Annotated in this window: 32 protein-coding genes and 4 pseudogenes; 5 read left to right on the top strand and 31 right to left on the bottom strand. The window is 34.7% G+C overall.

Annotated features, from left to right (window positions below):
• Positions 1–205: 205 nt before the first annotated feature.
• Positions 206–2,014 carry an oligoendopeptidase F gene (gene pepF, locus ACTNDN_RS17620; protein ID WP_441131638.1) on the top strand — a complete coding sequence of 603 codons (1,809 nt, stop codon included), beginning with the start codon at positions 206–208 and terminating at the stop codon, positions 2,012–2,014.
• Positions 2,015–2,190: 176 nt separating this feature from the next.
• On the opposite strand, the gene bglA is transcribed toward pepF, so the two are convergent.
• Positions 2,191–3,630, bottom strand: coding sequence for a 6-phospho-beta-glucosidase BglA (bglA, locus tag ACTNDN_RS17615; RefSeq protein WP_251627669.1), 1,440 nt, complete (start codon positions 3,628–3,630; stop codon positions 2,191–2,193).
• Positions 3,631–3,842: 212 nt separating this feature from the next.
• On the opposite strand from bglA, the gene ACTNDN_RS17610 reads away from it, so the two are divergent.
• The gene (locus tag ACTNDN_RS17610) at positions 3,843–4,553 is read left to right on the top strand and encodes a GntR family transcriptional regulator (RefSeq protein ID WP_441131637.1); all 711 of its coding nucleotides are present in this window, start codon (positions 3,843–3,845) and stop codon (positions 4,551–4,553) included.
• Between the two features lie 599 nt (positions 4,554–5,152).
• On the opposite strand, the gene ACTNDN_RS17605 is transcribed toward ACTNDN_RS17610, so the two are convergent.
• A complete protein-coding gene (locus tag ACTNDN_RS17605; protein ID WP_031537253.1) occupies positions 5,153–6,838 on the bottom strand; it encodes a methyl-accepting chemotaxis protein in 1,686 nt (561 codons plus the stop codon).
• A gap of 630 nt (positions 6,839–7,468) precedes the next feature.
• On the opposite strand from ACTNDN_RS17605, the pseudogene ACTNDN_RS17600 reads away from it, so the two are divergent.
• Positions 7,469–7,792: pseudogene (locus ACTNDN_RS17600) on the top strand (class II fructose-bisphosphate aldolase); the annotation flags it as partial.
• Here the strand turns inward: ACTNDN_RS17600 and ACTNDN_RS17595 are convergent.
• The 15 genes and pseudogenes from ACTNDN_RS17595 to ACTNDN_RS17525 all read right to left on the bottom strand — a co-directional run.
• Positions 7,751–7,864: pseudogene (locus tag ACTNDN_RS17595) on the bottom strand (PTS fructose transporter subunit IIB); the annotation flags it as partial. The pseudogenes ACTNDN_RS17600 and ACTNDN_RS17595 sit on opposite strands and share 42 nt — an antisense overlap.
• A 49-nt stretch (positions 7,865–7,913) precedes the next feature.
• Entirely contained in the window at positions 7,914–8,381 is a 468-nt protein-coding gene (locus ACTNDN_RS17590) for a PTS sugar transporter subunit IIA (protein WP_031537255.1), read from the bottom strand.
• Between the two features lie 31 nt (positions 8,382–8,412).
• Positions 8,413–8,778, bottom strand: coding sequence for a hypothetical protein (locus ACTNDN_RS17585; protein WP_031537256.1), 366 nt, complete (start codon positions 8,776–8,778; stop codon positions 8,413–8,415).
• A 9-nt stretch (positions 8,779–8,787) separates the two neighbouring features.
• Positions 8,788–8,907: pseudogene (locus ACTNDN_RS17580) on the bottom strand (hypothetical protein); the annotation flags it as partial.
• A gap of 26 nt (positions 8,908–8,933) precedes the next feature.
• Positions 8,934–9,923, bottom strand: a complete 990-nt coding sequence (locus tag ACTNDN_RS17575; protein WP_031537257.1) for an HTH domain-containing protein — start codon at positions 9,921–9,923, stop codon at positions 8,934–8,936.
• Between the two features lie 245 nt (positions 9,924–10,168).
• Positions 10,169–12,211 (bottom strand): ABC transporter ATP-binding protein, encoded by a 2,043-nt coding sequence (locus ACTNDN_RS17570; protein ID WP_035416393.1) that lies wholly within the window; start codon positions 12,209–12,211, stop codon positions 10,169–10,171.
• Between the two features lie 54 nt (positions 12,212–12,265).
• A pseudogene (locus ACTNDN_RS17565) lies at positions 12,266–13,201 on the bottom strand (ABC transporter permease).
• A gap of 6 nt (positions 13,202–13,207) precedes the next feature.
• The gene (locus tag ACTNDN_RS17560; protein ID WP_031537260.1) at positions 13,208–14,143 is read right to left on the bottom strand and encodes an ABC transporter permease; all 936 of its coding nucleotides are present in this window, start codon (positions 14,141–14,143) and stop codon (positions 13,208–13,210) included.
• Positions 14,144–14,262: 119 nt separating this feature from the next.
• Complete coding sequence (locus ACTNDN_RS17555) at positions 14,263–15,888, bottom strand: peptide ABC transporter substrate-binding protein (protein WP_031537261.1); 1,626 nt, start codon at positions 15,886–15,888, stop codon at positions 14,263–14,265.
• A gap of 322 nt (positions 15,889–16,210) precedes the next feature.
• Positions 16,211–16,837, bottom strand: a complete 627-nt coding sequence (locus ACTNDN_RS17550; RefSeq protein ID WP_031537262.1) for a hypothetical protein — start codon at positions 16,835–16,837, stop codon at positions 16,211–16,213.
• A 7-nt stretch (positions 16,838–16,844) separates the two neighbouring features.
• Complete coding sequence (locus ACTNDN_RS17545; RefSeq protein ID WP_268817860.1) at positions 16,845–16,973, bottom strand: hypothetical protein; 129 nt, start codon at positions 16,971–16,973, stop codon at positions 16,845–16,847.
• 152 nt (positions 16,974–17,125) lie between these two features.
• The gene (locus ACTNDN_RS17540; RefSeq protein ID WP_031537264.1) at positions 17,126–18,391 is read right to left on the bottom strand and encodes a helix-turn-helix domain-containing protein; all 1,266 of its coding nucleotides are present in this window, start codon (positions 18,389–18,391) and stop codon (positions 17,126–17,128) included.
• A 249-nt stretch (positions 18,392–18,640) separates the two neighbouring features.
• Complete coding sequence (locus ACTNDN_RS17535; RefSeq protein ID WP_235251611.1) at positions 18,641–19,840, bottom strand: MFS transporter; 1,200 nt, start codon at positions 19,838–19,840, stop codon at positions 18,641–18,643.
• A 141-nt stretch (positions 19,841–19,981) separates the two neighbouring features.
• Positions 19,982–20,998 carry a YeiH family protein gene (locus ACTNDN_RS17530; RefSeq protein ID WP_031537265.1) on the bottom strand — a complete coding sequence of 339 codons (1,017 nt, stop codon included), beginning with the start codon at positions 20,996–20,998 and terminating at the stop codon, positions 19,982–19,984.
• Between the two features lie 133 nt (positions 20,999–21,131).
• Positions 21,132–22,037, bottom strand: coding sequence for an AraC family transcriptional regulator (locus ACTNDN_RS17525; RefSeq protein WP_031537266.1), 906 nt, complete (start codon positions 22,035–22,037; stop codon positions 21,132–21,134).
• A gap of 153 nt (positions 22,038–22,190) precedes the next feature.
• Here ACTNDN_RS17525 and ACTNDN_RS17520 point away from each other — a divergent pair, with 153 nt between their 5' ends.
• The gene (locus ACTNDN_RS17520; protein ID WP_031537267.1) at positions 22,191–22,931 is read left to right on the top strand and encodes an SDR family oxidoreductase; all 741 of its coding nucleotides are present in this window, start codon (positions 22,191–22,193) and stop codon (positions 22,929–22,931) included.
• Positions 22,932–23,194: 263 nt separating this feature from the next.
• On the opposite strand, the gene ACTNDN_RS17515 is transcribed toward ACTNDN_RS17520, so the two are convergent.
• The gene (locus ACTNDN_RS17515) at positions 23,195–24,652 is read right to left on the bottom strand and encodes a DHA2 family efflux MFS transporter permease subunit (protein WP_035416394.1); all 1,458 of its coding nucleotides are present in this window, start codon (positions 24,650–24,652) and stop codon (positions 23,195–23,197) included.
• 29 nt (positions 24,653–24,681) lie between these two features.
• Complete coding sequence (locus tag ACTNDN_RS17510; protein ID WP_031537270.1) at positions 24,682–25,257, bottom strand: TetR/AcrR family transcriptional regulator; 576 nt, start codon at positions 25,255–25,257, stop codon at positions 24,682–24,684.
• A gap of 300 nt (positions 25,258–25,557) precedes the next feature.
• Between ACTNDN_RS17510 and ACTNDN_RS17505 the strand changes: the two genes are divergently transcribed.
• Positions 25,558–26,232 (top strand): NAD(P)H-dependent oxidoreductase, encoded by a 675-nt coding sequence (locus tag ACTNDN_RS17505; protein WP_441131636.1) that lies wholly within the window; start codon positions 25,558–25,560, stop codon positions 26,230–26,232.
• A gap of 102 nt (positions 26,233–26,334) precedes the next feature.
• Here the strand turns inward: ACTNDN_RS17505 and ACTNDN_RS17500 are convergent, their stop codons facing one another.
• From ACTNDN_RS17500 to ACTNDN_RS17445, 12 genes are all read right to left on the bottom strand, one after another.
• On the bottom strand, positions 26,335–27,930 hold the full coding sequence (locus ACTNDN_RS17500; RefSeq protein ID WP_441131635.1) for a response regulator transcription factor: 1,596 nt from the start codon (positions 27,928–27,930) through the stop codon (positions 26,335–26,337).
• 109 nt (positions 27,931–28,039) lie between these two features.
• Complete coding sequence (locus ACTNDN_RS17495; protein ID WP_081836622.1) at positions 28,040–29,815, bottom strand: sensor histidine kinase; 1,776 nt, start codon at positions 29,813–29,815, stop codon at positions 28,040–28,042.
• 241 nt (positions 29,816–30,056) lie between these two features.
• Positions 30,057–30,662 (bottom strand): YesL family protein, encoded by a 606-nt coding sequence (locus tag ACTNDN_RS17490; RefSeq protein ID WP_441131634.1) that lies wholly within the window; start codon positions 30,660–30,662, stop codon positions 30,057–30,059.
• Entirely contained in the window at positions 30,659–32,239 is a 1,581-nt protein-coding gene (locus ACTNDN_RS17485; protein ID WP_441131633.1) for a glycoside hydrolase family 43 protein, read from the bottom strand. Before ACTNDN_RS17485 ends, ACTNDN_RS17490 begins: the two co-directional genes overlap by 4 nt.
• Positions 32,240–32,268: 29 nt before the next feature.
• Positions 32,269–33,405 carry a glycosyl hydrolase family 8 gene (locus ACTNDN_RS17480; protein WP_441131632.1) on the bottom strand — a complete coding sequence of 379 codons (1,137 nt, stop codon included), beginning with the start codon at positions 33,403–33,405 and terminating at the stop codon, positions 32,269–32,271.
• 68 nt (positions 33,406–33,473) lie between these two features.
• Positions 33,474–34,355 (bottom strand): carbohydrate ABC transporter permease, encoded by an 882-nt coding sequence (locus ACTNDN_RS17475; RefSeq protein WP_349204980.1) that lies wholly within the window; start codon positions 34,353–34,355, stop codon positions 33,474–33,476.
• 16 nt (positions 34,356–34,371) lie between these two features.
• Positions 34,372–35,328, bottom strand: a complete 957-nt coding sequence (locus ACTNDN_RS17470) for an ABC transporter permease (RefSeq protein ID WP_349204981.1) — start codon at positions 35,326–35,328, stop codon at positions 34,372–34,374.
• Between the two features lie 119 nt (positions 35,329–35,447).
• On the bottom strand, positions 35,448–37,112 hold the full coding sequence (locus ACTNDN_RS17465) for a sugar ABC transporter substrate-binding protein (RefSeq protein ID WP_441131631.1): 1,665 nt from the start codon (positions 37,110–37,112) through the stop codon (positions 35,448–35,450).
• Between the two features lie 344 nt (positions 37,113–37,456).
• Positions 37,457–38,800 carry an NCS1 family transporter gene (locus ACTNDN_RS17460; protein WP_441131630.1) on the bottom strand — a complete coding sequence of 448 codons (1,344 nt, stop codon included), beginning with the start codon at positions 38,798–38,800 and terminating at the stop codon, positions 37,457–37,459.
• 65 nt (positions 38,801–38,865) lie between these two features.
• Entirely contained in the window at positions 38,866–40,113 is a 1,248-nt protein-coding gene (locus tag ACTNDN_RS17455; RefSeq protein ID WP_441131629.1) for a hydantoinase/carbamoylase family amidase, read from the bottom strand.
• Positions 40,114–40,146: 33 nt separating this feature from the next.
• The gene (locus tag ACTNDN_RS17450; protein WP_441131628.1) at positions 40,147–41,913 is read right to left on the bottom strand and encodes a hydantoinase B/oxoprolinase family protein; all 1,767 of its coding nucleotides are present in this window, start codon (positions 41,911–41,913) and stop codon (positions 40,147–40,149) included.
• Between the two features lie 21 nt (positions 41,914–41,934).
• The gene (locus ACTNDN_RS17445) at positions 41,935–44,007 is read right to left on the bottom strand and encodes a hydantoinase/oxoprolinase family protein (protein ID WP_441131627.1); all 2,073 of its coding nucleotides are present in this window, start codon (positions 44,005–44,007) and stop codon (positions 41,935–41,937) included.
• Positions 44,008–44,133: the final 126 nt, after the last annotated feature.

Raw genomic sequence — 44,133 nt, 5'->3', positions numbered from 1 at the left:
CTAAATTCGACATTTTGGGGAGGTACTCCTTTTTTTGTGTCTCTGAGACCTTGAGGCTCTAAGCGTTAAATTTATGAAATTGATTCATTTAATAACAATGTAATAATTAAATAAACAAAATATTCCCACTTTTAATAGGTTTATTGTATAATCAAACTAATCGTTTCGAATAACGAAATAGTTTGTTAGAGAAGGAGAATGAAAAATGAATACAGAGATGGAAAAGACGCTTTACCGTTCAGAAGTTCCTTTAGAACATACTTGGGACCTACGTGATTTATTTGAAACAGAAGAAGGATGGAAAGAAGAAATAGCATCGATTGAAGAGAGTATTCCTACTGTTACTCAATTTAAAGGCAAGTTTCATCAGAATGCTACAATGTTATTGGAATGCTTAAAAGCGCGAGATGCACTAAATGAAAGATTAACGAGAGCTATTACCTATGCAAATCTTAATCAATCTACAGATGGATCAAATCCTGTATATCAAGAGAACGATGCGATTGTTTCTTCACTCTATGCAAAAGTGAGTTCAAGCCTTTCGTTTATTGATTCTGAAATTCTTACACTATCAAATGATGAAATAAATACATATATGCAATCTGAAGAAGAATTGCAGGTTTTCTCCAAAACACTAAATGACCTAATGGAAGCAAAGCCTCATATGTTATCACCAGAAGCAGAAGAAGTATTAGCGGCCTTTGGCGAAATCCATGGTTCCCCTTATATGATATATCAAAGAAGCAAAACATCCGATATGGAATTCTCTTCTTTTGTTACAAATAATGGGACTGAATATCCGTTAACATTCAATTCCTTTGAAAAGTATGAAGAATCTGCTGATAAAGAGATTAGAAGAAAAGCATACGACTCTTTTACCGCAGGGCTAAATCGCTATAAAAATACGTATGCAGCTACCTATGGAACAGAAGTGAAAAATCAAGTAATCGAATCTCGTCTACGTAACTATGAATCTGTAACCGATATGCTTTTACAAGAACAGCAAGTGACAAAAGAAATGTACCATAACCAGCTGGACACCATTCTCACAGAATTAGCACCACATATGCAGAGATATGCGAGATTAAAAGAACGCATTTTAGGTTTAGATAAAATTCATTATTGTGACCTAAAGGCACCGCTTGATACAACCTATAATCCTGAAATCACCTATGAAGAAGCATCTAAGCTTATTTTAGAGGCACTTGATGTGATGGGTCCAGAGTATATGGAGATTATGGAAAAAGGTTTAAAGGATCGTTGGGTAGATTTAGCCGATAACCATGGGAAACGTTCTGGCGCCTTCTGCTCCAGCCCGTATGGTGCACATCCATATATATTAATGACATGGCATAATTCCATGCGAAATACTTTTACACTTGCCCATGAACTTGGACATGCAGGACATTTCGTTCTTGCTGGAAGAAATCAAATTATCTCCAATACTCGACCATCCCGTTACTTTGTCGAGGCACCATCTACAATGAATGAAATGCTTTTGAGTAAGCATATTATAAAAAAATCTACTAATGTCCAAATCAGAAGATGGGTAATCCTTCAATCGCTAGGCACATATTATCATAATTTCGTTACCCATATACTTGAGGGTGCATTACAAAGAAGAATCTATGAGTTAGCAGAGCAAGGAATGCCAATCACAGCAAAAGTTTTATGTGAGCAAAACCTCGCAGTCTTAAAGTCATTCTGGGGAGATAGCGTGGAAATAGATGAAGGTGCTGGGCTAACGTGGATGCGCCAACCACATTATTATATGGGGCTTTATCCATATACTTACTCTGCGGGCCTAACAGCATCAACTGCTGTCTCTCAAATGATTGAAGAGGAAGGAAAAACAGCAGTGGATCGCTGGTTAACAGTACTAAAAGCTGGCGGCACATTAAAACCATTTGAACTAATGAAATTAGCGAATGTCGACATGTCCACACCAGAACCAATCCAAAAAGCAGTGGCCTATGTTGGAAGCTTAATAGATGAATTAGAGCCTAGTTATTAATCGTCTTTAGGCTTTAGCCGAGAACCCTCGTGACTTCAGTCGTGGGTTGTTGACATTATGGAATGATATTTTTACCCTAAAACGAGCCTTTTTTACTTCTCACTTCATGAAGGAGCAATAGACAAACATAGAAAAAAGGAAGAGAAAATCAAAAAAATCCTCTTCCTTTTCCCATATTATAGCTTTTCCCCATTCGATTGAATAACATCTTTATACCAATAAAAGGAGTCCTTTTTTGAACGATTCATCGATCCGTTTCCTTCATTATCACGATCAACATAAATCATTCCATAACGCTTTTTCATTTCTCCTGTTGTAAAGGATACAATATCAATAATTCCCCATGGTGTGTAGCCAATCAAATCGACCCCATCATACGAAACAGCCTTTTCTAAAGCTTCAATATGAGCCTTTAAGTACTCAATTCTTTCTTGGTCATGGATAGCTCCATCTTCTTCAACCGTATCGATTGCTCCAAACCCATTTTCTACTATAAACAATGGGATTTGATAACGATCATATAAACGATTTAATACATATCGAAGACCTGTCGGATCAATAGACCAGCCCCAGTCACTTGCTTTGATAAAGGGATTTTCTACCGCATTCGGCAATGCTCCATTTACAATGTCCCCTGCATTATTATTAGCCACATCACTCTTAACTGTTGTAGACATATAGTAACTAAAACCTAAATAATCCACTGTCCCATTTTTTAAAATATCTTCATCACCAGTATGCATTGTAATAGAATAGCCTTCTCTCTCAAATTCCTTTAAAGCATATTTAGGATAATATCCTCGAACTTGAACATCTGGGAAAAAATATCTTTGTCTCATTTCCTCTTCAGCTAGCATAACATCTGCTGGATTAGAAGAATATGGATAGATCGGAATATGCGAAACCATTGCACCAATTTGAAAATCCGGATTTATTTTTTTCCCAACAGACACAGCTAATGCACTTGCAACTAGCTCATGATGGGCGGTTTGATACATTACCTCTTTTGCATTTTCCCCTTCTTGTATGGTTACCCCAGAATTTGTCCATAAAAATAACGGGCCAGAGACATCCATTTGATTATTAATTTCATTAAATGTCATCCAGTATTTCACCTTATCTTTGTAGCGATGGAAGCATGCTTCTGCAAATCGCACGAAACAGTCTACTACTTTCCTATTTCTGAAACCTCCATATTCTCTCGCAAGATGTAACGGCATTTCAAAATGAGATAGCGTAATAACTGGCTGAATGCCATACTTTAATAATTCGTCAAATACTTGATCATAAAAGCGTAGCCCTTCTTCGTTTGGCTCTAGCTCATCCCCTTTTGGAAAAATTCTGCTCCATCCAATCGAGGTTCGTAAGCACTTTAAGCCCATTTCCGCGAATAAAGCAATATCTTCCTTGTATCGATGATAAAAATCAATCGCTTCATGGTTCGGATAAAATTGTGCTTCTTCAATGGTGTCTGTTATTTTTCTTGGCACACCATGAGCACCTGCTGTCATAACATCTACAACACTTGGACCTTTTCCTCCCTTGTTCCATCCCCCTTCAAATTGATGGGCAGCTAAAGCACCACCCCATAGGAAATCCTTTGGCATTTTACTCATCGCTTCTTCCTCCTTCTAATTTATCATGCATTATTCGTTTGTTTATTACTCTTCTGTATCACATTCAAAACACCATGCCTCAACACTATAATTGTACCGGTATAATATTATAAATACAATATTATATTTTTATACCCTGTTAATTTTAATGAGTTTTTATAACAGATATGCTATAATCCAGCTATAAAGTTTAAAGATATTGAGGTATGTACATGTTAAAATACCAGCAAATTGCAGAAAAAATAGAAAGATATATTGAAGAAAATGGACTTAAACAAGGCAGCAAGCTACCCGTCATTGAGGCTTTAATGAAACAGTATGGGGTTAGTAAAAGCACCATTATAAAAACCTTGGAGCTTTTAGAAAAAAAAGGGATTATTTTTCAGGTAAGGGGCAGCGGTATATTTGTAAGAAGGCAAAATCGAAAAGGCTATATTAGCTTACTTTCGAATCAAGGATTTAAAAAGGATTTAGAAGATTATGTACTAACTTCGACGATAATTGAATTAGAGGTAAGAAAACCAACAGAAGAAGTCTCCATTAATTTAAATATGGAACTTAACGAGGATGTTTATTATGTGAAAAGAATCCGCTATATAAACGGACAAACCCTTTGCTTAGAGGAGTCTTGGTATAATAAATCGATCATTACCTATCTAAATAAAGAAATCGTTTCTGAATCCATTTTCCATTACATAACAGAAGGATTGGGATTAAAAGTTGGTTTTTCTGATGTCTATTTACAAGTGGATAAGTTAAATGAGGAAGAAGCAGCTTTTTTAGGATTAGAAAAAGATGCCCCTAAATTATTAGTAGAAAGCATCTTTCATTTAACGAATGGCCAGCCATTTGACTTTTCAAAAGTCACTTATAATTATCAGCAGTCCCAGTTTTTTATTCAGGCAAATAGCCATTTCTTTTAATTAAATTCGGCTGTTTTCGTAAAGGTTCTTGCTATGACCCACAGCCTTAATACACTTCGATTGAGACCACTGAAAAACTAATGATTGGTCGTAACCGCCTTTTAAACTTAGATGTGTAATCTTAGATGTGTAATCTTAGATGTGTAATTTGTTTTCCGAGGTGCCCACATGACTCATTGGGGCGAGCGCCGAGCCGCTTCACAGCTCACGCTCCTGCAGGGTCTCGGACTTTCTCGCATCTCCCATAGGAGTCAAGCGGTCACCTCTCCAAACCATTAATATTCGCTTTCAAATAAATAAATTCTTATTTAATTTGGAAATACTATACTTTTTCAGTGCCCTACTTTGCTTTCCATGGGGCTACGCTTGATCCTCCTCAGCTTCGCCTGTGTGGCCACACCTTCCTCGCTAATCCCATGGGAGTCAACATGTATTCAGGCTGCTAAGTATTTCTAATTAATTAATTTATTTTTCTTATTGAAAAAACAACAATCTTTTAGAAAACAGCCTTAAATTTAAATTAATAAATGAGAAGTCACAAAAAGTGCTCTTCTTTTATTTCTAAAAAAAGTTACTTTTAAAATAAAAAGTGTTCTTCCTTAAATTTTAAATCGAGAGACTAATTGCTGAAGTTCTTCTGACATTTTAGATAATGCAATACTTGAGCTTGATATTTCTTGGAAGGAAGCGGTTTGCTCTTCTGTTGCTGCAGCAACACTCTCTGTTTTTTCTAACGTTTCACGAGAAGTATGAGCAATTTCCCCAACAGACTCTTGTACCTCTTGAACTTCTGCCGTAATTTCTTGCGTTGTTTCAGCCATCTTTTTAATATGATCTGCGATGGATTCTACACGATCTAGGATTTCCTTTATATGTTCATTTGTAGTATCAGATAATTTCGTTCCAGCATCTACATTTTCTTTTACTAATGACATATTTTTTTCCGTCGTATTGGAATGATTATGAATCGAGCTAATAAGTGAATGAATTTGACCAACTGAAGTACCTGTCATTTCTGAAAGTTTTCGGACTTCTTCTGCAACAATTGCAAAGCCTTTTCCATGTTCTCCTGCTCTTGCTGCTTCAATCGATGCATTTAATGCTAGCAAATTCGTTTGATTTGATATATCTTCAATGCTTGCTAGTACCTGATCGATTTCATTTGTACTTAAAACAAGGGACTTTAACCCATCGCCAGCCAAGTCAACAGATGCATGAATTGCCTCCATCTGTGTTTGCATTTCTACCAACGCTAATTCCCCATCTTTTGCTTTTTCTTTAATAAGTAGGGACTCAGTGGCAACTTCACTAGCGGTATTTGCTACATGCTTAATATTTTCCAAGGAATTATTAACCTCTATTAAACTGTTTTGAGTAAGTGAATCTTGCTTATTTCCATTCTCTGCAATGGTTTGTATAGCATACGCCACCTGCTCTGCAGCTACAGTTGATTGTTCCATACTAGAAGCTAATTCATCTGATGCAAGTGCCACGTTTTTAGAAGTTTGACCTACACTGCCTATCATCATCTGAAGCGATCCAACAAATGTGTTAAACGAATTTGCTAAATGACCGAATTCATTTTTCCCATTTACGTACACTCTTTGTGTTAAGTCACCTTCACCGGATGCGATATTTTGCAATTGACTATTTATTTTATTTAATGGACCCAAAATAGATTTGAGTAAAATAAAGCCTAAAACGATACTTAAACTAGTTGCAATAATAATAATAACGATCAATATCATTTTTGTTATTTCACTATTATTTTGATTTTGTTCTTCAAGTAGAATGACATCTTGATTGATATGTTCTACTAATTCATTCACAGCTGGATCTAGTACTTCTTTTCTCAATGTACGTAAATCCTCAAAATGGAGCTTTTCTGCTGAAGCTTTATCCTCCCTATAAACCGTGGACACTTGATCACTTGTCGTTAAATACGATTGAAGACTAGAGTTAAAAGCCTTGATCCCTTCTTCATATACACGATAATTCGATAGATTTTCCATTGTTTTCAAAGTTTCATTTATATCCGATTTTTTGCTATTGATTCCATCGATATATTCATTATTGCCTGTAAGAAGAAAGCCACGTTCATCATTAGAAATTCCAGCAATACGATATTGCAAATGCGTAACAAGACGCTGCATCTCTTTTGCATTCGTAAGCTCTTTACTTTTTGTTAGTAAAGCTTGCAGACTAGTACTGGTATATATGCCTATTCCTAAAATAGATATAATTAAAATGAAGAAAATTAGCGCTAATTGATATTTTATTTTCATTTTATCCCCCTGAGTTTTACTTGCCTTTTCACAAAGCTATTTTGATTATCATTTATTTCTTAGCTATGTACCTACTATATATCGGAGACATTTAGTTTTTATATAGTTTGTATACGATACCAATTTTCTTAAATAAGTATTTTTTATAAAAGATGTTCCAATACTTTTCTGAACATACAAAATAGACAACTTCTGAATAAAGTTGCCCTTTTAGAAAATCAATTAATCAATCTATTTTTTTAAAAATGCTTATATTATTTTAACACCTGAATTTTTCCATTATTCGTTTTCAATTTTACCAGATTCTCTCCATTGCCAATCACTGTGCTTCCTTTATATTTATCCAAAATGTTAATGCTACCGTTATCGACTTGGACAACAAAAGTGACATTTGTCGGCTCATTTTCTGTTTCAATTTCGATTCATCCATTATTCGTTTCTAATTGAATGGGTTGATTTAATGTAGTTGTTTTCATGGATATTCTTCCATTATTGGACTTTCCTTCAATGGTACCACTCACATGCTCCCATCAGACCATCGCTACTGGGAAAGATTTAGTTAAATATTATATTCAAGTGGCAGGATCTGAAGGGAAATCTTTATAAAATTAAGGAAAAGAGGAGTATATTATGTTATTAAATATGAAGCAATTATTAGAAGTTGCGCAAAAACATCAATTTGCTGTTGGAGCATTCAATGTAGCGGATAGTAATTTTCTTAGAGTAGTAGTAGAAGAGGCAGAAAGTAATAATTCTCCAACTATTATTGCTGTACATCCAACTGAATTGGATTTTGTAAAGGATGAGTTCTTTGCTTATGTGTTATCAAGAATAAAGAATAGTCATGTCCCATTTGTGCTACATTTAGATCACGGTGGGAATTTGGACGATATTATGCGGGCTATTCATGTAGGATTTAGTTCGAACCTTATGTCCCATTTCTTGACCAGCTTTTATCAATTTTTCTTTAGCTATATACGTATGGGCAATTCCAGAAGTGCACGCAGATATTCCAACAATATTCATCCTAATCCTCCTCCAATAAAAAAGTATTTATCAAGATTTTCCCTTATTATTAATTTTTAGTTAATACCTTTAAAAATTTACTCTTCGTTTGAAGTGTTTGAAACTTTGCAATTGTCTCTTCTTCAGCTAACAAGACAGCGACCTTTTGCAATAATTTTATATGAATAGTTGTTCTATCAGTGTCTTTGACTGCAAATAAGATAATAATATTAATAGGATTCCCATCTAGTGATTCCCATTCTATTAATGTTTTTGTTCTACCAATTGCAATGGATGTCTTTAATACATGCTCAGATTTGCCATGGGGGATGGCTCCCCCCTTTTCTAGACCTGTTACTCCTTCATTTTCGCGAAACATCACATCCTTTATAAATCCTTCTTTATTAGAAATACAACCGTTTTTAAATAATAACTCGGCTAACTCGTTAAGTACTTCTTCCTTCGTATTGCCTTGTAAATTTAAGTCTATAAGGTCTTCAGTTACAACCCTATTAAAATCCAATTCTTCTATTCTCATGTCCACTTTACACTCTCCTATCTTTCCATTTTCAACCGTTATTACTTTGTTGGTTGTAGTAGTCCTTAATGAATTGATCTATTTTAAATTTATCTTCTTGGTTTAAAATAGGACTCACAAGAATGGTTGGTTTATCAATAATACTATGTGTTTTCACAGTCGAAATCACTAGTTCTACATCTTCGTAGTCTGTCTGTTTTATTCGTTGTTGAGCTATAATTTTCTTTATATGGATATCAGGAAAAGTTCTTCTTATTTTTTCACTTAACAAATGAGAAGTACCAATTCCACTTGTACATTCTATTAATAAAGGAATCTGGTTAGCAAAATGATCATCATAAGATATCTGAAAATATAAAGTAATATAGCCGATTTCTTCATCCGTTATATACCTCACCCAATGCCCTTCTTCTATTAACTCATTTATGCTAACCTTTATTAAGCCAAATATATTGGTAAAGTTAGATTTAATCGACTTTAAAATTGGATTAATAATATATATCCGATGACTTAGTCTATATATCATTGCATGCATGTGCAAATTTAATCTTTCTAATAAAATAACTCATCATCTGTATCAAATTGGTACCAACTATTCTCTGTAACTCTCGCTATTAACCTATTTGCTAAAAGAATTACCTGTTCATTTTGGTAATGTTCTGTATCTTGATTCAATAAAAAGCGTGAATTAAGTTTATGCGCTTTCAAAATATAGTATAGAGAATAAATATCATATGCTTTTAATTGGATAGAAAAGCACTTTTCTATATCATCAACCAAATCTTTACATACATAATAGATACTAGCGTTATTATCTATCTCTTCAAATACTACTTCTTCGTTTAATATAAGCTTATTCCTTTGTTTTTCTATGATCGAGAGAAGGGAACAAAATAATGTTAAATAATAGGGCTGATCTAAACTTAAATCATGCTGTACTTGTATATCATGTAGTAATTTCTTAATTTTTAATAAATTATTATTTTTCACTTTTACTTTTTTTATAGAATCAGGAATATCATATTGACTAAAAGGATCTCCCATTTGAGTTAAGTATTTTTCAATAATCACCGCCATTAACCGATAAATCGATAGTTTATCTCCCTTTATAAATGTTCCTTCATTTGTTCTTATTAGTCTTAAGTTATATGGCATTAATTCTTTTTCAATATGTTTAAAGTCATTGAGGATAGAACTTTGGCTTACGATGTATTTCTCTGATATTTTCTGAATTGAGGTTTTACAGGGTGCAATCGACAGAAGGAATAATAATAGATTCAAACGACGTTCATCTGGATAATCAAATACTGTAGTTTCACTTTCTAGTATTTTCTTATTATTTTCTAAATAATAACCAAAATTTTCTTTTTTTATTATCCGAAACGGCATTGAATTTGCATCAATTATTTGTTGGATATCTCTATAAATTGTTTTTTTGGAAACTTCTAGTACTTCCGCTAACTCAGCAGCTGTTACATAACATTTCTCCTTTCTTAAGATATTAAGAATCATTTGATGACGCTCATTCATGACCTCACTCACGAATTACTTCACCTCTTTTCTAATCTCTATGCTACTATCTTATTCGATTGAAAATGGATACACAATTACAAAATTATGATGGATTTTGTGTCCCTATTAAGACGGGATTTTTTGTTTTAAGCTACTACATTGTATCTATCGGAATACTTAGGGAAACATTCTTCCTCTTTTTACGTATTGAAAAAAGTTTCCATTCTATCAAAAAAAAAGCAAGGAAACATAAAATCCCCCTGCTTCCTTGCTTTTTAAACCATCACTTTCATCGCCTCACTATAATGACAAGCAACCCATCTACCTTCCTTTACCTCTCTCCACTCCGGTACTTCCTGACACTTTTCTGTAGCAATCGGACATCGAGTCCGAAATCGGCACCCTGTTGGGGGAGCAATCGCACTTGGAAGATCACTATTTAATACAATACGCTCTCTCCGTCGTTCCACTTTAGGATTTGGGATTGGGATTGCAGATAATAATGCCTTTGTATATGGATGGAATGGTTCAGTATATAACTCCTCTGCAGGAGCAAGCTCTACAAGGCCCCCTAAATACATCACGCCTATTCGGTCACTGATATATTTCACCATTGATAAATCATGGGCAATAAACAAGTAAGTTAATCCTTTTTCCATTTGGAGCTTTTTCAATAAATTGACTACTTGTGCTTGAATAGATACATCCAAGGCAGAAATAGGTTCATCTAATATTAGAAATTCTGGATCTACTGCTAAGGCACGAGCAATTCCAATCCGTTGTCGTTGTCCACCTGAAAATTCATGGGGATATCTACTCGCATGCTCTTTTGGAAGACCAACCAATTCCAGTAACTCTTTCACCTTTTCCGTTCTTTCCTCTTTCGTCTGATATAATTGATGAATATCCATTCCTTCAGCAATTATATCTTCCACCGTTTTTCGAGAATCAAGAGATGCATATGGATCTTGGAATACCATTTGCATTTTCCGATGAATTGCCTTTTTTTCTTCATTCCTTACATTACCATTAATTTTCTTTTTTTGAAAAATAACCTCTCCATATGTTGCCTCATATAACTTTAATATGGTTCTGCCTGTTGTAGACTTTCCACAGCCTGATTCACCGACAAGCCCAAGTGTCTCCCCTTTCATAATATGGAAGCTAACATCATCTACTGCTTTTAGTGTTTGATTTTTATCTATTTGGAAATATTTTTTAAGATTATTCACTTCCATAATTGGTTCACTAGAAAGAAAACGCTTCTCCCTACTTTCTTCTATTTCCACAGATTTCTGAACTAACGAAATTCCCTTTTCATTTACACTAACAGGAGGAGCAATTTTAGGAGCTTTTTCATGCAGTAACCAACTTGCTGCATAATGTGTATCAGTAATTTGATACATTGGCGGTTCTAATTGATAATCAATAGCCATAGCGTATTCATTTCTTGCAGCAAATGGATCACCCTTTGGAGGGTTCATTAAGTTAGGTGGTGATCCTGGAATAGAGATTAATTCTCCTTTTGTATCTAAGTTTGGCATTGAACTTAACAACCCCCAATTATAAGGGTGCCTTGGGTCGTAAAATATTTCATCAACCGTTCCTTTTTCAACAATTTTCCCGGCATACATAATAGCAACAGAGTCTGCAATATTAGCAACAACTCCTAAATCATGTGTAATTAATATGATTGCAGTACCTGTTTTCTTCTGTATATCTTTTAATAGATCAAGAATTTGTGCTTGAATAGTAACATCTAGTGCAGTAGTCGGCTCATCTGCAATTAAAATTTTCGGATTACAAGCTAATGCCAATGCAATCATTATCCTTTGTCGCATACCGCCTGAAAATTGATGTGGATATTGATTATATCTAAGCTCAACATTGGGGATTCCAACTAGCTCAAATAGTTCTAATGCAATTTTCTTTGCTTCCTTTTGGGCTATTTTCCGATGCTTTCTGACGCTTTCTACTACTTGTAATCCAACTTTCATCGTTGGATTAAGGGCAGTCATTGGATCCTGAAAAATCATCGAAATTTCCGAACCACGTATGTTTTGCATTTTTCTTTCAGATAAGGAAACTAAATCTTGCCCATAGAATAAAATCTCTCCTTTACTGATATTCGAGATTCCTTCTGGTAACAATTTCATTATCGCTCTTGACGTCACAGATTTTCCTGATCCAGATTCTCCTACAATTGCTAATGTTTCCCCCTTCTTTAAAGTGAAATCAACTCCTCTAATTGCTTGAACTATCCCGGCATATGTTTTAAAGGAAATATGTAAATCCTTCACTTCTAAAATTGTCTCCATTTTCTATGCCTCCCCAAAAAGTCTATCTTCTTCATTATGTACTGCGCTCTGAAACTACTTTCTCAATTTGGGATCAAAAGCATCTCTTAATCCATCTGCTAAAAGATTAAAGCTCACCATTAATCCGGTGATGACAATAGCCGGATATATCAATAAATAAAATTGATTCCGCATGGAGTGGAAACCATCATTTATCAAAACTCCAAGGGAAGCTGCCGGTTCTTGTAATCCTAGTCCAATAAAACTTAAAAATGCTTCAGTAAAAATAGCACTCGGAATGGTAAACATCATATTAATAATAATTAAGCCAATCGTATTAGGAATCATGTGATTGACAATAATACGTTTATTGCCTGCTCCTAAAGAACGGGCAGCAAGAACGAACTCTTGATTTTATTTTAAAATCTGTGCTCTTACAATCCTAGCCATATTAACCCAACCTGTAATAACCATCGCAACCGTGATGGTAAAAATCCCCGGTTTCATCATCATGATTAATAGGATGACAATAACTAAGTGGGGAATTCCCATAAGAATTTCAATAACTCGCTGCATGAAGCTATCCACTTTCCCACCGATTAATGCAGAAATCGAACCAAAGGTTACTCCAATTGCTAAGTCAAGAACACTAGCTAAAAGGGCAATATATAAAGATATTCTGGTCCCTTCCCAAATTCTTGTCCATTGATCTCTTCCAAACTTATCTGTCCCAAGCCAATGTTCTCCATTAGGAGGTTGATAGGTTTTATCATAATCCGTTTGATAATAGGTATAGCCGTTCAGATAGGGGCCAAAAATCGCAAGCAAAAGAATTAGTAATAAAACAACTAAGCTAGCAATAGCCGCCTTGTTCTTTTTTATACGAATCCAAGCATCTTTCATAAAAGAAAAAGAGTGCTGCGATATTTGTTCTAGCTCCTCCTGTTTCCTTCCAACGACTTCGAAAAGTTCATCGGGCAGCTGATCTATTTTACGATTTGGTTCTGCCATTTATCTTCACCCCTTTAATCCGCTAATTCGAATTCTTGGATCTATCACACTATATAATAGATCGATAACAAGCATTGTTAGAATAAAAAAGGCACTGTAAAATAGTGTTACTCCCATAATGGTTGTATAATCATTAAACTTAATAGAGTCCACAAAGAGACTACCAATACCAGGAATACTAAAGATATTTTCAATAACCAATGAACCAGTTAAAATACTAACCGCAACCGGCCCGAGAATCGTGATAACTGGAATCATCGCATTTCGAACAGCATGTTTGATAATAACTCCCCATTGGCTGAGCCCTTTCGACTTAGCAGTTAAAATATAATCTTGCTGCAGAACATCTAGCATTTCTGTTCGCGTAAACCTGGAAACAAGTGCGATAATCATTAAAGATAAGGCGATCGATGGAAGAATAGAACTATCGTATCCTTCCCAAAACGCCACTGGAAACAACCCCCATTTCAAGGCAACTACATATTGCAATAGGGCAGCAAATACAAAGTTGGGAACAGAAACACCAATTACTGCAACGAACATCGTGACATAATCCCAAACCGTATTATGCTTTAAAGCTGCAATCATCCCTAGAATTAACCCAATAGATAATCCAAGTATGATAGCTTGCACACCAAGGAATGCAGAAGGGAGAATACGACTAGATAAAAGCTCGTTAACCGACTGTCCTTTGTAATAATAGGAAATTCCTAAATCCCCTTTTACTAGATTCACTAAGTATTTTCCATATTGTACATAAACAGGCTTATCTAATTCATATTTTGCAAGAAACTCCATTCTTGCTTCATCAGTGAGACTCGATAATTTTTCTTCATTAAAAGGAGAGCCCGGCAACAGCTTCATCAGAAAAAAAGTGATTGTTGCAATAATCCATAATGTAATGATTATATTTAAGATTTTTATGCCAATAAATTTCCCCATAAAAACACCTCTTCCCATGAAAAGATACTTAGTTTCTTCTAAAGAAGTTCCTCCTTAACTAGTTGGAGAACAATCTAATAGATTAGGAGGGAAAAATATCCCTCCTAACTCCTCCATGTTTATTTTTCAATTGTTACATACTTTAATTCTAGTGAACCACCAGGCGGTAATTCTAACCCTTTTACTTTAGGATTGATCATATATGCTCTGCCATCAAAGTAAAGTGGACCAACAATCCCTTTATCAATCAGTATTTTTTCTGCCTCGATAAATAAATCAATACGTTTATCTACATCTGTTTCTTTTTGAGCAGCTAGTACTAATTCTTGATACTTGCTGTCTTCAAAATAGCCTCGTGATGCGGAAGCTGGCTGTCCAAACCATTCATAGATGAACGTCATCGGATCATTATAATCTGCTCCCCATCTATTTACCGCAATCATGAAATCTCCCTCACGCATCGCTTCCAATCTTCCACTAAACGGCTTCGTGACGATGGAAACATCTACCCCTAAATTCTTCTTAAATTCACTTTGTAAAAATGTAGCCGTATCTTTAGAAACAGAATCATCTGATGCCAATAGTTCGATAGGCGGTAACTCTCCACTCTCTTTGATTCCTTCTTCAAGCAACTCTTTTGCTTTAGCAGGATCTGGTGTAAAAATATCACCTGCAATTTCACGATAAGTGGAGGAACTATTTCCGCTAATTCCAGAAGGAACTACCCCTGTTCCAGGCAGGGAACCATTATTTAAAATAGTGTCTGTTAAAATTTTCGGATCGAATGCTAATTGAAATGCTTGTCTAATTTTCTCATTATCAAATGGTTTTTCTTGTAAATTCACTTGTGTAAAATAAGTACGGAACATCGTTTCTGTTCCATAGCCTTCTTTATCTTTATAACTATTTACATCCGATGATTGTAAATAAACTTTATCAAGTTTCCCAGAATCATATAAATTTAGTGCGGTACTTGCTTCTTTAATAACATCTAAATTTACTTTATCTACTGCGACATTTTCCCTGTCCCAATATTCTTTATTTTTTTCTAATGAAACGCCTGTTCCTTGATCATAAGAGGTTAATACATAGGGGCCATTATAAAGAATGCTGTCTGCTGTCAGTGCATATTTGTCATACCCCACTTCTTCCACAAACTTTTGATTTAGTGGGAAATAAGTTACAAATGTAGTTAAATCAAGAAAGAATGGCGTAGGCTGGTTTAATGTCACAACCAGTGTTTTATCATCTGGTGCATCTACCGCAACAGCTGATTCATCTGCTTCGCCAGCATTATATTCTGCTGCTCCTTTTACAAACTGAGCAATAATGAAAGCATACTCGCTTGCTGTATCAGGATCTAACGTTTTTAACCAAGCATATTTGAAATCTGCTGCTGTAACAGGTTCTCCATTACTCCATTTAATTCCCTCTCTTAAATGGAAGGTATAGGTTAATGCATCCTCTGATATATCTACACTTTCAGCCATAGCAGGTTGAGGTTTATTATCCTTATCAAGTCGATAAAGCCCTTCAAGTACATTATTTAAGATGGTAAAAGATGTTCCATCCGTTGATTTCGTTTGATTTAAATCTGGTATATCTGATTCTAATGCCAGATTCAATGAACTAACTTCTTCATTGCTAGATTTTTCTTCTTCACTTGAGCTAAAGCCTGCACAACCACTAAGCAATAGCACTAATACTACAAGTACTGACACATTTAACATCCACCATTTTCGCATTGTTTTCCCCCTTATTATGTATATAGCATGTACACAACAAAAAAATGTTATATTTTCTGACAAAAACAAAATCAAAAAATGGATGAAAGTCATTAGATGTTACTTCTTATAACATAAAGTTATTATACTGCCCCTCATTATGGAGGTCAATTATAATTTGTAATATTTTGAAAATTAAAACTTCAGTCTAAGTAACCATACATTCTCCCCTATACACACCTAAATATTTGTCTCTATAACAAACCTCAGGATTTTACTCATAAGAAAAAAGGCGATTTACCAATGCTCGCCTTTTTAACCTGATAACTATTCATTTTTCCTACTAAGAGATATATGAATCTCTAAAACTACTTGTGGGGTACAACCACTGTATAAAAATATAAGGGGGCAATAATAACTTTTTCTCTTGGTGTTCTGATACAAAATCCGCTATTGCAATAGTAGATTCTACTCCTCCATGCAAGGATAGGAAGTAATTTAGCTGTTTCATTACCTTAATTAAGGTATCCAATGTCTCTTTATCTTTTCTTAAAAGTTTATAAGAAATTCCTAAATTAGACTTGATACCAAGCTGCTTTTGATGGACTGCAACCTCTTGAAATTGATTACTCTCAATCTGGTCTAGTTGCACAAAAATTTCATTATCTGCGTCTAACTTATAAACTCCATTATTAGGTATTCCTGTAACAACATCTTGGTTCAATTTAATAATCAAGGGCGATATAGCTTGAATAAATTCTGGTTCAAACTTGTCAAATACCTCAAATAAAATCTGCGCAAGCGTATTTTTGTGAAAAAGGGAATTTTGTGTTTTCCCTATGTTTTTATGATGTTTTTCAATGGAACACGAGACAATATGAGAAGTTGATGGTTGTAAATAATCTCGATTCATTTGATCTTGATAGGTTCCAAATATCCGTTGCATTAATTGATTATTCATCTCCATCATTAATCTGTTACTCCGTTTCTTGGTTTCCAATACTAAGTGCCCCAGGTTGGCATTCATGTCCTGCTAATGCATTGCCAAGATTTACTCCCAATGTTAAAGTAACGAGAACAACTATAGATACTATCATTTTTTTCATTCTTTGAAACACTCCATTTCTTTTATCTATTTGTATTTGTTAATGAAAGTTTATCTCAAATAACCTATTTATAAAAATAGGTAAAATTATACTATTTTTTCTATCATTTAATAAGTAATTTTAACCTGCAATTTTACTACTTATCTGCTAAATCATTCCTCATATTCTAGCGCCTTCATTAAATAGTCGGCAGCCTTTTTATATGCTTTCTTATCATAAAAATGATTACCAAGCTCTTTCGTAATTCTTTTAATCAAAATTCCTTGATTTAAATGAATAGCAGAATCTAGCATTTTTTGCATTCCTTTTTCATATAAACTTTCATTTCCCTGTAATTTCTTCACTGATAACCTTAATAAACATAATAAAATATTGTCATGCTTAAGCTGAAATTTTTCTGTAATCGTTAATGCTTTTTCTAAATATTTATCCACTAGTACCCAATCTTTTAGTTCAATATAGATTTCCACTAATCTTCTTAGTGGGTGAACAATTTGTAAATCTAATGAAGGGTCTTCAAAAATATTAATACTATTTAAATAATAGTTAATCGCTGACCCATATTCCTTTTTTCTTTCATAGACTCTCCCTATATTATGCTGTATCATCCCTTTGAAGCTAGTAAGTTTTTCATGTCCTTCCATTTCTATGATAATACGCTCTGCTTTTTTTAAACATTCCATTGAATTATCTAAATCATTATTTAGTTGATACTGAACGCCTAATGTAATTAATGCAGTAATGATATATTCTTTTTCCTCATATTTTTCAAAAATCTCATATGCTTTATTAGAATAATACATACTAATTTCTTGATTTGCGTGAGTTCTTTGCTTTATCAAACTAAGATTATAATAAAGCTTTGCAGCATCCAGACTATCCCTTTCTTTTAATAAATGATCTGCCTTTGTATAATAATGAACCGAATAATTAAAATCTTGAAGATAGTAAAAGAAGTTTCCACACGCCAGAAAATAGTAAAAGTATTCATCCTCTAACCCTTCACTCATTTCTCCTGAAATAAATCGTTTGGATAGGCTATAAATACTTCTTGCCTGCTCTATTTCACCTTTTGTCGTATAGTACCGTAACAGTACACCATAAAGGTGAAGGTTTACTTTTGTAGAGTTCAATTCTAGCGTTTGTATATGTAAATAAGAGAGATCTTCTTCTGTTATTTCTCCTTTCTGCTTATAACTTTCTACAATTCCCAACGTTTTTTCGTCTCTATTCGGGCTACTTAACTCGGTTAAATCATACCCTAGTCTTTTCGAAACTTTTCTTAGAAACTCTGCAGAAGGATTAATTTGTCCATTTTCAATTCGACTTAAATAAGTGATGGAACATATCCCTTCCGTAAGCTCTTTTTGCGTTAACTGTTTATGTATTCGCAGCTGCCTTATTCTTTCACCTACCATTTTGACCCCTTCTCTCCAAAGATCTATCTCTATTTTTCTATTATATATTATATCGCGCTTATACCATTCTTTTGAAATATAATAGCGTATGGACATTTTTTAATTTAGCTATACATTATGACGCTTTAAATTGGTTATTTCTATTAAAAATAACCAACCATCCATACGAAACTATTCGTGTGAATGGTTGGCTTTCTTCGGCTGGAATACTTATTATGTCCTCAGCATTTTTTTATCGTGTTTTCAATTTTACGCTATTGTAGACAGATGAGAAGTACTATTCCCTTTCCACATATGAACTATAAGCGCAAGTATCGGAAAGGCAATAGCAAAAAGCAGGGAAATTTCTGGACTAAATTGATAATAGCTATAGCTTCCAATCCAGGAACCAAAGGCTCCTCCTAAAAAGAAGATTGTCATATATAAACCGTTCAATCGATTCCTGATTGATGGGTTTAAGCTATAAATAACCTTTTGTCCTAATAGCATATTACCTGATACACCGATGTCTAGCACAATTCCTGAGATTACGATAAGACCTATACTTATATAAGAATGGTCCTTTACAAAAAAGAGGAGAAGGATAGAAAAAATAACTAGCCCCATTGAAACATTTGTCATTATATAAATATATCCTTTATCTGCTAACTTCCCAATATAAGGTGTCAATAATGCACCTGCAATGGCAACAAAACCAATGAGTGCAATTTCATTATTGGAATAATGCAAAGACTCAGATCGTAAGAGTATCGGCATCACTGTCCAATATAGACTGAATGTAGCAAATACACAGGCATGATAAAATGCTCGTTGCTGTAGAGGTGCTGTATCAAGTAATACTCTTACCATCGAACGCAATAAACCCGGATAGGTTATAGCAAGGCTGGATTCTACTTCAAAGTCTGGTAAAAATTTTAATAGTAATAATAAAATAGTAACTAAGAGCAGAAAAGAAAATAGATAGACCATTCTCCATCCTAGCCAATCTGTAATAGCAATAGAAAATGGGCGCGCAATCATAATTCCGATTAAAAGCCCACTCATTACTTTCCCGATATAATTTCCTGCTTCTTCTCTTGGTACAATTTTCATCGTTAACGGAACCAACATTTGTGCTGCACTTGCACCAATCCCAATAATGGTAACAACGAACAAAAAGAGAAAGCCATTTGTTGAGAATAAAGCGCCAATTAATGAAAGGATTGTCACTCCTAATAGTAAGATGATTATTTTCTTACTTTTGTATAAATCTGCCATTGGGACTAAAAAAAATAAACCAGCACCATATCCTATTTGGGTTAAAGTTGTTAAAAGTCCGGAAGAATTAGAAGATATATGTAGATCTGCAGAAATAAATTGGATAATTGGCTGAGCATAATAAATATTAGCGACAACCGCTCCACAGCTAATCGCTAAAAGAAAGATGAGAAAGTTTGTTTTATTATTCATTTACCATAATTCCTTTCATTAGAATAGATGGTATATAATATAATTATTTTAAAAGGAAAAGTCTAGAAAAACAACTTCACTTTCTTCATTCTATGCTCAGTAATTTCTAATTAGAGATCAGCCTTTTCTTCAGGGCTAGCATCACCAAAGGAGCTTTACAAGTACATATCCTAAGATAGATAATACTATTGAACCAATCAAACCAGCTATAAACGGTTTTATACCGAGTTTTTTAAAGGTTTTTATATCTACATAGAGCCCCAATCCAGCCATTGCCATCCCAATAAAAATATATGCTGAATCGACTAAGTTTGCAGTAATTGTTTTCGTAACAATACCAAGCGTATTTATTCCACTCATAAATAGAAATCCAAAAATAAACCAAGGGAAAACAGAAAGAGATATTTTTTTCGATGTGCTTCCTTCTTTTTTATCAGAGAAGATCATTCCAATAATAATCGCTACTGGTACTAATAAGGCGACACGTGTTAATTTTACAATAACCGCTATATCCACCGTCGTTTTTCCCCCGATGGAAGCTGCAGCGATAACATGAGCTACTTCATGAAGTGTACTGCCTGCGAATATTCCATATTCTGTTGGAGTCAAAGGTAAAACAGAATAAAGAGCCGTATAGATTAATGTAAAAATGGTACCTAAAATAGCTACAGTAGCTGCTGCAACAGACGTCTCCTCCTCTTTCGCTTTTAATGGAGCAGCAATCGCAACTACAGCTGCTGCCCCACAAATAGCGGTACCACAGGCGGTTAATATTCCTAATTTTTTATCCACTTTAAAAAATCGAGTCAAACCATATACAAAACATAGGGTAAAGATAATTACAACTACTGCTACAATAACAACATTTACTCCAGAGTGATAAATATCAACTAAGTTAAGTCGCATTCCCAAAAGAATGATTCCTAGCCGCAGTAACTGCTTATTCGAAAATGCTATCCCTTTTTCGAATTTTACCTTTAACCCAAAGATTGCCCGCCAACCCATGCCTATCAATATCGCAAGCACTAATGGTCCCATAATAGATAGGATTGGCAGTGCATCTGCTAAATATTTTGCAAAAATAGCAATGACAAAGGTGATTCCAACCCCCATTATCCATCCACTTGGTTTTACTTGTGCCTTTTCGTTCGTCTCCATATGGACCCTTCCTTCTAAATTAGTTCCTTCATACTTACCTTATAAGAATTTTTATTATTAGTAAAATATATATTAATGATAACTATTATTATAAATACTAATTATAAAACAAGAAAAAGACCTGCTAGTTGGATTACACATTAGCAGGTCTTCTGTTACTAAGATTTATTTGCAATTGCCTTACATCACTTTTTGGTGGTAGTCCAAAAAGCTTGCTATATTCTCTACTAAACTGAGATGGACTTTCATAGCCAACCTGAAAGGCTGCTTCTGCAGCTTCTAATCCTTCAGAAAGCAATAACCTACGCGCTTCCTGTAATCGAATCACTTTTTGAAACTGCAAAGGAGACATTCCTGTAATTAATTTAAAATAATGATGAAAAGAAAAAACGCTCATATTAGCAGATTTAGCTAATTCCTCTATGCGAAGGGGCTTCGCATAATTATGATTAATCACTTGTATTACCTCTTTTATGGATTGTGAATGACTTCCTAAAATCGCATATTGCTTCATCTGATAACCATCCTCTGTTTGCAAAATACGATATAATATTTCCTTTTGATAGAGTGGTGCAAGCACAGAAATATCTTTTGGGGAGTCGAGAAGCTTCAGCAATCTACTTAAGGCATCTGTCATATCTGGGGTAGTTTTATTTACTAGCATTGCCCTTTTAGGTGGAAAGGAGTCTCCTTCCTTTTGATTAGTAACTGCTTCTAAAATTTGTTCCGTCGTAAATCCAAGCCTTATACAATAATATGGATTATCTTTCGAAGCGTCTGTAATTTTCCCACTAATAGGCAAATGAACAGATGTGATAAGATATTGACTGGAATTATAACGAAATATCTCCTCACCGAGCATGACTATTTTGGCCCCTTGTACGATGAAACAAACCGATGGCTCTATTATAGAATGCAGTGGCTCTGCTAAGGTAGAAGCTCGAATAATACTTAAATGGTCAATCTTTGTTTCATGTGTGCCATCTATTTTAATATGCTTTTCTATTAATTGTATTAGCTCTCTTTGTGGATTTTTCATGAATCCTCCTTCGATTTTTCATTCAATTTACATCTTATTTGGAGAATTAGGCAAAGATTAAACATGAATCTTCTATCCATCTTATCTCATGCCTATATATAATTAACTCACATCATCCTAAAGGATGAAAGAAATAACTAATGGAGGAATCATATGAATCAGTTAAAAGACAAAGTTGCCATTATTACTGGTGCATCTAGAGGAATCGGTAGGAGCCTTGCAGAAGAACTTGCTCAATCAGGGGCTAAGGTGATTATCAACTATGCAAATAGTGCTGAGAAAGCAAGAGAAGTTGTTGCAACAATCGTGCAAAAAGGGGGAGAAGCAGTAGCAGTTCAAGCAGATGTCAGCAAAATCAAAGAAGTGGAACGTTTATTTACAGAAAGTCTTCATCATTTCGGAAAAATAGACATTTTAGTTAATAACGCAGGGGTTATGCATACAATTCCTTTAAGGGATGTTACAGAAGAAGAGTTTGATCTCCATTTCTCCATCAATGTGAAAGGCACTTATTTTGCATGCCAGCAAGCACTTAAACATATGGAGCCAAATGGAAAAATCGTCAATTTCTCTACCTCTGTAGCTGGAATGATGTTCCCTGGATATAGCCTGTATGCTGCAACAAAGGGGGCTGTTGAACAGATTACAAGACAATTATCAAAGGAATTTGGGCAAAAAAATATTACGATAAATACCGTTTCTCCCGGCCCTACAAACACTGAGCTGTTTATGAATGGCAAAAGTCCTGAACAACTAGAAAATCTAAAAAGGCTCAATGCATTTGGTCGTTTTGGAGAAACAGAAGATATTGCCAAAGTTGTTGCCTTTCTAGTAAGCGACGACGCTCGCTGGATTACTGGACAGACAATTCGAGTAAATGGTGGAATGGTTTAATAGATAAAAAATCGATTGAAAGAATAGGATTCACACTGAATGGTGTAAATCGATTCTTCCAATCGATTTTTTTCTTTGGCCGCTTTCATAAAGATTGTTGCTATGAATACACTTCATATTCTATGGAACGTGGGACGTGCCGCTTCTCGTTCACTTCTGCAGTCTCGGACTTTCTCACCTTTTTCATATTCTAGGTTGTGGTGCTTTTTCCTATTGAAAAACAACAATCTTTAAAAACAGCTTTTATTTAAATCATTGTTGTATTAATGTGATGGATGATCTACTTTCACTCGTTTGATAAAGAATGATAGAACAAGACCAATGATGGCCACAATAATAGCAAAACTAAATGATTTTTGGACACCTGCTGTAAAAGCAAGCAATGGATTTAACGGATTTGTTAAATTTGTTGTACTACTTAAATATTCAGCAGAACCTGAAGCTAAAAGAGAAATAGCAATTGCTGTTCCGATTGCACCACCAACTTGCTGCAAAGTATTCATAATTGCTGTTCCGTGTGGATATAATTCAGGCGGCAATTGGTTTAAACCATTTGTTTGTGCCGGCATCATTACCATGGAGACACCAATCATTAATACAATCAGAAGAACAATGATAAAGCCTGATGATGTATCAATATCAATCGTTGAGAATCCGAATAATGCAAGTGTCGCTAGCGCAAGACCTGGAATAACTAGCCATTTTGGCCCGAATTTATCAAAAAGACTGCCCATAATTGGTGAAAGCAATCCATTGATTAGACCGCCTGGCAGAAGTAGCAATCCTGCAGTGAACGTGCTTAATGCTAGAACATTTTGTAAATATAATGGCAATAAAATCATGGATGAAAGCATCACCATCATAATCATGATTACAAGCACTAATCCTATAACAAACATTGGATATTTAAATGCACTTAAATTCATCATAGGCTGCTCCATTCTTACTTGGCGAATAGCAAACAAAATTAATGCTATTAGTCCGATAGCAATAGAAGTAATCACTTCTATGCTTCCCCATCCGCCGCCTTCTCCTGCATTACTAAATCCATAAACAATGCCACCGAATCCAATTGTTGACAATACAATAGATAAAATATCGATCTTCGGCTTCGTTAATGTTGTTACATTTTGCATAAATATACTACCAAAAACAAGAGCAACCAAGAGAAGTGGCAATGAAATCCAGAAAATCCAATGCCAAGTTAGGGAGCGAAGAATTAGCCCAGAAATAGTTGGCCCCACTGCCGGAGCAAAACTAATAACTAACCCCATCATTCCCATTACTTTTCCGCGCTTATGCGGTGGGATTAATACAAGAATTGTATTAAACATAAGAGGTAATAATAGCGCTGTGCCAATTGCCTGAACAATACGTGCAATCATTAAAATCGTAAAGGTTGGCGCGATTGCCCCGATTATTGTTCCTGAAATCGAGAAAATAAGAGATGTAATAAATAACTGCCTTGTCGTAAACCATTGTAGAATAAGACCAGATACAGGAACTAAAATTCCAAGTGTTAATAAATAACCTGTTGTTAGCCATTGTACGGTTGTTTCGTTAATACTAAAATCCGTAATGATTGTTTTTAATGCCATATTCAGTGCCGTTTCACTAAATAAACCAATAAAGCCCGCAATTAAAAATGATGCAATAATTGGAACCGTTCTAAACTCCGATTTCCCAATTGTATTGCCTTTAGCAGGAATATCCATTGTCATATTGCTTTTCCTCCTTTAAATCCAAAAAATTACTGTTTTAACAGCACTGCTATTTGATTCGAAATACAACGCAGAGGGATACTACTCTTATTTGTTAATGTTAGCATGCATCCGCCTTCTATCATTGCATTTAGCGTAATGCCCAGCTCTTTTGCCAGACCTTTTTCAAAGCCAAACTCCTCTAACCTATCTGTATAAAGCGCCTGCCAATTAGTAAAGGTAGCATCACATGCCAAGCGCAGCGTTTCGTGAGTTAACGCCGTTTCCGAGGCAATCAGACTAATTTGCAATCCTTCTAGTGCGCTACAGCCCATTTGATCAAATTCATTTGCAATGGCATTGACATGTAGCTGAAAAGCAGACACAGGTGTATCGCCACCATATAAGTCTTCTTTCATTTTTTCCACTACTAGCTCTCTCATCCGATTGATTGCCTCTAAAGCTATTTCTTCCTTCCCATTCGGAAAATGATAGTACAAGGATCCTTTTGGTGCACCACTTTCATCAATAATTTGATTGAGTCCTGTAGCATGGAATCCTTGCAGCTGAAATAGTTTCGTTGCAGTAGTTAGAATTGCTTCTTTTTTATTGTTGCCTTTTTTCATTTAGAATCATCTCTTTTTAAAAAATTATAACAACTGGTCTACATAATATTAATGTGGGATTCTAGAAGTGTCAAGAAAATAATATGTGATTTTTACTCCCTTTTTATACAAAAATTACTGATTCTATACCTATTTTTAAAAGTAAGTGTTTTCAAACATATAGGAAAAGTTCTTATTAAAAATCACCAAACAAATTCTTAGAAAGTATTCCTAGCTTTTGATATACTCTTTCCTAAATTGGTTATCTTAAAAGAGGAATGGGTAGGTAATCAAAGTAGGTATATTGGAAGGAGCACTAGAATGCGTAATAAAGAAGAGTTAAAACAAGAAATTCTTGGCGCTTATCATTTTCGTCATGCCACAAAGGAGTTTGATCCAGCGAAGAAAATACCAGAAGATGACATGCATTTTATTTTAGAAACGGGCCGTCTATCCCCAAGCTCATTTGGTACAGAGCCATGGAGGTTTCTCGTGATTGAGAAACCGGAACTACTAGACAAAATCAAACAATCCGCTTGGGGTGCCTATACAAAAATTCCAGCGGCAAGTGCGTTTGTTATCTTATTAGCACGTACAAAAATAGATACAGTATATGATTCTGCCTATTTAAAAGATCAATTGACAAATGTATCAAAGCTTCCTGCAGAAATAATTCCTAAAATGATTGAACGAATTGCAGAATTTCAAAAAGATGATTTTCATTTATTAGACGGAGATCGGGCATTATTCGATTGGGCTTCTAAACAAACATATATTGCGCTTGGGAATATGATGACTGCAGCTGCTCAAATCGGTATCGACTCATGTCCAATTGAAGGGTTTAATATCGAAAAAATGAATCAATTATTAGATGCAGAAGGGCTTTTAGAAGACGGGCATTTTGGAATATCTGTTATGGTAGCATTTGGCTATCGCGGGAAAGAGCCTTATCCGAAAACACGGAAGGTATTTGATGATGTGGTGAAGTGGGTTTAGGAGGGGTGGCTTAGATTACTCCTATAAAAAAATCACTACTTTGTTGCCATAAGCCCAATAAAGTAGTGATTTTTTACGATTTAAAATAATACATAGTATTCTTTACGCTTCCTTTATACTTCTAGACGTAACACGATACTTTCGAGGCGTTACCTTCTTAACTTGTAGAAATTTTTTTATAAAGTAATCTGGATTTTGGAAGCCTATATTAGTTGCTATTTGATAAATCCGATCATCTGTTTGTTCTAATAGCTGACATGCCTTTTCTATTCTATATTCATTTAGATAGTCTTTAAACGCTATCCCATACTTCTTACTAAATAATTGACCTAAATATACACTGTTTATATTATATTTATCTCCTAATTTCCTCAAACTTAACTTTTCCATATAACACTCTTCAATATCCTGTTCGATTTTCACTAAGATATCTTTAGAAGAGGAATTCTTGATACTATATAAATAATGGGCAAAAGTTAAGGAGTAGGTTAAAAACTCATCCATCGAAATTTTCCCTGATAACAGATTTTTCTGATCATGAATAAAGAGGGAGTATTCATCATCAGAAAAATGCTTATTGCTATTCTTATTCCATAAGTCTGATAGTTGGTAAATTAATAGAGTTAGATTGTTTTTTATCAATTGAGGATGTAAACATTTCTGATGAAATTTATCGTATATTTGCTCAATAACACTTTTTATTCTTTGTTCATTATTTTCAGTAATGCTATTAATATATTGATTTATCCATTTTTGGGACAAGTGATATTGCTCTAAAGAAAAGGTAGGTAATTTCTTGCAATCGATTATTTCTTTATCTGCACAATAAAAATATTCATATTCTTTTCCTAAAACTACATTATTATAGGAAGCGTTAATGTCTTCTATATTTTCTACTGTACTTCCAATATATATTTTCACCTTGAACGGCACTTCACTCATTAATTTTTTTTGAAGTTTTGCTAGATAATTCGTTCTATAGACCTCTGAACGTAAGCATTGCCATATAACGCTTACCGAGAATTCCATATTTGTATTTTCTATATCATAAAGAATAAGAAAATTCTCTTCCTGTACCATATTTTCTAATACACTATATAACCTATCTCTCCATTTCTTTTTTTGTTCTACTGTAACACGTTCCTGTTTATTTTCAGGCACGACATCCATATTAATAAAGGTGTAGTTTTTAAATTCCCCATGTCTACCCTTGATAAATTCAATATCCTTTGATGTAAATTTATCATATAAGATATTTTTCATATGATAATCAACAATTGCTTTATTCTTTTTCTCTTCCTCTTTTTCTTTTCTCTTTAGTAACATAAATCCTTTATTAATCGTTTCTAGTAAATCAATTAACTCTTTTTCCTGTATTGGCTTTAGCAAGTAATCTGTGACCTTATATTGAATCGCTTTCTTTGCATATTCAAATTCATAAAATCCACTTAAGATTACAAATCGTATCTCCTTATCAACGCTTTTCTTTACCTGTTTAATTAATTCTAGCCCACTCATAACAGGCATTTTTATGTCAGTCAAAACAATGTCAAGTTCATGGTCTAAAATAATTTGAAGAGCATCTTCTCCATTTCCTGCTTCATAACAAATTTCAAAACCGTAGTTCCCCCAGTCAATCATGACTTTAATTCCTTCTCGAATATATGGTTCATCATCAACAATAAGGACTTTTAACATTATCATTCCTCCTAAAATGATCTTTCGCATGCCAACTGGATTGTGAAAGAAACAATGAATCCCTAGAAGCTCCCAATACGATACCTTCCAATTCATTATGAGAGATTTTCTATATAATTGGTAGCTTAATACATACTTCGGTACCATTATACATCTGACTTTCCATTACTAATTCTACCTCCTGTTGATAATGCATTTTCAAGCGTAAATACGCATTTAAAATCCCTGTGCTTTCTTCCCAATTGGATGTTGTTATATCATTTTTCTCCAGACTTTCTTTTATTTTCATTAATCTCTTTTCATCCATACCAATTCCACTATCTAAAATTTCTATATAAATAGCTTCGTCTTGTTTAGAGACGATAATACTAATTTCCCCGCCATCTTTCTTTTTCTCAATTCCATGAATACAAGCATTCTCCACAAACGTTAATATCAGCATCTTTGGAATATAATACGCCTTACACTCTTCTTCCACATAGATGGAAAAATTCAATCTATCTACAAAACGATATTTTTGAATATTCAAGTATCTTTGTACATATGCTATTTCTTCCTCTACAGTAACAAAATAAGAATCGCTCCATTTCGTCATTCTTCTAAAAAGGAGTGCTAATTCATTAATAACAGTTGCACTTTCTTTATCACCATTTAATAAATTCCTCATGCGAATACTATCTAGTGTATTATATAGAAAATGTGGGTTTACTTGGCTTTGAAGAGCATTCAACTCCGCTTTCGTTTTGGCTAGCTCTATTTTCTGCTGTTCTCTTTCTTTCTTATATACTTCACCTAATAATTCATCAATCTTCACCACCATGAAATTATAACTCCGTATTAAATCACCTATTTCATCCTTTCCTTCATTGATATTTATTCTTTCGAATATCCCTTTTTCTACTTTTAATAAGTGTTGTTCCGTGAGAGCAATTCTATCTTGAAACGATTTATTAATGAGCAAAATAATAAGTGTGGGAAACAAAAAATTGAAGATGATTAACACAAGGAGTACAGTTTTCTTGTTTTCAATTAAATCAAAAATATTCGTTTGATTGTTAGATATATAGATATCCCACCGATCATTAATCGCTAGAAATGAATCGGATAGATTAAAGGCAGGCTTTTCATTTGATTCTAATGGACGAAACATTGCATTCTTATTCTCCGAACCATGATTGCTAAATATAATCTGATCCTTATAGGCTATTACAATAGTATTACTTAGATCTTCATTTTTGATATTTGCTAATAATCGATAATAATTAATATTTATTTTTACAATACTTTTATATCCATTGTTCCCATTTGGTAATTCTCTAATAAAACTAATCGTTCGACTTGATTCTAACTTTGGAGGGAACTGCTTATTTTCCTCATAATAAGGATATAAAATCATGTTTTGGTTATTTTCTTTGTATATTTTATACCAATCCGTGTTCTCGACCGCTCGCAAATCCCAAAAAACCCCACCGTTAACAATAGTTGGATTAGTAGTATATATTTCTATACTTTCCAAAGCTTGAGATACATAAAAACTATTAATTATATTTTCTTGAATAAGAGATATATAGTTACTATAATAATCTACATTATCCTTATATTTTTTCTGAAGAAATTCATTAATCTTCATGTCTCTACTAATATAATTCGATACTTCCGTAATCTCATTTAGGCTTTCGTTAAGATGATATTTCATCCGTTCTATCGTAATTTCCATTAATTTATTTTGTTGGATATTCTCATTTTCTCGAATGGAATGAATAATGATTAAATTGGTAAGAACGATAGGAATAACGACAGCTAATAGATAAATTAAAAACATCTTTTTACTTATTTTAATGTTATTCAGTAGCAAAGCAAGCAAGCTCTTTTCCCATCCTTCCAAACCAAGCTCCACACATCATGCAAAGCAAAAAGGCTACTATCTATTGCAATCAAAAGTAATAATGAACAATAGCACCTATTATATTTACATCTTGATTGTAAACGCTTTCTATAACCTATATTCTACCATTCTTTTCCCATTAAAATATAGAGATTTTTCAATAAAAATCATCTTTACTATGAATCCATGATATTCAGTTATATCATCACTTCTTTTACCTTTTTTTTGCATCAATCTCTTATTATTTCTCTAGCAAATAGCTAGAAAATATTTTTTCCATATAGCGACCGACGTTATATGCGAAGAAAGCAGGAAGGATTACAATTAAGATTGGTAATAACCATATACTAAATATAAAAATCACAAATAGTATTAAAAAAAATAGTGATCTAGGCAAATTGCTAATAGCTAATATAGCTGCATTTTTCCAAACAATTTTTAATGGGGAGTGAAACCTTGCTATATAGGAAATAGCATAGATAAAACAACAACATAAAAATGGAATAAGAAGAAGAAAAAATGTTTGCCCTATTATAGCTACTATACTGCCATTTGCCTGTGCTCCTAAAAATAGGCTATTGTAATAAAACACAGAAATAGCAGTAGCAAAAAACAACCAAGTAATAGTAGCCTGTTTAAAGCTACTTTTCATCGCTTTCCAAAATTGCGGAAATATATATCCCTCTTCCTCTCTAACAGCATGATGGGCTGCATAATACAATGCAGCCGTTGATGCTCCAATCGTAATGATAGGTAAGGAGAAAACTGCCCAAAGAATGCTTAAATATAATAAATTGGCTATCTTCGTCAATCTTCTCATGTATATTCCATTCATTAATCTATTCATGCAGTTTCACCTTTTTTTGTTTCCTGTGATTCCGCTTCCATGTTTACTTGCTTCAACCATTGAAAGTCTGCATAACAACTGTTTGTTACATCCACTTTACTAGTAACATAGACTCCCATGGTACATCCAACAAACCCTCCTGCTATCTCCGTGCTTAGGAAGTGTGCGTCTATATTTTTTGCCACTTCTATATCTTTTCCATCCTTAGAATAATAGAAATGTAGATTTTGACAATCACCTTTAATGTTTAAGATTAGACTATTAGAGTCCTCTACTACTCGTGCCTCCAGCCTATCTTCCCCGTCATAATTTGTTATGACTCTTAATTCTCTTTGTCCATCAAATAACCCCGCTACAAAGCGAATAGAGTAACGATCATTTTGAAGAATCACAAGCCCAGCTTCATCTCCATTATGCTGCGGGACAAAATCAAGCTTAGTTGTAAGCGTATACCACATTGATTGTTGTCTAACACCTATATACGAAGGAGACGCAATATCAGCAATCGTATGTTGTGAAGCATATATTCTTAACCAGCCATCTCTTTCATCAAAAGCGTACTTTTCCATATTCGGATTTCTTAAAAATAATAGTCGCTTATCTAAAGGTTGTTCCAATTGAATTTGTGGATTTAGCGATTCTACTGGAGAAAGTGGAAGTTTGTGCTCCTGCTCTTGCTCGAGCCTTCCTACTCCTGGATTAACTACTGGCCAATCTTTTTCCCAAATCACCTCTGCTAAAAAGGTTTCTCTTCCTAAATTGCTATATCCTTCAAAAACACGACTAGCAAGACAAGTCATATACCAGCTTCCATCAGATGCCTCAACCAAGTCGCCATGTCCGACATTCCTTACAGGATAATTACTTCCTAGGTGCCTATGGGTAAGAATTGGATTACATGGATTCCCTATATACGGACCATCAACTTTCTTACTTCTTGCAATCGTAACACAGTGATCAAATCCAGTGCCGCCTTCTGCAATCATTAAGTAATAATAACCGTTCCTTTTATATAAATGAGGTCCTTCTGGCCAAATTGCATCCCGCAATGCGCCTTTCCAAAGTTTTGTACTGACTCCTACTAATTTCATGGAAGATAGATCTAATTCCTGTAGCCATACCTCCCAATCCCCATTGTAGCGAACTCCTTTAGGATTAGGTCTAGTTCCCACGTAATAGCACTTTCCATCCGTATCAAAAAACAAACTTGGATCGATTCCCTCTGCTCCATCTAAATAATATGGATCTGACCAAGGTCCTCTTGGATCAGTGGCAGTTACAATAAAGTTACCACCTTTTGGGACATTTGTGGTTATCATATAGAAAGTACCATTATTGTATCTGATGGATGGAGCAAAAATACCTTGAGAATGCGTAACATCTGCTAAAGGAAGCTTTGATTCTCGCTCTAAGATATTTCCAATCAGTTCCCAATTAACAAGATCCTTACTATGATAGATGGGAACACCTGGAAAATAAGAAAATGTAGAAGTTACTAAATAATAATCGTCTCCAACAACACAAATAGATGGATCTGGCGAAAATCCTTTTACAATCGGATTCTGAAAAGTTTGCACTACTAATCATCCCTTCTTATTATATAAATTTACCAAATTCTAAAATTTCCACTTAACGCTAAAAATGCAAAGCTATAAAGAAAGTTATCATAATATCTGCGATTTCCTGTTCTAAGGGGTGTGTTCCATAGCTTTTCTACACGTTCTCTTGCATAGTCGTATTTCCTCTCTGTTGCAAGTGAAGCCATAGCATTTGTTGCCAATAACCCTACAGGATGTAACACCTTCTGCTCTACTTTTGTTCCATCTATGGCGTAGACATAATCTTCTTCTCCTTTAACTGTTTCACAAAAGAACTTTTGGATATTTGCCACACAAATTCTTAGCTTTTCCTCTTTCCCAAACCATTCATAATCAAGACCAATATTAGCCGCCACTTGATACGAATCGCTGTAAAAATGAAAATGCTCACTGTCATAATAAGGATTCCCATCATAATCAGCATACTCTGCTGTAAGACCTGTGGCAGGATGGCACGCCTTTAATAAATAGCTTCTACTAGCTTCAGCAGCTTCCTTCCAAAAGTCGCGGTCCTCATCATTTGCCCAGATGGAAAAGAGTTCGTAAAAGTGAGGCAAATGATAGGATGGATCAGAGTATTCCACTTCTGGAATAAATTTAATGAGTTTATTTTCAGGATTCCACATAGGAAAACCATCATTGTTTTCTCCTTTATGAATATGAATACAATGGTGTAAAATATCTTTGGCTTGCTCGGAGTATTGAAAAATTCCTCTGCCATCTCCCCATCGATGGGAAGCAAAGAATAAAGCCATTGCAAAATATTCCTCTCCATCTGGAGCTGGACCGTAAGCATTTTTTACTCCTTCGGGTGAAACAGACCAAGCAAAATAGTTTGCATGAACTCCCGAATCCATCCACATATACGTTTTCGTCCATTTCCATAATCGATCAAATACTTCCTTTTGATCTAATTGCACACTTAGCATCATGGCATAGGACATACCTTCTGTTCTAACATCATTATTTCCTGTGTCCACAACGTATCCCATCTCGGTATCCGTCTCATTATAAATACGTTCATCATCTTTTCCAAAAAATAATGTTTGCCAAATCAGTGCTAAACGATCATTAATCTCCTGTTCCTGATAACTATATTTTGCAAATAAATTCGTATATTCCCCGGTTTGAAACGCTTTTCCCATACTAATCTACTGAACTATCACTCCCTGATAGTCAAGTAGTGTCACCTCCACTATTTCATTTTTAACTATTATTCTTTTACTCCACCTATTGTTAATCCACTCATAAAATACTTTTGTAAGAATGGATAAAGACAGACAATCGGCAATGCAGTAATAATTGTTGTAGCTGCTCGGATTGATGTAGGTGTAACCATTGAAGACGAGTTTTTCATAGAATCTACATTTGCACCTTGACTCGTCACAGATGAAAGCAGTTTCATTAATTCATATTGTAATGTGGTCAATCTGTCATTAAATCCGTTATATAACATGGCATCGAACCAAGAGTTCCACTGATATACTGCTATAAATAATGCAACAGTTGCTAAAACTGGTTTACACAGTGGCATTATAATACTTATGAATATTCTAAAATGCGATGCCCCATCCATTTTGGCGGATTCTACCAAACTCTCTGGTAATCCATTAATATACGTACGGATGACCAACATGTTAAATGCACTGATCATTCCTGGGATGATATATACCCAAAAACTATTTAACAATCCTAATTTACCCATCAATAAATAATTGGGAATCAAACCTGCATTTAAATACATGGTAAAGATATAAAGCAATGTGATAGATTTTCTAAATACAAATTCCTTTCTACTTAAAATATAAGCTAAAAGAGCTGTTAGAAATAATTGGACGATGGTAGCAATTACCGTTCGGGAAACAGTAATTATAGAAGCTTGAATAAGCGAATCTTTTTGGAATACAGTGATATAGTTATCAAGTGTTAATTCTCTTGGAAAGAGGTAAATTCCTCCTTTAATCGAATCTAATCCGTCATTAAAGGACACTGCTAGCGTGTTTAAAATTGGGTAAAGTGTTGCAAGAATAAAAAATAGTAAAAAAATCCATTTGAGTATATCAAAAAGAACATCAGAATAATAGACCTTTTTCATCGCTCTCGATCCTCCTTTAAAATAGTCTTTCTTCTCCTGCCATTTTCGCTAAATGGTTGGCAATAAAGATTAAGGTAAGACTAATTATTCCATTAAATATTCCAGCAGCTGTAGCTAAAGAATAGTTATTTAAGCTAATTCCATATTTTAAAACAAAGATATCAATTGTTTGCGATACCCCTTGAACTAATCCATTTCCTAATAGATATTGAACTTCAAATCCAGCATTCAATATATTTCCAATATTAATTAATAAGAGTATAAAGATAGTTGGTTTAATACCTGGCAATGTAACATGCCAAATTTTTCTTAAGCGATTCGCTCCATCAATAGATGCAGCTTCATATAATTCATCATTAATGGATGCCATTGCTGCTAAATAAATGATGCTTCCCCATCCAGTTGATTTCCACACATTCGCAAAGCCTACTATCCACCAGAAGTATTTAGGGTCTGCAAAAAAGTTAATTGGTGTATCAATAGCTCCAAATAGTAATAATAGTTGATTGATAATTCCTGTTTCAGGAGATAATACTTCCATTACAATTCCTGTAACGATAATCCAGGATAAAAAGTGAGGAAGATATGACACGGTTTGCATAAACTTTTTGACCGTTTTATTTCTTACTTCATTTAATAGAATGGCAAATCCAATTGAAAAAACAAATCCTAGCACAAGGTTTATAATACTCATTGCTAACGTATTACGAACTACATGAATGAATGTTGGATCGGAAAAAAGAAATTTAAAGTTGCTTAACCCCACCCATTCTTGATCCAATATCCCTCTTCCTGGCCGATAATTTTGAAAAGCCATTAACCAACCACTGAGGGGGGCGTAATAAAAAATTAATGCATAAATAACAAAAGGGATAGACAGTAACACTAATTCCTTTTGTTCTCGACATTTCTTAAATAGTTTTTTTAATGAACTTACCTTTTTGGGAGATGGCTGAACGACAGATTCTAACATCACCGGTTTCTCCTGCTGCAACGTTAACACACACCTTTCATTAAAACGAATTATTTGGGAAAACGCCCTAAATTCTAGGCCGTATCCCCAAATAATTCGTTATCTAATATTTTTATTTCTTAATTAGTAGATTCAGCCACTTCGATTCTTCGCTGTACTTCCTTCGTTAAGGCATCTTCATATGCCTTAACATCTACTTGAGAATCATAAGCATCCATATAATCATTCCATGCACTTTCAAACTTATCTGGTGATGTCATAATAACTTTCGGTAACCACTGTTGCTTTACTTCCGTCATTTTTTCTTTTGAAATTCCTTCTGGTGTGCTTGCAGTCCAACCATTAGTTGCTGAATAGATCGGATACCAAGGTGCATTTTCCTCCACTGGTGTTAAGAAATCCGTCCATTTTTTATAGCCATAAGCATCTAGAATCTTTCTATCCAAATCAGATAAAGTGGCATAGAATTCATCTGGTTGCTCCCCAGGCGAAACAGCATTGATTCCGTCTTCCATCATTCCACCGTAAGTTGGGAAATAATTATAATCAGAAAAATTATTTGTTACATAATTCTGATCTTTTGCGTTATTACGTTGCTCTTCTGTACGATAGAATACTCCTTTATCATCTACTTCATAATCAACACCTTCGTCTCCCCAAGTTCTCATAACCATTACCTCTGGATCAAGTAAGTCATTTAAGAACTTCAGCGAGCCTTCCACATCCTTATTACTAATGCTAATACCAAGACCATTTGCAACATTTAATGTTGGTGGGCTAAAATATTGTGGTGTAACACTTTCATCTAAAACTAAATCAAGGGGAACATAAGTAAGATCCTCTAACCCTTGTGACTTAAGTGAATTTTCAGCATCCTGGAATTGCCAATGTTGATCAACCATTCCCAATACACGCCCAGAAGAAATTTTTGCAATATATTGGTCATAAGACATCGTAAAAGTCTCTGGATCAATTATTCCATTCGCAAATTTCTCACTAAGTATTTTGTAATATTCTTTTGCTTCAGGGATCTTATCATAAACTTTTGCTTCCTTTGTTACAGGATCAATAACGGCAGCTCCATCATTCGGATATCCAGCTAAAAATTGCGGTGGGTTTTCTAAACAGAAATATCTCCAATCATCAGACAAAATAGAAAAGCCAATATTCTTCTGTCCATCATCCAAAGTAGGATTTTCTTTCAAATAGCTTTCAATAAGGTCAAAATATTCATCTAAAGTGGTTATTTCTGGATAATCAGCCCATTCCAAAATGCGTTTTTGGATCCAAAATGCTTCATCATTATGTTGTACAGCCATATTTTCCCCTTTGACGATACCGAATTGAGGAATAATGTAGATATGACCATCTTCATTTCTAATTTGATTCCATTGAGCATCTGTATACAAATTTTTAATATTTGGATAATCGTCTAGATAGTCTTCTAATGGAATTAATGCACCAGCATTAATTAACGCGGCTGTTCCATCTGAACCATCAATGAAATCAGGATATTCTCCTCCTGCAATCATTACACCGATTCGTTCAGAAGCTGTTTGTCCTGTTAACCAGGTAACATCTGCCTTTGCTCCTATTTTTTCAGCAATTTTATTCATCATTCTATTATCATCAGGCAATTCCTTACCAGGAACAGCCATAAATGCAGTAAAGGTCTTTATTCCATTTTCGTCCACATTAGATGATGTTTCTTTATCAGATTCGCATCCTGAGAGCACTAATAAACCTATTAAAAATACAGATAAAACGGATATTATCTTCTTCATTTTTACACCCCCATATAAAATTTCAGATAATAAAATTAATAAAGGCTTTCATTCAGATAAAATAAAAAATAGGACTTTCTTATCCTCCTCCTTTTCCTAATCACAAAGAAAACGCTTTCTTTACATTCTTACCATAACAAATGTAAGCGATATTTTCATCCATACATTCTATAGAGATTATACTAATTTTGGGGGATATATTTAATTTGTCTTATTTTTTTGGGGTGACTTCATTGAGAAACACGAGAGGTTAATAAATTAAATAAAAAGAACCCTCAGATTATACCTCTGAAGGCTCTTTTTATTTAATGCGCTCTTTATATCATTTATTCATTAAAATCTCCTTATACCTTCTCTATAGAAGTAGAATTTGGTTGTATCTTATATCCTGGAATATATCTTGTTCCTGCCCAATAAAGAATTGCACTAAGAGGCATGCTTACCATCCATGCTATGGAAAGGAAACAGATTCCAATTACTCCGCCAATTAGCATGGAACCAATTCCTAACCAATTGTACTTTTGATCTTTTTTATATAAATCATCAATGCGATAATTTTGATTATGAACAATATAGTAATCTGTTAGGAGAATGCCGAGTAACGGTCCTAAAAAAGCGGAATAAAACGCAATAAAAGTATTAAAGGATGAGCTTGAGACTAAAATCCATGGGAAAGTTGCAATACTTAATAATCCCACTAAAATTACCGCTGTCCCCCACCTCATATTAAATATTTCCATGATTACAAGTGCTGGGGGTTTGATATTTATCGTTAGATTGGTTGTAAACTGAGCTATAATAATAAATACCATCATAGCGACCGCTACAATTGGATTTGGAATAACCGATACAATCGCTTGAATTGGATCCCAGATTCCTGTTGCAGCAGCAGCTAATATTCCAATGAACATCATTATAATAAACATGGGAACTATTCCAAAAAAATGGCCAATTAGGTTATTTTTCGACTTATTTTCAAGATATCTGCTTAGGTCCCCATTGTTAATAGCTGCTGTAATCAGTACTCCCACTGACGCAGTAATTGCGGCAAAAAACGGCATTCCCCAAGAACCAGCATTATTTTCCCAACTATTTTGCATGTTTAATCCTCCAACTTTTATAAGCTGAATAACAATATAAATTAGAAAACCGAGTACAACAAATGATAGGATAGAATCAAACCATTTAATGGAATTCATACCCGAAAAAGCTATAATCGTTTGCATAATTTGAAAAAAAATGAAATATAACCATATATTGCTGTAACCCCATATCAAGTCCGTTATATAATTCGTAGCACTTGCACCAATCCATGAACCAATTCCGTACCAAAATACTGCAGGTAAAACTCGAATGAGAGAAGCGATTCTAGCACCGTTATAACCAAATGCTGACCTCGCCTGAACAATAAAAGGAATTCCATATTTCAATCCTGGTTTAGAATTTAAAACAAAGACAATCCAAAGGAAAAATGCGGATATAACTGTGACTACTCCAGCCTGAAATAAATTCAGACTGCCAACTGGCGGTAGGAATGATTGACCTACCATAAAAATTTGAATAACTACCATTGAGGAAATCCACATCATTATATAAGTAGATAACCCAAACATTCTTTTATCATTTGGAATAGGATTTAGTGATTCTCTTCTGGAACTTTGTGTAAGACTGGAACTATTATTTGCCATGTTTTCACCATCTTTCATATATTTACAAAGAGGGGGAGAGAGGTCTCCACCCAATTTTTCATTGCTTAAATGTATTGCAATACTGCTTTTAGCATTATTTCTGTTCCAATTGCAATATCTTCTTTTGTTGCACTTTCCTCAGGCTGATGGCTAATTCCCTTTTTACATCTAACAAAAATCATTCCTATATCCGTTATCTCAGACATTAACATGGCATCATGACCAGCACCGCTTACCATAAGAGGTATATCCATAGCAAGGGTTTTTCCAATCGTATTAAATACTTCAATAATTTCTTCTGAACAAGCTACAGGATCAATTTCAATATTAGTTTTGACTTTATAAGTTAACCCATATTCCTGACATATCACTTGTAACTTTTTCTCAATATCAGCAAATACTTTCTTTTTTCTAGTAAGATTAATATCCCGCAAATCCAATGAAAACTGGACTGCTTTTGGAATAATATTACTTCCTCCAGGGAAGGATTGGATAATTCCAATAGTTCCAACTGTTTGCTGTTCCCGCTGGCTTCGACAAATTTCATTTATTGCTTGAATAACTTTAGCTGCTCCTGTCATTGGGTCATTCCGTAAATTCATCGGTACTGTTCCTGCATGCCCAGGGGTTCCTTCAATAAGAATCGTGTACCAAGACAAACCTGCTATTCCTTTTACAATGCCCACTGGATAATTATGAACATCTAGGTAGGGGCCCTGCTCAATATGCATTTCTAAATACAGCTTTAAATCTTCGACCTTTCGAATCGATTCTTTATAACGTGCTGGATCAATTCCAAATCCAAAGTCTTTTAAAGCATCATATCTAGTTTTTTGATGATCATTTGTTTTTTGAAAATCTTCTTCTGTTGCCTTTCCAACCATTCCACGACTTCCAAATAAGCCATCATTAAATTGAGAACCTTCCTCTTCGCAAAAGGCCACTACTTCTATTGAATGGTCATGAGAGATGTTATTTGAATGAATATATTGGGCAATTTCTATCCCCGCCAATACCCCAATAATTCCGTCATACTTTCCTCCGTTTCTTACTGAATCAATATGAGAACCTATCATGACAATAGGGAGATCTGGATTTCCTCCTTCTTTCCGACCAATAAAGTTTCCAAAATGATCATGATAAACAGTAAGACCTGCCTCCTCCATCCATTTTTTCACAAGCATTTGTGCTTCTTTTTCCTCCTTACTCAACGCCAATCTTTGTACTCCATTCTGATTCGTCTTGCCTATTTCTCCTAGTTCCATAATTCTTGAATAGATTCTGTTAGCATTCACATAAGCTAGCGATTGCATTTCTACACTCCTCATTTTTAGATAAAGTAATATTTATTGCGCTCTCCTTCTTCGTGCCATTGTCTTTTCATAATCTACTGTATTTGATTCGGTAATGTAGACTTTGTATTCTTCTAGGACCACATCAGCACTTATATATCCGTCTAGAAAATCTGCTAGCACTTTTTCTGGATCCCTTTCTACCGGATTACCGTATCCACCTCCACATGGACCTACTAATTGAATAGTACTTCCGGCCTTCGCAGAACGATTCGGCAATTTTGAAGGTAACTTTATCGTGTTATCCGCTGAATCTTTAATAGATAATCCGCCAACGCTTCCATCCTCTCCTCCGTTAAAACCCCACGGAGCAAATTTATGTCCATCTGCTTCAACAGAGAAACTTCCATCTTCAAGAAATGTGATTTCACGGATTGACCCAATTCCACCTCTCCATTTTCCTGGAGCACATCCTGTGTCTCTTAATTCGTAGCGATTAACTCTTAAAGGATAATGGGTTTCAATATCTTCAATTGGATTATTTCTCGTATTTGCATATAAAGTATCTACAGCGTCCATTCCATCTTTACCATAACGCCCACCATAGCTTCCTTCCATAATGTCCATATAAACCCAATAGTTATCCTCATTAGCTATCCCACTAAAGGCAACTACCTGAAGATTTCCAATACCTGCACTAACTTGTTGGGGGACAATTTGTGCTAATGCTTTCATTAAAGTATCTGCTATCATATTTCCTGAAGTAAAACGAGCAATTGTTGGAGCTGGAAAAATTGGATTACATAATGTACCTTTTGGTGCAATTATCTTAATCGGTCTAGATAATCCAGAATTTTGCGAAAAATTACCATAAATAGTTGAATCCAATAAAATGGATCGTAATGTTAAATAAACAGCGATATCGACTGTTCCTACTAAAGGCATATTGATTGGTCGGTCTGCCACTTGAGGAGAAGTTCCTGTTAGATCAACTGTTAATTCACTACCACTTACCTTTACGTTTACACATATTTTTAAATCTTTTTTGTCCAGATCACTACTATCCAAATATCCATCTAAAAAACCTTCTGCTTTGTATTCGCCATCTGGTAATTTAGAAATTGCATCTCTCATCATATTTTCTGAATAATTCATTAATTCATCACTTGCTGCATAAATGGTTTCTTCCCCAAATTTCTCTATCAATTCAACATATCTTGCTGCTCCTATTTTTGCAGAGGCTATCTGAGCTTCTATGTCTCCTACAACCATCTTTGGTGCACGAATATTATCCATTAACATATCCCAAACATACCGATTTTTAATACCTTTTTCGTATACTTTGATTGCTTTAAATTGCAATCCTTCGGCATATGCGTCAACCGCATCGACAATTCCACAGCTACCTGGAGTGGAAGCCCCTATATCTAAATGATGTGCTGTTGTAACTGAAAATCCTATAAGTTCTTCTTGATAGAAAACAGGAATACAAATCCCAATATCTGGTCCATGAGAAGCTCCATGATAAGGTGAATTATGCATAATGATATCTCCACTGCTGAAGGTATCATCTCTTTCTTCCATAATTTCTCGAATTCCTTTCACATAACCTGGAATTGGACCAGATTGAAGAGGGGTACTATGAGATGATTCACATAATTGATTGCCATGAATATCAACTAAAGCACATCCAAAATCTTCTGACTCTCTGATGATACTGGAATAGGACATACGAGCAAGCTTATGTCCCATCTCAACAGCAACATTTTCTAAAGCACCTAGTACAACTTGCACTGTTATTGGATCTATTTTTTTTACCACTATTTTCGCATCCTGCATAATTTAAACACCCACCTTAATAATCATATTTCCAAATTCTTCAATAACCGCTGTGCAATTCGGAGGAATAACTGTTGTCGTATCCTTTTGTAAAACAATACATGGTCCTTGAAATTCTACTCCAATAGGTATTTGGTCTCGTTGATAAAATTTGGTTTCTACTTTTTCCAATTTTCCATCGATATTAAAAATCGTTTCACCTATTTTTAGAAGCGCATCATCTAATGTATAAAGATGGTCTATTTTTTGTTTTTTAATCTTAGGCATGGAACCAAACCCAGTCACGCGAATATTGACAATTTCAATTGGGATATCAAGGAAGCTATGGCCATATTCTAATTTATGATTTCTATGAAACTCCTTTATCACTGTTTCAATTGTTTGCTCATCTATTAAACCAATAGGGAATTCAACTCGAAGTTCATATCCTTGACCAACATAACGGCAGTCAACACTCCGTGAAATCGTAATTTGATTTTCCGAAACTCCATCTTCTATTAATCTTCTTGTTAATTCTTGCTCTAGTGAACCAAAATCTTGATTAAGAACTGAATAATCTACCTCTGAGCTCAGCATAAATTCTGTTTTAATAACGTCATATTTTAAATCCGTTGTTAATAAACCAGTTGCTGAGTTAATTCCTGGATATAGCGGAACAATCACTTCTGGTATATTTAAAATTTTGGCAACATCTACTGCATGAAGAGGGCCTGCTCCCCCAAATGCCACTAAAGAAAACTCTCTTGGGTCTTCCCCTTTTTGGACCGTTTTTTCTCGAATAGCATTAGCCATATTGTTATTCATTATTTGAAGAATTCCTTCGGCTGTGCGTTCTCTACTTAAATGAAGTTTTACTGCCAACTCATCAATTACTTGATATGCAGCATTTTTATAAATTGGCATTTCACCGCCGAGAAAATTCTCCTCATCTATTCTTCCTAAAACAACATTGGCATCACTAACAGTTGGCTTTATTCCTCCATGACCATAACATGCTGGTCCTGGACGTGAGCCTGCACTCCGGGGTCCAACTTTAAATGCACCACCTTCATCAATAAACGCAATACTTCCTCCACCAGCTCCAATCGTGTGTATATCAATCATTGGAACCATCACCGGATACCCTGCAATCCAAGTATCTCGTGCCGATGATTCGCTATACGTATTATCTTTAATGATGCCTATATCAGCACTTGTGCCTCCTACATCAAAAGTAATTATTTTATTTCTTTTCGTTACCTGCCCTGACCATACTCCTCCTAAGATTCCAGCTGCTGGGCCGGATAATAAAGTATTTACAGGTTTTTCTGAAACTGTATGAGGGGTTGCGACACCGCCATTTGAACACATAATATGTAGCTCAGCTGGTATGCCAGATTCTTTTAATCGTACTTCTAGATTCTGAATATAATTCTTTACTTTTGGACCAATAAAGCCATTCAGAGAGGAAGTTGTAAACCGTTCAAATTCTCGAAACTGAGGGGAAACATCAGAAGATATCGTTATAAATGCTTCTGGATATTCCTCCTTAATTATTTCTTTTACTCTTCGCTCATGCTGAGGGTTAATATAGGAAAATAGAAAATTAACAATAATCGAATCTACTCCATTTTCTTTTAAATCATTAACAGCTTTCCGTACTTCTTCTTCCTCTAATGCAACTATGACTTCGTTCTTAGTTGGCCCCATTCTTTCAGCTATCGCCACCCTATGTCTTCGCTGTACCAAGGGCTTATCTTGCCATGGGATTTCCTGCATAATGGAATAATTTTGGGGGCGTTGGTGCCTACCTATATGAATAATATCTCTATATCCTTTGGTCGTAATCATCCCTGTTTTAGCCCCATCGTATTCTAGTACAGCATTAGTTGCAATAGTCGTCCCATGAAACACATGATTAATTTCAGCTTTGTCGATAAAATAGCGTTCACATAGATCAAGAATACCTTGAACCACTCCTGTCGACGGATCTTCCAACGTAGTTGGAACTTTATGAATCACTGTAGTTTGTTTATCTGTGTCATTGAAAATTACATCTGTGAAAGTTCCTCCTACATCTACACCAAATAATTTCACTAGTCTTCACCCCTATTTTTTTTGAAGAAACTATAACCTGAAATATTCATAGCACTTTAAAAGATGCACGTTTTTCTAAAATGCAGGTGAGAGTTTTCTATCTTTTTATAAGATTGAACATTTTCT

This window comes from Niallia sp. HCP3S3_B10 (genome assembly GCF_052064465.1).
GTDB classification, from domain to species: Bacteria; Bacillota; Bacilli; order Bacillales; family Cytobacillaceae; genus Niallia; species Niallia hominis.
Note: the sequence above shows the minus strand (reverse complement) of the source record. Positions and strands in the feature narration are given on the sequence as shown.

Excerpts from the sequence above, each read along its gene's own strand:
- ACTNDN_RS17610 (WP_441131637.1), top strand. The coding sequence starts at position 3,843 with ATGTTAAAATACCAGCAAATTGCAGAAAAAATAGAAAGATATATTGAA.
- ACTNDN_RS17590 (WP_031537255.1), bottom strand. The coding sequence starts at position 8,381 with ATGAGAATAGAAGAATTGGATTTTAATAGGGTTGTAACTGAAGACCTT.
- ACTNDN_RS17510 (WP_031537270.1), bottom strand. The coding sequence starts at position 25,257 with ATGAAAAAAGGCAACAATAAAAAAGAAGCAATTCTAACTACTGCAACG.
- ACTNDN_RS17535 (WP_235251611.1), bottom strand. The coding sequence starts at position 19,840 with ATGAATAATAAAACAAACTTTCTCATCTTTCTTTTAGCGATTAGCTGT.
- ACTNDN_RS17550 (WP_031537262.1), bottom strand. The coding sequence starts at position 16,837 with ATGATGGAGATGAATAATCAATTAATGCAACGGATATTTGGAACCTAT.
- ACTNDN_RS17540 (WP_031537264.1), bottom strand. The coding sequence starts at position 18,391 with ATGGTAGGTGAAAGAATAAGGCAGCTGCGAATACATAAACAGTTAACG.
- ACTNDN_RS17455 (WP_441131629.1), bottom strand. The coding sequence starts at position 40,113 with ATGCAATCGCTAGCTTATGTGAATGCTAACAGAATCTATTCAAGAATT.
- ACTNDN_RS17470 (WP_349204981.1), bottom strand. The coding sequence starts at position 35,328 with ATGTTAGAATCTGTCGTTCAGCCATCTCCCAAAAAGGTAAGTTCATTA.
- ACTNDN_RS17515 (WP_035416394.1), bottom strand. The coding sequence starts at position 24,652 with ATGACAATGGATATTCCTGCTAAAGGCAATACAATTGGGAAATCGGAG.
- ACTNDN_RS17570 (WP_035416393.1), bottom strand. The coding sequence starts at position 12,211 with ATGGAGACAATTTTAGAAGTGAAGGATTTACATATTTCCTTTAAAACA.
- ACTNDN_RS17460 (WP_441131630.1), bottom strand. The coding sequence starts at position 38,800 with ATGGCAAATAATAGTTCCAGTCTTACACAAAGTTCCAGAAGAGAATCA.
- ACTNDN_RS17530 (WP_031537265.1), bottom strand. The coding sequence starts at position 20,998 with ATGGAGACGAACGAAAAGGCACAAGTAAAACCAAGTGGATGGATAATG.
- ACTNDN_RS17500 (WP_441131635.1), bottom strand. The coding sequence starts at position 27,930 with ATGTTAAAAGTCCTTATTGTTGATGATGAACCATATATTCGAGAAGGA.
- bglA (WP_251627669.1), bottom strand. The coding sequence starts at position 3,630 with ATGAGTAAAATGCCAAAGGATTTCCTATGGGGTGGTGCTTTAGCTGCC.
- ACTNDN_RS17480 (WP_441131632.1), bottom strand. The coding sequence starts at position 33,405 with ATGGGAAAAGCGTTTCAAACCGGGGAATATACGAATTTATTTGCAAAA.
- pepF (WP_441131638.1), top strand. The coding sequence starts at position 206 with ATGAATACAGAGATGGAAAAGACGCTTTACCGTTCAGAAGTTCCTTTA.
- ACTNDN_RS17605 (WP_031537253.1), bottom strand. The coding sequence starts at position 6,838 with ATGAAAATAAAATATCAATTAGCGCTAATTTTCTTCATTTTAATTATA.
- ACTNDN_RS17545 (WP_268817860.1), bottom strand. The coding sequence starts at position 16,973 with ATGAAAAAAATGATAGTATCTATAGTTGTTCTCGTTACTTTAACATTG.
- ACTNDN_RS17465 (WP_441131631.1), bottom strand. The coding sequence starts at position 37,112 with ATGAAGAAGATAATATCCGTTTTATCTGTATTTTTAATAGGTTTATTA.
- ACTNDN_RS17490 (WP_441131634.1), bottom strand. The coding sequence starts at position 30,662 with ATGAATAGATTAATGAATGGAATATACATGAGAAGATTGACGAAGATA.
- ACTNDN_RS17505 (WP_441131636.1), top strand. The coding sequence starts at position 25,558 with ATGCGTAATAAAGAAGAGTTAAAACAAGAAATTCTTGGCGCTTATCAT.
- ACTNDN_RS17520 (WP_031537267.1), top strand. The coding sequence starts at position 22,191 with ATGAATCAGTTAAAAGACAAAGTTGCCATTATTACTGGTGCATCTAGA.
- ACTNDN_RS17525 (WP_031537266.1), bottom strand. The coding sequence starts at position 22,037 with ATGAAAAATCCACAAAGAGAGCTAATACAATTAATAGAAAAGCATATT.
- ACTNDN_RS17560 (WP_031537260.1), bottom strand. The coding sequence starts at position 14,143 with ATGGGGAAATTTATTGGCATAAAAATCTTAAATATAATCATTACATTA.
- ACTNDN_RS17555 (WP_031537261.1), bottom strand. The coding sequence starts at position 15,888 with ATGCGAAAATGGTGGATGTTAAATGTGTCAGTACTTGTAGTATTAGTG.
- ACTNDN_RS17475 (WP_349204980.1), bottom strand. The coding sequence starts at position 34,355 with ATGAAAAAGGTCTATTATTCTGATGTTCTTTTTGATATACTCAAATGG.